Source organism: Nocardioides sp. Root190 (assembly GCF_001428565.1).
Classification (GTDB): domain Bacteria; phylum Actinomycetota; class Actinomycetes; order Propionibacteriales; family Nocardioidaceae; genus Nocardioides.
The window spans coordinates 507,964-564,850 of sequence record NZ_LMIA01000009.1 but is presented as its reverse complement, the minus strand read 5'-3'; the positions used below and the strand labels follow the sequence as shown (position 1 = coordinate 564,850).

53 protein-coding genes, 1 tRNA gene and 1 pseudogene (2 of these 55 running past the window's edge) are annotated in these 56,887 nt (G+C 70.9%); 17 read left to right on the top strand and 38 right to left on the bottom strand.

Annotated features, from left to right (window positions below; all coding sequences use genetic code 11):
• Positions 1-1,423, bottom strand: the 5' portion of a protein-coding gene (gene lepA, locus ASE01_RS12500; protein ID WP_056751840.1) for a translation elongation factor 4. The gene continues 449 nt to the left of window position 1, outside the view; only the first 1,423 of its 1,872 coding nucleotides appear in the window; the start codon lies at positions 1,421-1,423; the stop codon falls past the left edge of the window.
• Between the two features lie 91 nt (positions 1,424-1,514).
• On the opposite strand from lepA, the gene ASE01_RS12495 reads away from it, so the two are divergent.
• Complete coding sequence (locus ASE01_RS12495; RefSeq protein WP_235535966.1) at positions 1,515-2,441, top strand: phosphotransferase family protein; 927 nt, start codon at positions 1,515-1,517, stop codon at positions 2,439-2,441.
• A 3-nt stretch (positions 2,442-2,444) separates the two neighbouring features.
• Here ASE01_RS12495 and ASE01_RS12490 read toward each other — a convergent pair whose 3' ends face one another.
• On the bottom strand, positions 2,445-2,933 hold the full coding sequence (locus tag ASE01_RS12490; protein WP_157537299.1) for a hypothetical protein: 489 nt from the start codon (positions 2,931-2,933) through the stop codon (positions 2,445-2,447).
• 181 nt (positions 2,934-3,114) lie between these two features.
• On the opposite strand from ASE01_RS12490, the gene rpsT reads away from it, so the two are divergent.
• A complete protein-coding gene (rpsT, locus tag ASE01_RS12485; RefSeq protein ID WP_056751833.1) occupies positions 3,115-3,375 on the top strand; it encodes a 30S ribosomal protein S20 in 261 nt (86 codons plus the stop codon).
• A gap of 93 nt (positions 3,376-3,468) precedes the next feature.
• Here rpsT and holA read toward each other — a convergent pair whose 3' ends face one another.
• Together holA and ASE01_RS12475 are read right to left on the bottom strand one after the other, a co-directional pair.
• On the bottom strand, positions 3,469-4,440 hold the full coding sequence (gene holA / locus ASE01_RS12480; protein WP_056751828.1) for a DNA polymerase III subunit delta: 972 nt from the start codon (positions 4,438-4,440) through the stop codon (positions 3,469-3,471).
• A gap of 28 nt (positions 4,441-4,468) precedes the next feature.
• Complete coding sequence (locus ASE01_RS12475; protein WP_235535965.1) at positions 4,469-6,820, bottom strand: ComEC/Rec2 family competence protein; 2,352 nt, start codon at positions 6,818-6,820, stop codon at positions 4,469-4,471.
• Positions 6,821-6,845: 25 nt separating this feature from the next.
• On the opposite strand from ASE01_RS12475, the gene ASE01_RS12470 reads away from it, so the two are divergent.
• Positions 6,846-7,877, top strand: coding sequence for an HPP family protein (locus ASE01_RS12470; protein WP_162260290.1), 1,032 nt, complete (start codon positions 6,846-6,848; stop codon positions 7,875-7,877).
• 4 nt (positions 7,878-7,881) lie between these two features.
• Here ASE01_RS12470 and ASE01_RS24990 read toward each other — a convergent pair whose 3' ends face one another.
• The 4 genes from ASE01_RS24990 to ASE01_RS12450 all read right to left on the bottom strand — a co-directional run bounded on the left by ASE01_RS24990 (position 7,882) and on the right by ASE01_RS12450 (position 14,161).
• Positions 7,882-8,856, bottom strand: coding sequence for a helix-hairpin-helix domain-containing protein (locus ASE01_RS24990; protein WP_082606033.1), 975 nt, complete (start codon positions 8,854-8,856; stop codon positions 7,882-7,884).
• A gap of 108 nt (positions 8,857-8,964) precedes the next feature.
• Positions 8,965-9,828, bottom strand: a complete 864-nt coding sequence (locus ASE01_RS12460; protein WP_235535964.1) for a DegV family protein — start codon at positions 9,826-9,828, stop codon at positions 8,965-8,967.
• 22 nt (positions 9,829-9,850) lie between these two features.
• Positions 9,851-12,349, bottom strand: a complete 2,499-nt coding sequence (leuS, locus tag ASE01_RS12455) for a leucine--tRNA ligase (RefSeq protein WP_056751814.1) — start codon at positions 12,347-12,349, stop codon at positions 9,851-9,853.
• 30 nt (positions 12,350-12,379) lie between these two features.
• Positions 12,380-14,161, bottom strand: a complete 1,782-nt coding sequence (locus ASE01_RS12450) for an ABC transporter ATP-binding protein (RefSeq protein ID WP_235535963.1) — start codon at positions 14,159-14,161, stop codon at positions 12,380-12,382.
• 109 nt (positions 14,162-14,270) lie between these two features.
• On the opposite strand from ASE01_RS12450, the gene ASE01_RS12445 reads away from it, so the two are divergent.
• Entirely contained in the window at positions 14,271-15,041 is a 771-nt protein-coding gene (locus ASE01_RS12445; RefSeq protein WP_056751811.1) for an SDR family NAD(P)-dependent oxidoreductase, read from the top strand.
• Between the two features lie 13 nt (positions 15,042-15,054).
• On the opposite strand, the gene ASE01_RS12440 is transcribed toward ASE01_RS12445, so the two are convergent.
• Positions 15,055-17,133, bottom strand: coding sequence for a PhoX family protein (locus ASE01_RS12440; RefSeq protein ID WP_056751807.1), 2,079 nt, complete (start codon positions 17,131-17,133; stop codon positions 15,055-15,057).
• 110 nt (positions 17,134-17,243) lie between these two features.
• Between ASE01_RS12440 and chrA the strand changes: the two genes are divergently transcribed.
• Entirely contained in the window at positions 17,244-18,422 is a 1,179-nt protein-coding gene (gene chrA, locus ASE01_RS12435) for a chromate efflux transporter (protein ID WP_056751804.1), read from the top strand.
• On the opposite strand, the gene ASE01_RS12430 is transcribed toward chrA, so the two are convergent.
• From ASE01_RS12430 to ASE01_RS12415, 4 genes are all read right to left on the bottom strand, one after another.
• A complete protein-coding gene (locus ASE01_RS12430) occupies positions 18,415-18,876 on the bottom strand; it encodes a carboxymuconolactone decarboxylase family protein (RefSeq protein WP_056751801.1) in 462 nt (153 codons plus the stop codon). The genes chrA and ASE01_RS12430 overlap by 8 nt on opposite strands.
• Positions 18,873-19,181 carry a GNAT family N-acetyltransferase gene (locus ASE01_RS12425; protein WP_056751798.1) on the bottom strand — a complete coding sequence of 103 codons (309 nt, stop codon included), beginning with the start codon at positions 19,179-19,181 and terminating at the stop codon, positions 18,873-18,875. The genes ASE01_RS12430 and ASE01_RS12425 overlap by 4 nt, the downstream gene beginning before the upstream one ends.
• A gap of 66 nt (positions 19,182-19,247) precedes the next feature.
• A complete protein-coding gene (gene katG / locus ASE01_RS12420; protein ID WP_056751794.1) occupies positions 19,248-21,449 on the bottom strand; it encodes a catalase/peroxidase HPI in 2,202 nt (733 codons plus the stop codon).
• Between the two features lie 28 nt (positions 21,450-21,477).
• On the bottom strand, positions 21,478-21,900 hold the full coding sequence (locus ASE01_RS12415) for a Fur family transcriptional regulator (RefSeq protein WP_056751789.1): 423 nt from the start codon (positions 21,898-21,900) through the stop codon (positions 21,478-21,480).
• A 91-nt stretch (positions 21,901-21,991) separates the two neighbouring features.
• Here ASE01_RS12415 and ASE01_RS12410 point away from each other — a divergent pair, with 91 nt between their 5' ends.
• Both ASE01_RS12410 and ASE01_RS12405 read left to right on the top strand, forming a co-directional pair.
• A complete protein-coding gene (locus tag ASE01_RS12410; protein ID WP_056751784.1) occupies positions 21,992-22,210 on the top strand; it encodes a hypothetical protein in 219 nt (72 codons plus the stop codon).
• Between the two features lie 82 nt (positions 22,211-22,292).
• Positions 22,293-22,841, top strand: a complete 549-nt coding sequence (locus ASE01_RS12405) for a 1-acyl-sn-glycerol-3-phosphate acyltransferase (RefSeq protein ID WP_235535962.1) — start codon at positions 22,293-22,295, stop codon at positions 22,839-22,841.
• Here the strand turns inward: ASE01_RS12405 and ASE01_RS12400 are convergent.
• On the bottom strand, positions 22,815-23,210 hold the full coding sequence (locus ASE01_RS12400) for a winged helix-turn-helix transcriptional regulator (protein WP_056751767.1): 396 nt from the start codon (positions 23,208-23,210) through the stop codon (positions 22,815-22,817). The two genes, ASE01_RS12405 and ASE01_RS12400, sit on opposite strands and share 27 nt — an antisense overlap.
• A gap of 99 nt (positions 23,211-23,309) precedes the next feature.
• On the opposite strand from ASE01_RS12400, the gene ASE01_RS12395 reads away from it, so the two are divergent.
• Entirely contained in the window at positions 23,310-23,699 is a 390-nt protein-coding gene (locus ASE01_RS12395) for a nuclear transport factor 2 family protein (protein ID WP_056752216.1), read from the top strand.
• A 9-nt stretch (positions 23,700-23,708) separates the two neighbouring features.
• Here ASE01_RS12395 and ASE01_RS12390 read toward each other — a convergent pair whose 3' ends face one another.
• The 4 genes from ASE01_RS12390 to ASE01_RS12375 form a co-directional block, all read right to left on the bottom strand.
• Complete coding sequence (locus tag ASE01_RS12390) at positions 23,709-24,893, bottom strand: glycosyltransferase 87 family protein (RefSeq protein ID WP_056751762.1); 1,185 nt, start codon at positions 24,891-24,893, stop codon at positions 23,709-23,711.
• Positions 24,894-24,978: 85 nt separating this feature from the next.
• Entirely contained in the window at positions 24,979-25,470 is a 492-nt protein-coding gene (locus ASE01_RS12385) for a DUF1877 family protein (protein WP_056751760.1), read from the bottom strand.
• A gap of 24 nt (positions 25,471-25,494) precedes the next feature.
• Positions 25,495-26,883 carry an NAD(P)/FAD-dependent oxidoreductase gene (locus ASE01_RS12380; protein ID WP_235535961.1) on the bottom strand — a complete coding sequence of 463 codons (1,389 nt, stop codon included), beginning with the start codon at positions 26,881-26,883 and terminating at the stop codon, positions 25,495-25,497.
• 4 nt (positions 26,884-26,887) lie between these two features.
• Positions 26,888-28,048 carry an MFS transporter gene (locus tag ASE01_RS12375; protein ID WP_200958828.1) on the bottom strand — a complete coding sequence of 387 codons (1,161 nt, stop codon included), beginning with the start codon at positions 28,046-28,048 and terminating at the stop codon, positions 26,888-26,890.
• Between the two features lie 163 nt (positions 28,049-28,211).
• On the opposite strand from ASE01_RS12375, the gene ASE01_RS12370 reads away from it, so the two are divergent.
• Entirely contained in the window at positions 28,212-29,084 is an 873-nt protein-coding gene (locus tag ASE01_RS12370) for a LysR family transcriptional regulator (RefSeq protein WP_056752210.1), read from the top strand.
• A 38-nt stretch (positions 29,085-29,122) separates the two neighbouring features.
• Here the strand turns inward: ASE01_RS12370 and ASE01_RS12365 are convergent.
• From ASE01_RS12365 to ASE01_RS12340, 7 genes are all read right to left on the bottom strand, one after another.
• A tRNA-Ala gene (locus ASE01_RS12365) sits at positions 29,123-29,195 on the bottom strand.
• 93 nt (positions 29,196-29,288) lie between these two features.
• Positions 29,289-29,891, bottom strand: a complete 603-nt coding sequence (locus ASE01_RS12360) for a histidine phosphatase family protein (RefSeq protein WP_056751753.1) — start codon at positions 29,889-29,891, stop codon at positions 29,289-29,291.
• Positions 29,888-30,298, bottom strand: coding sequence for a ribosome silencing factor (gene rsfS / locus ASE01_RS12355; RefSeq protein WP_056751749.1), 411 nt, complete (start codon positions 30,296-30,298; stop codon positions 29,888-29,890). The genes ASE01_RS12360 and rsfS overlap by 4 nt, the downstream gene beginning before the upstream one ends.
• Before the next feature lie 12 nt (positions 30,299-30,310).
• A complete protein-coding gene (nadD, locus tag ASE01_RS12350; protein ID WP_268788737.1) occupies positions 30,311-30,934 on the bottom strand; it encodes a nicotinate-nucleotide adenylyltransferase in 624 nt (207 codons plus the stop codon).
• A gap of 4 nt (positions 30,935-30,938) precedes the next feature.
• The gene (locus ASE01_RS24985) at positions 30,939-31,100 is read right to left on the bottom strand and encodes a hypothetical protein (RefSeq protein ID WP_200958827.1); all 162 of its coding nucleotides are present in this window, start codon (positions 31,098-31,100) and stop codon (positions 30,939-30,941) included.
• Between the two features lie 19 nt (positions 31,101-31,119).
• Entirely contained in the window at positions 31,120-31,581 is a 462-nt protein-coding gene (locus tag ASE01_RS12345; RefSeq protein WP_056751746.1) for a VTT domain-containing protein, read from the bottom strand.
• On the bottom strand, positions 31,578-32,225 hold the full coding sequence (locus ASE01_RS12340) for a CDP-alcohol phosphatidyltransferase family protein (protein WP_056751744.1): 648 nt from the start codon (positions 32,223-32,225) through the stop codon (positions 31,578-31,580). The genes ASE01_RS12345 and ASE01_RS12340 overlap by 4 nt, the downstream gene beginning before the upstream one ends.
• A gap of 123 nt (positions 32,226-32,348) precedes the next feature.
• Between ASE01_RS12340 and ASE01_RS25270 the strand changes: the two are divergent.
• Positions 32,349-33,119, top strand: a pseudogene (locus tag ASE01_RS25270) (DMT family transporter); the annotation flags it as partial.
• Between the two features lie 51 nt (positions 33,120-33,170).
• On the opposite strand, the gene ASE01_RS12330 reads toward ASE01_RS25270, so the two are convergent.
• The 6 genes from ASE01_RS12330 to ASE01_RS12305 form a co-directional block, all read right to left on the bottom strand.
• Positions 33,171-34,421, bottom strand: coding sequence for a glutamate-5-semialdehyde dehydrogenase (locus ASE01_RS12330; protein WP_056751738.1), 1,251 nt, complete (start codon positions 34,419-34,421; stop codon positions 33,171-33,173).
• A 43-nt stretch (positions 34,422-34,464) separates the two neighbouring features.
• Entirely contained in the window at positions 34,465-35,802 is a 1,338-nt protein-coding gene (locus tag ASE01_RS12325; RefSeq protein WP_056751735.1) for a phospholipase D-like domain-containing protein, read from the bottom strand.
• Positions 35,803-35,922: 120 nt separating this feature from the next.
• Positions 35,923-36,885 carry an electron transfer flavoprotein subunit alpha/FixB family protein gene (locus ASE01_RS12320; RefSeq protein WP_056751730.1) on the bottom strand — a complete coding sequence of 321 codons (963 nt, stop codon included), beginning with the start codon at positions 36,883-36,885 and terminating at the stop codon, positions 35,923-35,925.
• A 13-nt stretch (positions 36,886-36,898) separates the two neighbouring features.
• Positions 36,899-37,699, bottom strand: a complete 801-nt coding sequence (locus tag ASE01_RS12315) for an electron transfer flavoprotein subunit beta/FixA family protein (protein ID WP_056751726.1) — start codon at positions 37,697-37,699, stop codon at positions 36,899-36,901.
• Positions 37,700-37,884: 185 nt separating this feature from the next.
• Entirely contained in the window at positions 37,885-38,265 is a 381-nt protein-coding gene (locus ASE01_RS12310; RefSeq protein WP_056751722.1) for a hypothetical protein, read from the bottom strand.
• On the bottom strand, positions 38,262-39,047 hold the full coding sequence (locus ASE01_RS12305; RefSeq protein WP_056751718.1) for an enoyl-CoA hydratase/isomerase family protein: 786 nt from the start codon (positions 39,045-39,047) through the stop codon (positions 38,262-38,264). The genes ASE01_RS12310 and ASE01_RS12305 overlap by 4 nt, the downstream gene beginning before the upstream one ends.
• 128 nt (positions 39,048-39,175) lie before the next feature.
• On the opposite strand from ASE01_RS12305, the gene glgX reads away from it, so the two are divergent.
• On the top strand, positions 39,176-41,293 hold the full coding sequence (gene glgX / locus ASE01_RS12300; RefSeq protein WP_056752203.1) for a glycogen debranching protein GlgX: 2,118 nt from the start codon (positions 39,176-39,178) through the stop codon (positions 41,291-41,293).
• Here the strand turns inward: glgX and glgP are convergent.
• Positions 41,290-43,884 (bottom strand): alpha-glucan family phosphorylase, encoded by a 2,595-nt coding sequence (gene glgP, locus ASE01_RS12295; protein WP_056751715.1) that lies wholly within the window; start codon positions 43,882-43,884, stop codon positions 41,290-41,292. The genes glgX and glgP overlap by 4 nt on opposite strands.
• Before the next feature lie 196 nt (positions 43,885-44,080).
• Here glgP and glp point away from each other — a divergent pair, with 196 nt between their 5' ends.
• From glp to ASE01_RS12275, 4 genes are read left to right on the top strand one after another with little or no spacing between them, the layout of a single operon-like run.
• Positions 44,081-45,313, top strand: coding sequence for a gephyrin-like molybdotransferase Glp (glp, locus tag ASE01_RS12290; protein WP_056751711.1), 1,233 nt, complete (start codon positions 44,081-44,083; stop codon positions 45,311-45,313).
• Between the two features lie 35 nt (positions 45,314-45,348).
• On the top strand, positions 45,349-47,358 hold the full coding sequence (locus ASE01_RS12285) for an alpha-1,4-glucan--maltose-1-phosphate maltosyltransferase (protein ID WP_056751707.1): 2,010 nt from the start codon (positions 45,349-45,351) through the stop codon (positions 47,356-47,358).
• Positions 47,358-49,094 carry a maltose alpha-D-glucosyltransferase gene (treS, locus tag ASE01_RS12280; protein WP_056751704.1) on the top strand — a complete coding sequence of 579 codons (1,737 nt, stop codon included), beginning with the start codon at positions 47,358-47,360 and terminating at the stop codon, positions 49,092-49,094. Before ASE01_RS12285 ends, treS begins: the two co-directional genes overlap by 1 nt.
• Positions 49,091-50,437, top strand: coding sequence for a maltokinase N-terminal cap-like domain-containing protein (locus tag ASE01_RS12275; RefSeq protein ID WP_056751702.1), 1,347 nt, complete (start codon positions 49,091-49,093; stop codon positions 50,435-50,437). Before treS ends, ASE01_RS12275 begins: the two co-directional genes overlap by 4 nt.
• 7 nt (positions 50,438-50,444) lie before the next feature.
• Here the strand turns inward: ASE01_RS12275 and ASE01_RS12270 are convergent, their stop codons facing one another.
• The 5 genes from ASE01_RS12270 to ASE01_RS12250 form a co-directional block, all read right to left on the bottom strand.
• Entirely contained in the window at positions 50,445-51,071 is a 627-nt protein-coding gene (locus ASE01_RS12270) for a DUF6928 family protein (RefSeq protein ID WP_200958826.1), read from the bottom strand.
• A 67-nt stretch (positions 51,072-51,138) separates the two neighbouring features.
• Complete coding sequence (locus ASE01_RS12265) at positions 51,139-51,594, bottom strand: DUF6584 family protein (protein WP_056751699.1); 456 nt, start codon at positions 51,592-51,594, stop codon at positions 51,139-51,141.
• A gap of 210 nt (positions 51,595-51,804) precedes the next feature.
• Entirely contained in the window at positions 51,805-53,064 is a 1,260-nt protein-coding gene (locus ASE01_RS12260; protein ID WP_200958825.1) for a multidrug effflux MFS transporter, read from the bottom strand.
• Between the two features lie 30 nt (positions 53,065-53,094).
• On the bottom strand, positions 53,095-53,301 hold the full coding sequence (locus tag ASE01_RS12255) for a helix-turn-helix domain-containing protein (protein ID WP_056751695.1): 207 nt from the start codon (positions 53,299-53,301) through the stop codon (positions 53,095-53,097).
• Positions 53,301-53,789 carry a DUF2975 domain-containing protein gene (locus ASE01_RS12250; RefSeq protein WP_056751690.1) on the bottom strand — a complete coding sequence of 163 codons (489 nt, stop codon included), beginning with the start codon at positions 53,787-53,789 and terminating at the stop codon, positions 53,301-53,303. Before ASE01_RS12250 ends, ASE01_RS12255 begins: the two co-directional genes overlap by 1 nt.
• A gap of 100 nt (positions 53,790-53,889) precedes the next feature.
• Between ASE01_RS12250 and glgB the strand changes: the two genes are divergently transcribed.
• Both glgB and ASE01_RS12240 read left to right on the top strand, forming a co-directional pair.
• Entirely contained in the window at positions 53,890-55,806 is a 1,917-nt protein-coding gene (glgB, locus tag ASE01_RS12245) for a 1,4-alpha-glucan branching protein GlgB (RefSeq protein ID WP_082606004.1), read from the top strand.
• Between the two features lie 25 nt (positions 55,807-55,831).
• Complete coding sequence (locus ASE01_RS12240; protein ID WP_056751685.1) at positions 55,832-56,626, top strand: NUDIX domain-containing protein; 795 nt, start codon at positions 55,832-55,834, stop codon at positions 56,624-56,626.
• Here the strand turns inward: ASE01_RS12240 and ASE01_RS12235 are convergent.
• Positions 56,550-56,887, bottom strand: partial view of an EamA family transporter gene (locus tag ASE01_RS12235; RefSeq protein ID WP_056751681.1) — the final stretch only. 595 nt of this gene lie beyond the right edge of the window; the window shows 338 of its 933 coding nt (coding positions 596-933); its start codon lies off the right edge, out of view; the stop codon is at positions 56,550-56,552. The genes ASE01_RS12240 and ASE01_RS12235 overlap by 77 nt on opposite strands.

The window sequence follows — 56,887 nt, the reverse complement described above, 5'->3', positions numbered from 1 at the left end:
CGAAGAAGTCGAAGACGATGTCGCCCATCGGCATCGTGTAGCGCATCTCGACGCGGTCCGCGGAGAGGTAGTCCATCCCCTGCAGGTTGCCGCGCTTCTCCTGGCACAGCTCCATGATCGTGCCGATGTAGTCCGAGGGGCTGAGGATCGTCGCCCGGACGACCGGCTCGCGCACCTCGGCGACCTTGCCGTCGGGGTACTCGCTCGGGTTGGTCACCTCGAGGACCTTGCCGTCCTCCATGTGGACCTCGTAGACCACGTTGGGTGCGGTCGAGATCAGGTCGAGGTTGAACTCGCGCTCGAGGCGGTCCCGGGTGATCTCCATGTGGAGCAGGCCCAGGAAGCCGATGCGGAAGCCGAAGCCGAGCGCGCCGGAGGTCTCCGGCTCGTAGGTCAGGGCGGCGTCGTTCAGCTGGAGCTTCTCCAGGGCGTCGCGCAGCACGGGGTAGTCGTCGCCGTCGATCGGGTAGAGCCCGGCGTAGACCATCGGGTTCGGGTGCTCGTAGCCGCCGAGGGACTCGGTGGCGCCGTGGTGCTGGGAGGTGACGGTGTCGCCGACCCGCGACTGGCGCACGTCCTTCACGCCGGTGATGAGGTAGCCGACCTCGCCCACGCCGATCTCGCCGGTCCTCACCGGCTCGGGGCTGATCACACCGACCTCGAGCATCTCGTGCACGGCGTTGGTCGACATCATCTTGATCCGGTCGCGGTGGCTGAGCTTGCCGTCGACGACACGGACGTAGGTCACCACGCCGCGGTAGGTGTCGTAGACCGAGTCGAAGATGAGGGCGCGCGCCGGGGCGTTCGGGTCGCCGACCGGGGCGGGGGTCTGCTTGACGATCTCGTTGAGGACCTTCTCGACGCCGAGGCCGGTCTTGGCGCTCACGCGCAGGACGTCGCTGGGGTCGCAGCCGACGATGTTGGCCAGCTCCTCGGCGTACTTGTCCGGGTCGGCGCTGGGCAGGTCGATCTTGTTCAGCACGGGGATGATGTGGAGGTCGGCCCCCATGGCGAGGTAGAGGTTCGCCAGGGTCTGCGCCTCGATGCCCTGCGCTGCGTCGACCAGCAGGATCGCGGCCTCGCAGGCCTGCAGTGAGCGGGACACCTCGTAGGTGAAGTCGACGTGGCCCGGGGTGTCGATCATGTTGAGGACGTAGGCGCCGGGCTCGGCGCCCTCCTCGTTGTCGACCGGGACGGTCCAGGGCATCCGCACGGCCTGCGACTTGATCGTGATGCCGCGCTCGCGCTCGATGTCCATCCGGTCGAGGTACTGCGCGCGCGCAGCGCGGGCGTCGACGACTCCGGTCAGCTGCAGCATCCGGTCCGCGAGGGTCGACTTGCCGTGGTCGATGTGCGCGATGATGCAGAAGTTGCGGATGATCGCGGGGTCGGTGTGTCCCGGCTTCGGGGCGGAGGCTGCCATGGTCCCGCCATTGTCCCCAATGCCGGTCCCGATGGCGAAACCCGGATCCCACCGCGACCCCGGGCACGGACCGGTCCGCCATCATGGGGCCGTGCTCCCCACCCGGATCCCCCATGGACGGACCGCCCGCCGCGTCGAGTGGGCCCACCTGCCTCCCGGGGTACGCCGTGCGGTGGAGTCCCGCCTCGGATCCGCTGTCGAGGAGGCCGCGTCGCAGGGCGGCGGCTTCACCCCCGGCTTCGCATCGGTGCTGACCTGCGCGGACGGCACCCGCCACTTCGTGAAGGCGGCGTCGGTGAAGGCGCAGCGGATGTTCGCCGAGTCCTACCGCGAGGAGACACGCAAGCTCCGCCTCCTCCCGCCGGGCGTGCCGGCCCCGCGGCTGCTGTGGGCCGACGAGGTCGAGGAGTGGGTGCTGCTCGGCATCGAGTACGTCGAGGGGCGCGCCCCGCACCGGCCGTGGACCGCCGGGGACCTGGCCCTCTGCTCGGCGATGGCCGTGCAGATGGCCGACCTCCTCACGCCTGCACCCGGCGCCGCCCTGTCGACCGCGGTCGAGGAGTTCGCTGCCTGGCCCGCCCTGTGGCAGCAGATCGACCACCCGCGCGCCGCCGAGATCGGCGCCCTGGCCGATCGCTACGCCGAGGTGGTCGCCGGAGGCACCCTCGTGCACACCGACATCCGCGACGACAACATCCTGGTCCTCGACGAGGACCGGGCCGTCCTGTGCGACTGGAACTGGCCCGTGGTCGGCGCGGCCTGGCTGGACTCGCTGTTCCTGCTCATCGGGCCGCGCGGCGACGGGATCGACGTCGAGGCCCACATCGCCGCCCACCCCCTGCTCGCCTCGGTGCCGGCCGAGGACATCGACGTCGCCCTGGCCCTGGTCCTCGGCTACTTCACGGTGTCGGCCAACGAGCCCGTGCCGTCGACCTCACCGTGGGTCCGCGCCGCACAGGCCTGGCAGCGCGACGTCATCGACGACTGGCTGGCCGAGCGCCGCGGCTGGGAGAGCTGAGCGTCAGCTCCGACCGACGGCGGCCGGGTCGATCACGACGTAGAGCGGGTCGTCCGGGTGGACGTGCACGTCGATCACGGTGTCGGGAAGGATCCGCGGGACCGCGAGCTGGGACACCAGCTCGGTGATCTCGACCCGGTAGCTGTCACCGCTCTCGGGCAGGACCTCGAGCCCGAAGACGACGTACGGGTCCTGGTTGAGGTGTCCGCGCACCCGGGTGGAGACGATGCGCGCCGTCGTCCGCGTGCCGGCCTCCACGGCGCGCATCCGGTGCACCTTCCGGTCCCGGACCTGCTGCGCCTTGAGCACTGCGAAGACGGCCAGCCCGAGACCTCCCACCGCGAACGCCCAGGCGATGAGGCGGTTGTCCTCCCGGGTGGCGGCGAGGATCACCAGCACCCAGAAGGCAGTGCCGGGCAGGAACATGAGGGCTCCGAGCGGGAGCGGGGGACGCGACGGTGGGAGCGGTCGACGGGCAGGCGTGGGGGGCACGTGCGAACCCTAGTGACGATTTGGGGCGGTGTTCCACCACTGTTAGCCTTGCTGGTCGCGTCTCCTGCGTTGTCGCCTGCCCTCTGAAGTTGATCACAAGTCGATCAGACGGGCGCCGGCCGCACAGGGTTCGCGCTCCGGACCAGACCAGCATCCCAACGACACAAGAGGGCAATCACCCGTGGCGAACATCAAGAGCCAGATCAAGCGCAACAAGCAGAACGAGAAGGCGCACGAGCGCAACAAGGCCGTCAAGACCGGCCTCAAGACCGCGATCCGCAAGTTCCGCGAGGCCGCTGCGGCCGGCGACAAGGACGCGGCGACCGCGGCTGCCCGCGAGGCGACCAAGAAGCTCGACAAGGCGGCCTCCAAGGGCGTCATCCACAAGAACCAGGCTGCGAACCGCAAGTCCTCGATCTCGAAGCAGGCCGCCTCTCTCTGAGGCCCGCCGCTCTGGCTCCGGTCCGGAGCCATCACGTCAAAGGGAGTCCCCGTCGGGGACTCCCTTTCGTGATTTCGCCGTCTCGACGGTGCGTCAGCGCTGACGCAGGCCGGTGATGGTGAGCACCAGCCGTTCGAGGGCGTACGACGCGTCGCTGGCAGCGCCCTTCACGTCGGCGTCGGCCTGCGCAACGGCGCGGATGGCTCGAGCCAGGCCGGCATCGGTCCAGCCGCGGGACTGGTCGCGCAGGGAGCGGAGCTTCCACGGCGGGACCCCGACCTCGCGGGCCAGGTCCACGTCCCGCATCCCGCGGGGGGCACTGACCATCCGGGCCAGGCCGCGCGCGCTGCCGGCGAAGGCGGAGGTGATCAGGACGGCGGCGGTGCCGGCGTCCAGTGCCCACCGGAGCTCCTCGAGCGCGACCCGGTCGCGCCCGGCGAAGGCGGCGTCGGCGACGGCGAACGACTTGGCCTCGGCCCGGCCGCCGAAGTAGCGGCGGACCTGGGCCTCGCTGATCCGCTCACCGGGGAAGTCGTTGGTCAGCTGGTGGGCTGCGCCGGCGAGGGAGCGCAGGTCGCGACCGATCGCCTCGATGAGGACGTCGGCGGCCTCCCGGTCGATCGAGGCGCCGTAGCGGCGCACCTCGTTGGCCACGAAGCCGGGGAAGTCCGAGGGCTTGAGCTCCTCGGACCTGTGCTCGCTGACGGCACCGAGCTTGCGGAGCTTGGTGAGCACCCCGCTGCCCTTCTGGCCGCCGCCGTGCACGAGGACGAGGGCGACGTCCTCGACCGGGGAGGCGGCGTAGGCGAGCACGCCGTCGACCGACTCGTCGGGGAGGTTCTCCAGGCCACGGACCACCACGCAGCGCACGGCAGAGAACAGCGAGGGCGCCGACATCTCCCCCAGGCTGGCCAGGGTCAGGTCGGAGGCGTTGCCGTCGGAGAACTCCGACTCGGCGTCGTGGGCGCGGACCGCGGCCTTCACGTCCTCGACGGTGCGAGCCCCGAGGAACTCCTCCTTGCCGGTGACCAGGGTGACCCGTCCCAGCACGTCCTCCGCCCGCATGCGCCCACCTTCCCACACGGCTCCGACCTCACCGGCGGCTGGCGCCCCTGACCTGGCCGGCCTCGTCGACGACCACCGCGACGTCGCCTCCCGTGTCGGTCCTGAGGACCTCCGTGCCGGCGGCCGACAGGTGGTCGAGGACCTCGCCCGCCGGGTGACCGTAGTCGTTGTCGGCGCCCACGGACACCAGCGCGAGCTCCGGGCTCAGCGAGGCCAGCCAGCGTTCGTCCTGGTGGGCACTGCCGTGGTGCGGCACCTTGAGCACGTCGATGTCCAGCCCTGCCAGCGTCCGGGCCAGCTCGGCCTGACCGGGCGGTTCGACGTCCCCGGTCAGCAACATCCGGATGCCTCGGACCTCCACCAGCAGCACCACGCTCGCGTCGTTGGCCGAGCTGCCGTCACCTGCCCCGGGCACCGGCTCGGCGAGGGCCGGGTGCACGACCTGGACCACGGCGTCGCCGTACCTCCGGGTGAGGCCGAAGCTCGCCGTCCGCACGTCGACGCCCGCTGCGGCTGCGCTGCGGCGCACCTGCTCCGCACCGGAGGGCGGATCGAGCACGGGCGAGGTCTCGATCGCCGCGACCCGCCGTCCCTGCAGCACTCCGTCGAGCCCGTCGACGTGATCGGCGTGGAAGTGGGTGAGCACCACGAGCGGGAGCTCGCGCACGTCGAGCCGGTCCAGGCATCCGTCGACGGCGGACGCGTCCGGTCCGGCGTCGACGACGACCGCTGCTCCTGGTCCGACCCTGAGCACCAGCGCATCGCCCTGTCCCACGTCGCACGCCACGAGCACCCACCCCTCGGGCGGCCAGCCCCCAGAGGGGATCGACCCCAGCCGGCCCGGGACACCCAGCACCACGAGCAGCAGGAGAGCCCCGAGCGAGCAGGCCAGCGTGCGACTGCGCAGCAGCCTCGGCAGGATCAGTCCGAGGGCCATGCAGACCACGACGAGCAGGACGATCGCACCGGGACCCGTGCCCCACGCCAGGCTCGCTCCGGGCAGGACCGCGCCGCGCTGCGCGACCTCGATGATCCCCGCGACGCACCACGCGGCGCCGGTGCCGACCACCGTGCCGAGGGTGGGCAGGACCAGCCCCACCAGGCCCGCGAGCAGGCCCAGGACCGTGGTCGGCCCGACGAGCGGACCGGCGAGCAGGTTGGCCACGATCGCGACCAGGCTCACCTGACCGGACAGCACGGCGACGACGGGCGTGCACGCCAGCTGGGCCGCGGTCGGCACGGCCACCGCCTCCGCGAGTCCAGGCGGCAGCCACCGGGCGAGAGCACCGGAGAGCGGCGGCCCCAGCAGCACGATGCCCCCGGTCGCCAGCACGGACAGCGCGAAGCCGGCCGAGGTCGCCAGGTCCGGTTGCACCAGCATCAACGCCACGAGGGCCACCCCCAGGGCCCGGAGCCCGCGTCGGCGGCCATCGGGGCCGAACGCGAAGAGGCCGACCGCCCCCATCGCCGCCGCGCGCAGCACGCTCGGTTCCGTCCGGGCCAGCAGCACGAACCCGACGATCCCCAGGATCCCGACGAGCACGAGCCACCGACCGCGGACCCCGATCAGGCGCGCCAGGAGCAGGAGGGCGCCGACGACCAGGGTGAGGTTCGTCCCGCTGACCGCAGTGAGGTGCGTCAGACCCGTGGTCCTGAAGTCCGCCTCGAGGTCGGCCGGCAGGCCCGCGTCGTCGCCGTCGACGAGTGCCGGCACCAGGCCCGCCTGCTCCGCCGGCCGGTGGGCGACCGCGTCGCGGATCGAGGCCCGCAACGCGCCCGCCGCCCGCCACCAGACGTCCGGGCTGCGGATCCGGACCGGCGCCCGGCCGGTCGTCAGGAGGGCCGCGACGTCGGGACTGTCCGAGGGCGCCAGACGTCCCTCGGCCACGACCCGCTCCCCCAGCGCGACCCCTGTCCACGCCGGATCACCCAGGACGACGACCGTCGCTCCGAGGTCGAGGTGTCGGCCCCGGGCGGAGACCCGCTCCACCCGGAGGCGTACGACGACGTGGTCACCCCACTGCCCCTCGACACGTCGCGGGTCGGACACCACCGTGGCGAGGAGGTCGGCGGTGGCCCGCTGCGCCGCCCACTCGTGCAAGGGACTCGCCCGGACGGCGTCGTGGCGCAGCAGGGAGCCGCAGAGGACGGCGGCCGCCATCACCAGCAGTGCCAGCAGGAGGGAGCGGCGGGGGTCGGCAGGCCGGGAGCGAGCCCGCCACCGGGCGCACCCCAGGCCGACGATGACGGCGAGGACGCCGCCGAGCGCCCACCCCGCACGCTCCCCCGCCCGGTCGGCGAGGATGCCGCCGCCCCAGGCCGCGAGGCCGAGCGCCGGCATCCGCAGGTCGTGGCGCGCCACGGGGTCGGACTCAGCCACGCGCCGCACCCCTAGGGTGGCCGTCGTGACCCGCTACGCCCCCTCCGAGCTGGCCCGCGGCGCTCTCGGCGCACTCATCGGCATCGCGGTGGCCGGCGCCGCGGCGCGTGCCGTGCCCGGCGGCCCAGAGATGCTGCCCTTCATCGTGGCGCCCATGGGCGCGTGCGCGGTGCTGTTGTTCGCGGTGCCGGCCAGTCCACTCGCCCAGCCATGGCCCGTCCTGGGCGGCAACCTCATCTCGACCGCGATCGGCCTCGGCGCCCACTGGGTGTTCGACGACGTCCTGCTCGCCGCCGCGGTCGGCGTGGGCGCCGCGATCGGCGCGATGATGCTGCTCGGCTGCCTGCACCCACCCGGAGGCGCATGTGCGTTGCTCGCCGCCACCGCCACGCCGGACATCCACGACCAGGGAGCCCTGTTCGTGCTGGCTCCGGTCGGCGTCAACGTGGTGGCCCTCCTCGTCGTCGCGGTCGTGGTCAACAACCTCACCGGTCGGCGCTACCCGCACCGGCCGGCCCCTGCGGCGACCGCGAGCGCCGCCAGCGAGCTCGGCATCACGACCCCGGACGTCGAGCGGGCCATGACACGCCTCGCCGACCGTCTCGACGTGCTCCCCGCCGACATCGTCGCGATCGTCCGCGACGCGGAGACGCACGCGCTGGACCGTCGACTCGGGTCGATCCCGGTCGAGCGGATCATGAACCGGGACGTGGTGGTGGCGCACCCGTTCGAGTCGATCTACCGCGCCCGGATGCTCCTCGTCCAGCGCCAGGTGAAGACCCTGCCGGTGGTCGACGCCGAGCGACGGGTGGTCGGGGTGGTGTCGATCATCGACCTCTTCACCCGCGACCTGGTCGAGCTGGAGACACTCGACTCGATCATGCGGACCGACGTGACGACGATCGCTGCCGACACCCCGGTGGCGGACCTCGTGCCGATGATGACCTCCGAGGGCTACAAGAACGTGCCGGTGGTCGATGACGACGGTCGGCTGGTCGGCATGATCACGCGGGGTGAGCTGATCGCCGTGCTCCACCGGTCGCTCCTCGGATCCTGACCCCTCAGACCGTGACCAGGGGCGCGAGCCGGGCCAGGGACTTCTCACCGATGCCGTCGACCTCGAGCAGCTCGTCGATGCTCGTGAACCCGCCACGCTGGTCGCGCCACGAGATGATCGACTGCGCGGTGACCGGACCGACCTGAGGCAGGGACTCGAGCTCGGCCTGGGTGGCGAGGTTGAGGTTCACCAGCGCTCCGGGGACACCCGTTGGGGCGCCCGCGCCGGGACTCCCGGCCGCAGCAGCGGCGCCCGACGCACCGACGAGGATCTGCTCGCCGTCGACCAGCACCCGTGCGAGGTTGAGCGAGGTCAGGTCGACTCCTCGACGAGGCCCGCCGGCGGCCTCGAGCGCGTCGGTCACCCGCGCTCCCCGGGCCAGGACCACGATGCCCGGTCGACGCACCTTGCCGGCCACGTCGACGGTGACCTCCTCGCTGACCGCCGCGGCCCCCGAGGGCGCGCTCGACGCCGTGGCACCCACCGGGACCAGCGGCTCGCCGGCGATGGTCTCGCCGATCACCGGCGCCCCCGCCGCCGAGGGCGCCGGGTCGTCGCGGACCACCCACCAGGCCGTCACGGCCAGGCCGACGGCCACGGCGAGCGCGACGACCGCGATGTGCGCCGGCGACAGGACCGGGAGCCGGTCCCTGACCGCGCCGAGGCGGTCCGTGACCGGCGCTGCCCGGCGCCGGGCGGCGTGGCGCCCCGGGGCGCGCACCGCCGTCGGGGACACCGCCGTCGGGGACACCGCAATCGGGGGCTCCGCCTCGGGCAAGGGCGGGATCGCGGCCGCCACCGCCGTGATGCGGGTGTGGTCGTCCCACCAGGGGGCGAGCGTGTGGTCCAGCACCTGATCGTCCCCCCGACGAGGAGGCGGCGGACCCGCCCCGATGTCGGCGGCGAGCGCGGCAAGGCGTCGGGCAGCGATGTCGGAGCGGATCTCGTCGGTCCGCTCACCGTCACGTCGAAGAGACATGACCGCACCGTAGGCAGCGGGCGCCGCGACGCGCACCGCTCGCGGCGGCGCCTGTGGACAACGCACCGGACGACGGTCCCTGTGGACGGGAACCGGTCGGTGGACCGATCAGACGGGGCTGTCCGGGACCGGAGCGACGCAGATCGCGAGCATGCCGGGTCCGACGTGCGCCCCCAGGACGCCGCCGAGCTCGAGGCAGCGCACCGGGCTCCCGTCGCGCCCGGGGACGACCTGCTCCCCCAGCCGGTCGGCGAGCCGCTCGGCCATCTGGAGAGCCCGCTCCTCGGCGGCGAGGTGGGCGACACAGACCTCGACCTGCTGCTCCCCCGCGGCCTCGACCGCCATCGCCTCCAGCTGCGCGATCGCCTTGGCGGCGGTGCGCACCTTCGCCTGCGGGACGATGAGGCCCTCGACGATGCCGAGCAGCGGCTTGACCGCCAGCACGCCACCGAACACGGCGGCAGCGGCACCGACCCGACCACCGCGGCGGAGGTACTCGAGGGTGTTGACGTAGAACAGGGACGTCGCGGTGGCGGCACGTGCTCGGGCAGCTGTGGCCGCCTCGGCCGTCGTCCCACCACCGGCGAGCACCGCGGCGGCCGACTCGACGGCGTACCCGGTCGCCACCCCCACCTGCCGGGTGTCCACACAGGTCACCGGGACGGGGGCGTTGCGGGAGGCGACCAGCGCTGACTCGAAGGTGCCGCTGACCTCGGCCGACAGGTGCACCGACAGGATCTCGGTGGCCCCTTCGGTCGCGAGCCGCTCGTAGAGCTCGGCGAACACCGCCGGGGCGGGTCGGGACGTGCTGACCGCACGCTTCTCGCGCAGTGCCTCCGCGACCTTCTCCGGCGTCGCGGCCGCGCTCCCCTCGTCGTACACCTCGTCGTCGATGACGACCTGGAGGGGCACGACGGTGACACCGCATGCCGACTCGGCGCCCGCCTGGAGGTGCGCGGTCGAGTCGGTCACGAGTGCAACGGAGCCCACGGCGTCACACCACGATGTTGACGAGCTTGGGCGCACGGACGACGACCTTGCGGACCTCACGGCCCTCGAGTGCCTTGATCACCGCGGGGTCGGCCAGGGCCGCCGCCTCGAGGTCCGCCTCGCTGATGTCGGGCGACACCTCGAGCCGGCCACGCACCTTGCCCTGGATCTGCACGACGGCCGTGACCGCTTCGTCCACCAGCAGCGCGGGCTCGACCGTGGGCCAGGACGCCTGGGCGACACTCGGCTGGTGGCCGAGGCGCTCCCACATCTCCTCGGCGGTGTACGGCGCCACCATCGACAGCAGGATCGCGACGACCTCGGCAGCCTCGCGGACAGCAGGGTCGGCCGGGCCGGCACCGGAGTCGATCGCCTTGCGGGTGGCGTTGACGAGCTCCATGGTGCGGGCGACGACGACGTTGAAGCGGTAGGAGTCCAGCAGCTGGGCCGCCTCGTTCACCGTCTTGTGGGTGACCTTGCGCAGTGCCACGTCACCGCCGGACGGGTCGGTGCCGGCAGCGGACGTCACGTCGCCCGACAGCCGCCAGGCCCGCTGCAGGAAGCGCGCCGCACCGGCCGGCGACACGTCGGCCCAGTCGATGTTGTCCTCGGGCGGGCTCGCGAACACCAGCGTCAGCCGGATCGCGTCGACGCCGAACTCCTCGAGCTTCTCGCCCAGGTTGACACCGTTGCCGAGGGACTTGCTCATCTTGCGGCCGTTGTTGATGACCTTGCCCTGCGAGAGGTACGACGAGAACGGCTCGTCCCAGTCGATCAGGCCGAGGTCGCGCAGGACCTTGGTGAAGAAGCGGGCGTAGAGCAGGTGCAGGACGGCATGCTCGTCGCCACCGATGTAGAGGTCGATGGGCCCCCACGCCTTCGCCAGCTCCGGGTCGAAGGCCTGGGTGGCGTCGTGCGAGGAGAGGTAGCGGAAGAAGTACCAGGACGAGTCGACGAACGTGTCCATCGTGTCGGTGTCGCGCTCGGCGGGGCCGCCGCAGGTGGGGCAGCTGACCTCGACCCACTCGCGGGCCGCTCCCAGCGGAGAGCTGCCCTTCGGCTTCAGGTCGGCGCCGCGCAGCTCCGGCAGCTCGACGGGCAGCTGGTCCTCCGGCACCGGGACCTCGCCGTCGACCGGGCAGTGGATGATCGGGATGGGCGCACCCCAGTAGCGCTGGCGCGACAGCAGCCAGTCCCGGAGGCGGAAGTTGACGGTGCCGGAGCCCTGGTTGTCGGCCTCGAGCAGCGCGATGACGTGACGGATGCCCTCGACCTTGTCGCTCAGGCCGTCGAGCGGACCCGAGTTGACGTAGGCGCCGTTGCCGGTGGTCGCGACGCCGGACTCCTCGGGGTTCTCCTCGCCGGTGTCCACCACGCGCCGGACCGGGAGGTCCATCGCGCGGGCGAAGTCGAGGTCGCGCTGGTCGTGAGCGGGCACGGCCATGATCGCGCCGGTGCCGTAGTCGGCCAGCACGTAGTCGCTCGCCCAGACCGGGACCTGCTCCCCGCTGACCGGGTTCGTCGCATGGACGCCCAGGAACACACCCGTCTTCGGGCGGTCCGTGGCCAGGCGGTCGATGTCGGAGGCCTTGCGTACGTCGGTCTGGTACTCCTCGAGCGCAGCGCGCTGCTCCTCCGACACCAGCTCGGTCGCCAGCTTGGCATCCGCGGCCACCACCATGAAGGTCGCGCCCCAGAGCGTGTCGGGCCGCGTCGTGAAGACGGTGAGCGGCTCGTGGCCCTCGACCGCGAAGCTCACGTGGGCACCCTCGGAGCGACCGATCCAGTTGCGCTGCGCGTTGACGACCTTGTCGATCCACGTGGGCTGCAGGTCGTCCAGGCAGTCGAGGAGCTCCTGGGCGTACTGCGTGGTCTTGAAGTACCACTGGGTCAGCTCGCGCTTGGTGACCTCCGCGCCGCACCGCTCACAGGTGCCGTCGGCCAGCACCTGCTCGTTGGCCAGCACGGTCTGGTCGTTGGGGCACCAGTTGACCGGCGAGTTCTTGCGGTAGGCCAGGCCCTGCTCGCGGAACTTCAGGAACAGCCACTGGGTCCACCTGTAGTACTCGGGGTCCGAGGTGTGCAGGCGACGCGACCAGTCGAAGCTGACGCCGTACCTCTTCATCGAGGCGTACTGCGTCTCGATGTTGGCATAGGTGTACGTCGCCGGGTGCTCGTCGTTGCGGATGGCGGCGTTCTCCGCGGGCAGGCCGAAGGAGTCCCAGCCCATCGGGTTGAGCACCTCGTGGCCCCGCAGTCGCCAGTAGCGCGAGATCACGTCGTGGATCGCGAAGACCTCGGCGTGACCCATGTGGAGGTCGCCGCTGGGGTAGGGGAACATCGTCAGCGCATAGCGCTTCTCACGCTCTCCGCTGCGGACGACCTCGTCGCGCGCACGGAAGGGATCGAGCTCCTCCCAGACCGGAAGCCACTTCTCCTCCACGGCGTGGACGTCGTAGTGGACCTCTGGACTCGAGGGGGAGGGCGCAACCGTTTCACTCACGGCGAAAGGATAGTCGCCACGGGAGTGGGATCAGGCCACGGCCTCACCGGTCTGGACTCGCCACAGCGCGGCGTACGCGCCGTCGAGAGCGACCAGTTCGTCGTGGGTCCCCGCCTCGGCCACGCGACCGGCGTCGAGCACCCAGATCCGGTGCGCGTGACGGACCGTCGAGAGCCGGTGCGCCACCACCAGGGTCGTGCACCTCTCGCCGGCCCGGCGCAGTGAGGTCTGGATGGCCGCCTCGGTCTCGTTGTCGACGGCGCTGGTCGCCTCGTCGAGCACGAGGAGGGCCGGGTCGCGCAGCAGCGCGCGGGCGAGCGCGATCCGCTGGCGCTGGCCGCCGGACAGGTTGATGCCGCGCTCCCCCACCCAGGTCTCGTAGCCGTTCTCGAGTCCTTCGATGAAGTCCGCGACGGCCGCTGCCTCGGCGGCGGCGCAGATGTCCTCGCGGCTGGCACCGGGGCGGCCGTAGGCGATGTTGTCGGCGAGCGTGCCGGCGAACAGGTAGACGTCCTGCGCGACGTAGCCCATCGAGCCCCGCAGCGAGTCCCAGTCGAGCTCGCGGATGTCGGTGCCGTCGAGGAGCACCTCGCCCGAGCGCGGGTCGTCGAAGCGCAGCACCAGCCGCAGCAGGGTGGACTTGCCGGCGCCGGTCGAACCGACGATGGCATGGGTCTCCCCTGCCGGGATGACGAGGTCGAGCCCGTGCAGGACGTCCGGCCCGTCGGCGTACCCGGCCCGGACGTCGCGGAGCTCGATCCGTCCGCCGACCGGTCCGACGAGTTTCTCGGTGCCCGCGGGTACGTCGACCGGCTCGGCCAGCAGCGCCAGGATCCGCGTCGTCGAGGCCCGGCCCCGCTGGTAGAGGTCGAGGACCTCGGCGACCGCGGTCAGCGGCCACAGCAGCCGCTGGGTCATGAAGACCAGCACCGAGTAGAGGCCCAGCTCGAGCTCGCCGTCGAGGGTCTTCCAGCCGCCGAGCAGGAGGGTGCAGGTGAAGCCGGCGAGGATCGCCATCCGCACCAGGGGAACGAAGGCGGCCGAGGACCGGATCGCGATGACGTTGGCCTCGCGGTAGGCCGTCGACACCGCGGCGATCCGGTCCCGCTCACGGTCCTCGGCGTTGAAGGCCTTGATGGTCGCGATGCCACCGAGGTTGGCGCTGAGCGCGCCGGACAGGTCGGCGACCGCCTCGCGGACGCGGTCGTAGAGCGGCTCCAGGCGACGCTGGAACAGCAGTGAGCCGACCACGATGATCGGGATCGGGAGGAAGGCGTAGACCGTCAGCTCCCACGACGCGGCCGCGAAGACGGCGCCGACGAGCACGATGTTGAGGAAGGTCTGCAGGATCGCCGGCAAGCCCTCGTCGAGCATCCGCTCGAGCTGGTTGACGTCGTCGTTGAGGGTGGCGAGCGTGGTGCCCTGCGCCCGCGACTCGTGCCAGCCCAGGTGCAGGTGCTGGGCGTGGTCGTAGGCCTCGACCCGCAGGTCGTGCTCGATGCCCTGGGCCAGTCCGCGCCACAGGACGTCGGCGGCGTACTCCGTGACCGACTCGATGATCCACACGACCAGGTTGATCGCCGCGAGCCAGCCCAGCTGGGCGTAGCGCGACTCGACGCCGAGGACGTCACCGACGAACGAGTCCGCGCCGCGGACCACGACGTCGACGGCGGCACCGATGAGGAGCTCCGGCACCACGTCGGCGATCTTGTTGATCGTGGACATCACCACGGCCAGCGCGAACCGGCCACGGAATCGGCGGTAGCGCTCCCACAGGGCCCCGAGGGGAGCCCCCTGGGTCCGTTCGATCACGGCGTCCACGGTGTTCCTCTCGACGACTCCACAACTTAGGTGAACCTTACGGCGCCCGCCAGCCGAGCGATCGTTCGGGTGAGCCTCCGGCCTCCGCTACCGTGCAGCCATGACTGCGACCGACCTCCCCTCGATGTTCAGCCTCGACGGCAAGGTCGCCGTCGTCACCGGCGCCAGCTCCGGGCTCGGCGTCGACTTCGCCAAGGCCCTCGCCGAAGCAGGCGCCGACGTGGCCCTCGGTGCCCGACGCGTCGACCGCCTCGCCGACACCGCCGCGCTGGTCGAGGCCGCCGGTCGCCGCTCCCTCTCGGTCCAGACCGACGTGGCCGACCCGGCGTCCTGCCAGGCGCTCGTCGACGCCGCGATGGCCGAGTTCGGCCGCGTCGACATCCTGGTGAACAACGCCGGCGTCGGCACCGCCGTACCCGCGACGCGAGAGACGCCCGAGCAGTTCACCCAGGTCATCGACATCAACCTCAACGGCAGCTACTGGATGGCCCAGTCCTGCGGCCGCGTGATGCAGCCCGGCTCCAGCATCATCAACATCTCCTCGGTCCTCGGCCTCACCACCGCCGGGCTCCCCCAGGCGGCGTACGCCGCGTCCAAGGCCGGCATCATCGGGCTCACCCGCGACCTGGCCCAGCAGTGGACCGGTCGCAAGGGCATCCGGGTCAACGCGATCGCTCCCGGCTTCTTCACCTCCGAGATGACCGACAGCTACCCCCCGGGCTACCTCGAGACCCAGCAGCAGCGGATCCCCGCCGGACGCAAGGGCGACCCGCGCGAGCTGGCCGCGACCGTGGTGTTCCTCGCGTCCGACGCGGCCGGCTACATCACCGGCCAGACCCTTGCCGTCGACGGTGGCATGACCATCGCCTGAGAGCGTCCCGGCCTCAGCGGTCGAGGTAGGCAACCACCACGGCCGGGCGCGGGAAGTTGTCGGTGTGCGGCCAGGTGCTCGCCGGCGCCTCGAAGGTCGCGCCGGAGATCTCACCCGGGTGCTGCACGGCGACGAACAGCGAGCGGTCACCGTCGGTGATCAGCGGACCGCAGGCCTCGGCACCCTTGGGGACCGTGCAGAACTGCTGCACCTGACCACGGTTCGGCCCCGAGACAGGCACCCGGAAGACACCGTCGTTGCTGCCCAGGACGTTGCCGTCGGTGGAGATCCACAGGTTGCCGCGGCTGTCGAAGGCGACGTTGTCCGGGCAGCTGATCGGGCTGACCTTGGACTTGTCGAAGCCACCGAAGTACGACTCCGGAGCGGCCGGGTCGCCACACACCAGGAAGAGGTTCCAGGTGAAGGAGCTGGTCGAGTGCACACCCTTGTCGGGTGAGAGCTCGAGCACGTAGCCGTTGCGGTTGCCGGACGCGTCGGTCAGTGGCGCACCCAGGCTGGCGCGCACCTTCGACGTCGTGACGGGGTTCGCCTCGTCGGCGGGCATCGCCGGCTTGCCGCGATCGGAGTTGTTCGTGAGGGCGGCGTACACCTTGCCGTTGACGGGGTTCGGCTCGACGTCCTCGGGCCGGTCCATCTTCGTGGGGCCGAGCTTGTCGGCGGCGAGCCGGGTGAAGATCAGGACGTCGGCGACCGACATGCCGGGCACGAACGACTGCTTGTCGGTGCACAGGCGCATCCAGCGGCCGGTGCCGTCGAACTTGCCGTCGGCGTCCCCGTCGCCGGTCAGCTTCGCGACGTACAAGGTGCCCTTGGTCAGCAGGGTCATGTTGTGGCGCTTGGCCTTGGCGGTCTTCGCCTTGTCCATCCGCTCGGCCGACACGAACTTGTAGAGGTAGTCACCCCGCTCGTCGTCCCCCATGTAGGCGACGGCGTAGCCACTCCTGGTCAGAGCGATGTTCGCGCCCTCGTGCTTGAAGCGGCCCAGCATCGTGTGCTTCGCGGGCGTCGAACGCGCGTCGTACGGGTCGACCTCGACGACCCAGCCGAAGCGGTGCGGCTCGTGCGGCTCCTGCGAGAGGTCGAAGCGGGAGTCGACCGTGCCCCAGCCGCGGCCCGCACCCGTGATGCCGTAGCGGGCGTACTCGGTGGCGAAGGCCGGGTCGAGACCCGCGCCGGCGTCGAAGTACTGGTTGAAGTTCTCCTCGCCGGAGAGGACCGTGCCCCACGGCGTGGTGCCGCCGGCGCAGTTGTTGAGCGTGCCGAGCACCTTCTTGCCGGTCGGGTCGGCCGAGGTCCGCAGGCGCGCGTCGCCGGCAGCCGGTCCCGTCATCCGGAACGCCGTCCTGATGTGGATGCGTCGGTTCTCCTTGCACGTCTTCAGGTTGCCGACCTGGCGCCAGGAGCCCGGTGTGGTGCCGCGCACGATCTTGACGACCGACATGCCGTGGTTGGTCATCGAGATCCGCTTGATCTCGTCGTCGCTGTAGACGCCGGCAGGGAACATGTGCGGCTCGGTCGTGTACTCGTGGTTCACCACGAGGAGCGAGGTGGACCGGGTCAGCGGCAGCACCCCGACGTAGTCGCAGTTGAAGCCGAACTGCTTCTCGGCCGCTGCGACCGACTGCTCGGCCGGGTCGAAGTCGGGGGCGCCGAGGACGACGGGGTCGCCCCACTTCATCACGACGCTCGTGCGGTAGCCGGTCGGCACCGTGAAGGCGTCGCGCTTGTTCGGCGTCACCGGACGGAACCGGTGCGTGCCCAGCGGGCCCGCCGCAGCAGCGGCGCGACTCACGCCGGTCGTGGTCGCGGCGGCGGCCAGGCTCCCGGTCCCGACGACCGATCCCACGAGCACGGCACCGGCTCCGGCGGCCCCACCGCGGAGGACGGCACGTCGCGCGACGGCCTTGGTGATCTCGTCACGGATGTGCGGGTGGTCGGTCGGGTTGGGCTCCGGCTGGTCGCAGGCGTTGCCACAGCGGAAGAAGCAGGTCACGTGGGAGCGCGAACCGTGCCGGTTGCCTTCGGGGACGAGGGCGATCAACGGGCGGTTCTCGGGGCGCACAGCGGTCATGCGGCCAGACGACCAGCATTCGGTGAATCGCAGTCCCACCGCAGGTTGCGAGCAGATGAAGCGACGAAGGCCCCTCATCGATGGCCCTCCCCGACCGGCATGATGACGCCATGGAGCCACCGCCGCCGGCATCGACCAGCGAGTCGACCGGCGGGTCGACCAGCGGGTCGGCACGTGAGGTCGCACTGGTCTTCCTGCGTCTCGGGACGATCGCCTTCGGCGGTCCGGCCGCCCACACCGCGATGATGCGCGAGGAGCTCGTGCGCCGCCGCGCATGGGTGAGCGACCGACGCTTCGCGGACCTGATGGGCGCCACGAACCTCATCCCCGGGCCGAACTCGACCGAGCTCGCGATCCACCTCGGCCACGAGCGCGCGGGGTGGCGTGGGCTCCTGCTGGCCGGGCTCGCCTTCATCCTCCCGGCCGCGCTGATGGTGACCGGCCTCGCCTGGGCCTACGTCGAGCACGGCGACACCCCCGCCATCGAGGGCATCCTGTACGGCGTCGTGCCGGTCGTCGTCGCGATCATCGCCTGGGCACTGTTCGGCCTGGGCCGCACGGTCCTGGACTCGCCGTGGCTGGTCGTCCTCGCGGTCCTCGCCCTGACGGCGTACCTGCTCGGGGTCAACGAGCTCGTCGTGCTCTTCGGCGGGGCCGCGATCGCCGCGCTGGCCCGCGGGATCGATTCACTGTCCGGAACCGACCGACACCACCTGCTCGGGTGGCCGCTGCTCGCCGGGGCACCCGTCTTCGCCGATCCCACCGGCAACCAGCTGGCCCAGCTGTTCTGGACGATGCTCAAGATCGGCGCGGTGCTCTACGGAGGCGGCTACGTCATCCTGGCGTTCCTGGAGGGTGACTTCGTCGACCGGCTCGGGTGGGTCACGCGGGAGCAGGTGCTGGACGCGGTCTCGATGGGTCAGGTCACCCCCGGTCCGGTCTTCACGACCGCGACCTTCCTCGGCTACGTGGTCGCCGGGTTCCCCGGCGCCTTCCTCGCGACCGTGGCGATCTTCCTGCCGTCGTTCGTGTTCGTGAGCCTGCTGACCCGGCTCACCGACTGGCTCCGCTCACGCTCGCTGACCTCGGCGCTGCTGGACGGCGTGAACGCCACCGCTCTCGCACTGATGGCCGGGGTCTCGCTCCAGCTGGGCCGATCGGGCCTGGTCGACCTGACCACGATCGGCCTCGCCGCCGCCACGTTGGTGCTGCTGTGGCGCACGAAGCTCAACAGCGCCTGGTTCATCGGCGGCGGTGCGCTCGTGGGCGTCCTCGCCGGTGTCACCTGACCGGGTGGTGGCTCGTGATCGAGATCCGGTTGAAGGCATTCATGGTGATCGCGATCCATGCGACGGCGGCGTGGGCCTCGTCCCCGAGCACGGCGCGCGCCTCGTCCTCGGCGTAGCGCCGCTCGTCCGGCTCGGGCAGCCGGGTGATCGACTCGGCCAGCTGCAGTGCGGCGCGTTCGTGCTCGGCGAAGAGTGCCGTCTCGGCCCAGGCCGGGAGCACGGCGATCCGTCGTTCCGACTCCCCTGCCTCGATCGCGAGGCGGTGGTGGAGGTCCAGGCAGTAGGCGCAGCCGTTGATCTGCGAGATCCGCAGGTTGAGCAGCTCGACGAGACGGCGCTCGATCCCGGCGTCCTCCGCGGCCGCCCCCGCCTGCTCGGCGAGCGCGACGGCAGCCTTGTACGCCGCGGGGCGGGCCTTGTCGAGGTAGACCTCGCGCCGACCTGGGCCGCTCACGTCACCGGGTCGGTGATGTCGTCGTACTCGTTGTGCTTGGTGATCCACCGCGCGACGTACGGGCAGTGGGCGATGATCCGCTTGCCCTGGGCCCGGACGTCGGCCAGGGCGAACTCCACGACACCGCCGGCGAGACCCTGGCCGGCGTACTTGTCGTCGACCTCGGTGTGGACGAAGTCCACGTGGACGTCGTCCGGCAGCCGGTACTGCGTGAAGCCCGCGAGCTCCGCACCGTCACGGATCTCGTAGCGGCGCTGCTCGGGCGCGTGGACGTAGGTGATGGCGTTACCGCCTGCGTCGGTCATGACGCCATCCTGCCGCACGCACGAAGAGGCCGCCCGTTGCCGGGCGGCCTCTTGCGTTGGAACCGATCAGCTCAGGTCGAAGCGGTCCGCATCCATGACCTGGGCCCACGCGGCGACGAAGTCCTTGACGAACTTCTCCTTCGCGTCAGCACTGGCGTAGACCTCGGCGAGAGCCCGCAGCTGCGAGTTCGACCCGAAGACCAGGTCGGCGGCCGTCGCGGTCCAGCGGACCTCGTCGGTCGCTGCGTCACGGATCTCGTAGACGTGCTCGTCCGCGGAACCGCGGACCACCGATCCGGGAGCGAGCAGGTTGACGAAGAAGTCCGTCGAGAGCACGCCCGGCTGGTCGGTGAGCACACCGTGGGCGGAACCCCCCGCGTTGGCACCCAGCGTGCGCAGGCCACCGAGGAGGACCGTCATCTGGGGCGCCGACAGTCCGAGCAGGTAGGCCCGGTCCAGCAGCAGCGTCTCGAGCGGGAGCTTCTCGCCCGGCCGGGCGTAGTTGCGGAAGCCGTCGGCGCGGGGCTCCAGGACGTCGAAGGACTCGGCGTCGGTCTGCTCCTCGGTGGCGTCGGTGCGACCGGCACGGAACGGCACGGTGACCTCGACGCCACCGTCACGGGCGGCCTTCTCGACGCCAGCAGCGCCGGCGAGGACGATCAGGTCCGCGAGCGAGATCTTCTTCTCGCCCTGGCCGTTGAAGTCGGCCCGGATCTGCTCGAGGGAGCCCAGCACCCGAGCGAGCTGCTCGGGCTGGTTGATCTCCCAGTCCTTCTGCGGGGCCAGCTGGATCCGCGCGCCGTTGGCGCCACCACGCTTGTCGGTGGTGCGGAAGGTCGCGGCGGACGCCCACGCGGTGGAGACGAGCTCGGAGACGCTCAGCCCGGCCTCCAGCACCTTCGCCTTGAGGGCACTCACGTCGCTGTCGTCGACCAGCGGGTGGTCGACGGCCGGGACGGGGTCCTGCCAGATCTGCGCCTCGGGCACCCACGGGCCGAGGTAGCGCTCGATCGGACCCATGTCACGGTGCAGCAGCTTGTACCAGGCCTTGGCGAAGGCCAGCGCGAACTCGTCGGGGTTCTCGAGGAAGCGGCGCGAGATCGCCTCGTACGCCGGGTCGAACCGGAGTGCGAGGTCGCTGGTCAGCATGGTGGGCAGCTTGTTGGGGCCTCCGTGGGCGTCGGGGATGATCGCCTCGGCGTCCTTCGCGACCCACTGCTTGGCACCCGCGGGGCTCTCGGTGAGCTCCCACTCGAATCCGAAGAGGATCTCGAAGAACCGGTTGCTCCACTGGGTCGGCTTGTCGGTCCAGGTGACCTCGAGGCCCGAGGTGATCGTGTCCCCGCCCTTGCCGGTGCCGAACGTGCTCTTCCAGCCGAGGCCCTGCTCCTCGATCGAGGCGCCCTCGGGCTCGACACCGACGTGGTCGGCCGGTCCGGCGCCGTGGGTCTTGCCGAACGTGTGGCCGCCGGCGATGAGCGCCACGGTCTCCTCGTCGTTCATCGCCATCCGGGCGAACGTGTCGCGGATGTCGCGTGCCGACGCGAGCGGGTCAGGGTTGCCGTTGGGGCCCTCGGGGTTGACGTAGATCAGACCCATCTGGACCGCGCCGAGCGACTCGTGCAGGTCGCGCTCGCCGCTGTAGCGCTCGTCACCGAGCCAGGTGTCCTCGTTGCCCCAGTAGATCTCCTCGGGCTCCCAGACGTCCTGGCGGCCGAAGGCGAAACCGAAGGTCTCGAACCCCATCGACTCCAGGGCGACGTTGCCAGCGAGGACGAGCAGGTCGGCCCACGAGATCTTCTGGCCGTACTTCTGCTTGACCGGCCACAGCAGCCGGCGTGCCTTGTCGAGGTTGCCGTTGTCGGGCCAGCTGTTGAGCGGCGCGAAGCGCTGCCCACCGTCGCCGGCGCCGCCGCGGCCGTCGTAGATGCGGTAGGTGCCGGCTGCGTGCCAGCTGAGGCGGATCATCAGGCCGCCGTAGTGACCGAAGTCGGCCGGCCACCAGTCCTGCGAGGTGGTGAGGACCTCGGTGACGTCGCGCTTGAGCGCGTCGAGGTCGAGGGTGGCGAGCTCGGCGGCGTAGTCGAAGTCCGCACCGAGCGGGTTGGACGCCGGTGCGTGCGCGTGCAGGACCGAGAGGTCCAGCTGGTTGGGCCACCAGTCCTTGTTGGACCGCGGACGGTGCCCCTTGGGCTTCGGGGCATCCAGCGCGGGATTCTCGCTCTCGCTGCCCTCGTGGGCAACGGGGCAACCTGCGGTGTCGGTCATGCTCAACCTTTCGGGGGTGACGGGTCGATCAGGTGCGGATGGAACACTCGGGGCAGACGCCCCAATAGATGACCTCGGCCTCGTCGATGACGAAACCGTGGGAATCGGAGGCAGTCAGGCACGGGACGTGCCCGACCGCGCAGTCCACGTCGGCGATGTTGCCGCAGGAGCGACACACGACGTGGTGGTGGTTGTCGCCGGTCCGCGTCTCGTACCGCGCGACCGAGCCGGCCGGCTTGATGCTGCGCACCAGGCCGGACTCGGTGAGCGTGTGGAGCGAGTCGTAGACCGCCTGGTGGGAGACCTCGGGGAGCAGGGCCCGCGCCGCCGAGATCACCGATTCGGTGTCGGCGTGGGGGTGCGCGTGCACGGCCTCCAGCACGGCCAGACGGGGTCGGGTCACCCGCAGTGCGACGTCGCGCAGCTGCTGGGGGAAGTCGACCTCGGGCATGTGTCCAGTCTGCCACTTTTCTTGAATGAGTCAAGACTGCGCCGTACGGCGTGTCGGGTCTGGTCCTGCCGGCAGGGGGTACTGCCCCCACATGGAGATCCCCGGATTCGTGTTCCTCGGCGTGCTGATCATCCTCTTCATCGGCGGGGGCCTGGTGTTCGCGTTCATCGCGGACCGTCGGCGCAACGAGGAGGTCGCCCACGACCAGGAGCGCACCGAGCCCGACCCCAATGCCAACCCCGACCCCACCGCGAGCCCCGAGCCGCGTACGACGGACCCGAGCATCGACCCGGGCACCGACCGACCCTGAGATCGATCAGGCGTACCGCTACGGTCACGCCATGGCACACCGCATGAGGGTCCGTCGCGCATTCGCCCGTGGAGCGCTTCGAGTGACGCGTTGGCGACTCGTCGGAGACGTTCCCCCGAGTGGCGGCATCCTCGTGGGCGCCCCGCACACCTCCCAGTGGGACTGGGTGGTCATGCTGATGATCGCGTGGGCCAACGGGGTGCGGCCGAAGGTCCTCGTCGCGGACCGCTACTTCAAGGGCGTCGTCGGCTGGATCCTCCGCCACACCGGCGGAATCCCCCTCGACCGCTCCAGCCCGGGCGCCACGATCCGCGCCCTGCTCAAGGCCGCCGAGGCCGACGCCGCGTTCCAGCTGGTCATCGCCGCGGAGGGCACCCGGAGCAAGGGCGAGTTCTGGAAGCCCGGCTTCTACCGGATCTCGCAGCAGACCGGCCTCCCGATCAGCCTCGGCTTCGTCGACGGACCGACCCGCACGCTCGGCATGGGCCCCAGCTTCCACCCGGGCGAGGACGTCGTCGCCGACATGGACTTCGTCCGCGCGTTCTACGCCGACAAGCAGGGCATCCGCCCCGACAACCGCACCGAGCCGCGGCTGCGCGAGGAATCACGCGAGGTCCCGCCCTCCGCCTGAGGTTGGCCTCAGGTCGTAGGCCTCCCGCGCCTCCAGCACCTGGACGATGTTGCCCTCGGCCCACCGCCGCAGGGCCTCCAGCGGCTCGGCCAGGGAGTGGCCCAGCGTCGTCAGTTCGTACTCCACGCGCGGCGGCATCTCGTCGTACGACCGGCGGGTCACGATCCCGTCGCGCTCGAGCCGGCGCAGGGTCTCGGCGAGCACCTTGGCGCTGATGCCGTCGACCCGTGTCCGCACCTGGGTGAAGCGCAGCGGGCCCGCACCGAGCACCACCACGATCATGGCCGTCCACTTGTTCGCGATCTCCGCCAGCGACGTACGCGACGGGCAGGTGCGCATCAGGACGTTCCACTCGATCTCGTCAGCCATCGCCGCTCCTCCTGGTCGCCACCTGGTTACGTTGAGGTAACAGGTTACCAATCGTTACTTTCTCGATCACCACTTCCGGACCGACGAGAGATGATCGACATGACCGCACCGACCGCCTTCCACCGCTACCTCGACGCCCTCGCCCGGGGCGACATGGACGCACTCCGCGCGACACTGGCCGACGACGTCGTCTGGCACCAGCCGGGCGCCCACTCACTGGCCGGCGACCACCGGGGTCCCGACGCCGTGCTCCGACTGCTGGGAGCCTTCATGGAGCGCAGCGGCGGCACCTTCGCCCTCGCGCCCACCGGACCTGCCATGGACAACGGCGACCTGGTCGCGCTCCCGGTGCGATTCTCCGCGCAGGCAGCGAGCCGGACCGATCTCGCGATGTCCGGCGTGGACCTGTTCCGCATCGCCGAGGACCGCATCGCCGAGGTCTGGCTGTTCTCCGAGGACCAGCCGGCGGAGGACGCCTTCTGGGGATGATCGAGCGCCTCAGGTCCCGCGTGGCCCGTGCGCTTCCTCCCACCGGTCCGCCGTGGGCCTCGGCGCGGGCCCGGGCACGACACACCACCAGGTGGCGATGGCGATGAGCGCCACCGCGGCGATCACGTAGGCGTTGCCCGCCAGCCCCTGCGCGACGTCCCAGTCGTACTCGCGGCCGTCGCGGAACGGCGCCCACCAGATCGAGCGCGACGCCGCGACCAGGGCGACCAGGACTCCGACGGTGCGCGCCCGCGGCAGGCTGCTCCCCCACAGCGCGAGGACGATCGCCACCAGCCAGACCCAGTGGTGGCTCCACGAGATCGGCGAGGCGAGCAGCATCCCGAGCGCGGCGATGCACACGGCGAGCGGTCGGCCCTCGGGCGAGCGCCACAACAGCGCGGCAACGACCAGTGCCCAGCAGGCGAGTGCGCCGGCAACGGCGAACCACAGGACGGTCGGGGCCTCGTGCCCGAGCAGGCGACTGAGCGTGCCGAGCACGGACTGGTTGCCGGCGTACTCCACTCCGCCGATCCGGCCCGGGTCCCACAGGATCTCGCTCCAGTAGGACCACGACGCCCTCGGTGCGACGACGGTGCCGACCAGCACCGTGCCGGCGAACGCCGCGACCGCGGTGCCCGCCGCCCGCCGGTGGCCGGTCACGACGAGGAACGCGACGAAGAACAGCGGGGTCAGCTTGATCCCGGCGACGACCCCGACCAGCCAGCCCGCATGGCGCCGGTCCGGGCGCAGGACGTCGGCGAGGATCGCCGCCATCAGGAAGATGTTGACCTGCCCGAAGGACAGCGTCGCCCACACCGGCTCCAGGAGCAGCGCTCCGGCCGTGACCACCGGGACGGCGTACGCCGGCAGGTCGGCGCCACTCGCTCGCAAGGCCGTCGCGACGACCCACCCCAGCACCAGGACGCACGCGGTGGACCACAGCGCCGCACTCAGCCAGATCGGCAGGACCGCGAGTGGCAGCATCAGGACGGCAGCGAAGGGCGGGTAGGTGAACGGCAGGTCGGCGACGTGGAAGCGGACGTCGTAGAGGTCCCCACCGAACAGGGCACTCGCACCGAGCTCGTAGACGCGCAGGTCGATGAACCAGTTCCACCGCCAGGCCAGCAGGCCGCACCACAGGCCGATGCCGATGGCCAGAGCGGTCAGGAGATGGCGAGGCAGGCGTGGCGGCACCCCGCCGACGCTAGGTGGCTCCGTGCCTGCGGGCCACCGCTCGCGGCCCGACGTAGCGAGTCTTCACCGGACGGCCACCGCGCGGTCAGACGATGCTGACCAGCAGGTGCTGCCCGGCGGCAGCGGCGCCCTGGTGCGCCGCCACGAGGTCGGCGAACGCCGCGGTGAGGTCCTCGCGCAGCCGGGCCGGGTCCTCGTCCCAGATGAACGGGTAGACGCCTGCCTCGCCGAGCACGGAGAAGTCCACCTGCGCCAGACGGGCACCGATGTCGACGGCTGCCAGGGCCTCGATGATCGCGGGCAGCTCGGTGAGCTCGGTGCAGCCGAGGTACTCCTCGCTCTCGAACACGTGGACCCCGACGACCGCCTCGCTCAGCAGGTCCCCCTCGACCGGCGAGTCGGTCGAGCGACCGGTCAGCACGAAGTGCAGCCCGTCCCAGAGCTTGTCGAGGTACGTCGTCGGCGCACCGCCCTCCTCGAGCTCCTCGAGCGCCTCGGCGAGATCACCCGGGTCGAGGTCGACCAACCGGTCGAGCGTGGCCTCGTCGATGCCGATGTACGCGGCCTGAATGCCCATGGCGGTGAGCCTAGGACCTCGCCGTCACCGCCCGCTGATCCGGTTCGCCATCGTCGCGATCCGCGACGTACGCCGCGCTCCTCGTTCCTCGAGCCGGTCCGCCACGCCATAGGCGCGGTAGAGCCCGTGGATCCCGAGCCATCGGAGTGGTTCCGGCTCCCAGCGCCGGGCGCGCTGGTCGACCCACGGCAGGCTCGTGCGCTCGGTCCGCTCCCCCGCGACCAGGTCGGCCAGGGTGCGTCCGGCGAGGTTGGCGGCCGTGACGCCGGTGCCGACATAGCCACCTGCCCAGCCCAGACCCGTGGCGGCGTCGTGGGCAACGGTGGCCCGCCAGTTGCGCGGCACCCCCAGGACACCGCTCCAGGCATGCGCGATCGGCACGTCACGAAGGTTCGGGAACCATGAGCACACCACGTCGCGCAGGTGAGTGACCGTGCGATCGGGGATGTCGCCGTCCAGGTCGGTGCCGGACCCGAACCGGTACGGATGGCCGCGGCCACCGATCGCAATCCTTCCGTCGGCAGTGCGCTGGGCGTAGGAGTAGACGTGGGAGAAGTCCTCGAGGGTGTCGTGGTCCGCCCAGCCGATCTCGTCCCACACCGACGCCGGCAGCGGGTCGGTGACGATCATCGAGGAGTTCATCGGCACCCACGTCCGTCGCTCGCCGGCGAGGCCGGCGGTGAAGCCTTCGGTCGCGCGGATCACGTGGCGTGCCGTGAGCACGCCACGGTCGGTCGCCACCCGTCCGGCGGAGATCGCGTGGACAGTCGTCCCCTCGTGGATCCGGACCCCGAGACCACGTACGACGCCGGTCAGGCCACGGACCAGACGGGCGGGGTGGATCCGGGCGCAGTGCGGCTCCCAGACGGCCGCCCGCGTCCCGGCCACGGCGATCCGTTCGCGTGACTCCCGGGCCGACAGCAGGCGTGCACCGGTCTCCGGCCACCGCTCCGCGTCGAGCGCAGCCGCCCGGGCCCGGGTGGCCTGCGCGTCGTTGCGGGCGACGAGGAGGGTGCCTCCACGTCGTACGTGCGCGTCGATGGCATGACGCTCCGTCACCCGGATCACCTCGTCGACGGCGTCGTTCATCGCGAGCTGGAAGCGGGCGACCTCCGCGGGCGGGTGCGTGCGGGAATAGCCGTCCAGGCCGCCGGTCACCGACGCCGAGAGCCATCCGCCGTTCCGGCCCGAGGCGCCGTACCCGGCGAAGCGCTGCTCGACCACGCGGATCAGCAGGTCCGGCCGCAGCTGCGCGAGGTAGTACGCCGTCCAGAGCCCGGTGTAGCCCGCCCCGACGATCACGACGTCGGCCTCGGCATCACCGTCGAGCAGGTCCTGCGGCTCCGGCAGCCCCAGGTCGGCCCACCACCAGGAGACTCCCCCGGAGCTGCGCGGGGACACGGACGCCGTCACGTGCTCATTGTGTCGCCAGGTTCGGGATCCGCCGCAGGCGCGCCGTGGCAAGGGCACTGCACGCGAGCAACGCCAGCGAGAGCAGGCAGACCCCGCCCCAACCACCCGCCGACCACGCCGTTGCGCCGAGGCTGCCGAAGACCGACGAGCCGACGTAGTACGAGCAGAGGTAGAACGCCGCCGCCTGGCTGGAGCTCGCCCCCGCGAGGTGGGCGCGCACGGCCACCCAGCTGCTCGCCAGTCCGTGCATCACGAAGAAGCCGGCCGTGAGGCAGGCCAGCCCCGCGACGATGGCCACCAGCGGGGACAGCAGGGTGAGGAGGACACCGCCGACGGCGAGAGTGCACCCCGCCGGGAGGACAGCCCGGCGACCGTAGCGGTCGGCCAGCGACCCCGACCACGACGAGCTGAGCGTCCCCAGTGGGTAGACGAGGTAGAGCAGGCTGATGGTGGCCAGGCTCAGGTGGTGGGGACCGCCGGTCAGTCGGAAGCCGAGCGCGTTGAAGACCGCGACGAGGGTGCCGACCGAGCACGCCCCCATCAGGTAGAGGCTGCGCAGGGCGGGGTCGGTCAGTGCGACCCGGGTCATCTCGCGACGACTGGTACGGGCCCTCGGGCCGGGCACGAAGTTGCGGGAGCGTGGGAGCGACAAGGTCACCGCGACGGCGCAGGTGAGCGCGAGCAACGCTGCCACCGCCATCGCCCATCGCCAGCCCGCGAGGTCGGCGACCGGTGCGGTCACGAGCCGCGACGCCATCCCGCCGAGGGCGTTGCCGCCGATGTAGAGCCCGGTCGCACCGGCGAGTGCCTTCGGGTGCAGCTCCTCACGCAGGTACGCCGTGGCCACCGCAGGCAGGCCCGCCAGCGCGACGCCCTCGACCAGCCGAAGCCCCAGCAGCACCGGCCAGGACCAGGCGAGCGGGCAGAGACAGGCGATGAGGGTGGCGAGCCAGATCGAGCCGACGATCAGGGGCGTCCGACCGACCGCCTCGGACACCGGGCCGGCGACGAGCAGCCCGACGGCGAGCCCGGCGGTCGTCAGCGACATGCTCAGCGTGGTCTGCGTCGGGCTGACGCCGAAGGTGGTGTGCAGCTCGGGCAGCAGCGCCTGCGTCGCGTAGAGCAGCACGAACGTCGCCACGCCCGCGGCGAACATCGCGGCCATGATCCGTTGGTAGCCGCCACTGCCCGGCGCGTACCCATCATGCTGATCGGTCTGGTTCCCGGTCGACGTCTGCCTGCCCACCACGACAGGTTCCGCCGTCACCATCGATACGTCCAATGCCTTTCACGCCCGATTCTGATACGTGATGCGTATGCTCGTCGTCATGCTGATCCGCGACCTCGACTGGCTCGTGGCGCTCGCCGACAACGAGCACGTCACGGACACCGCTGCGATCCTCGGCGTCAGCCAGCCCACACTGTCGCGGGCGCTCGGTCGGGTCGAGGACGAGCTCGGGGTGCGCCTGTTCGAGCGGGTGCCGCAGGGCCTGGTGACCTCACCGGACGGTGAGCTGGTCCTGTCCGCGGCCAGGGAGATCCTGGAGCGTCACCAGCAGCTGCTCCGCGACCTCGAGACCCGCCTCGACCCCGACCGGGGCACCGTGCGCCTCGCCTTCGTCGACTCGATGGCGACCTCGCTGGTGCCGCAGGTGCTGCGCGAGTTCCACCAGGCCGCCCCCCTCGTCCGGGTCGAGCTCGCCCAGGAGTCCACCCACGACGTGTTGCGCGACCTGACCCGCGGGGCGGCCGAGCTCGCCATCACCGCCGCCCGACCCGACGGCGACTTCGCGTGGGTGCCGCTGCAGGTCGAACGGTTCGTCGTCGTGGTCGCCCCGAGCCACCGCCTTGCCGGCCGACGCCAGGTCGCGCTCTCCGAGCTCGCGGGCGACGAGCTGGTCACCACACCCGTCGGCTACGGCCACCGCACCCTCACCGACGCCCTGCTGAGCGACGCCGGGATCTCCCCCACGGTGTCCTTCGAGAGCGCCGACCTCGCCACGATCGAGGGCCTCGTCGCGGCCGGGTTGGGCGTCGCGCTGGTGACCGAGGCGATGGCAGGCCTGTCCGGGACGGTCGGGCTGCGGATCAACGACGCGCGGGCGCGGCGCACGATCGGCCTGACCTGGCGCTCCGACCGGGCGCTGGCGCCCCCCGCCGCGCGGCTGCGCGACCACATCGTCGCCCACGCCCGGAAATGACGTGAGGCCGATCCTCGCGGATCGGCCTCACGTGTCGGTGGAGGTGAGGGGACTCGAACCCCTGACCCCCTGCATGCCATGCAGGTGCGCTACCAGCTGCGCCACACCCCCGGAGTCATTGCCTGCGCCCGAGGGCGAAGCAACGACCGGAATACTAGCCAACACACCCCACCGAGGTGAAATCCGGGGTGGGTTCGGGGCCGGTCAGACGTTGTACGACGCCAGGGCCCACTCGCCCGAGGACCGCTGTTCGAGCAGGACCCGGCCGCAGTTGCCCAGGGCACGCAGCGACCGCGCGTGCTCCAGCGGCCAGCCCAGGAAGTGCACCAGGCCGGTGCGGGTGGCGGCGCCGTGGGAGACCGCGACACCGCACTCCCCCGGCTCGAGGGCCGAGGCGAGGTCACCGAGCACGGCGGAGAACCGCTCGGCCACGACGAGGGGTGACTCCGCGCCAGGGATGCCGTCCCAGGCGCCGGTGCGGAATCGGGCGAAGCCGTCGGGGTCGCGCGCCTCGAGCTCGGCGTGGGTCAGCCCCTGGAACTCTCCGAGGCTGTACTCCCGCAGACGTTCGTCGTACGACGGCACGAGGCCCGCCTCCTTGGCGATCTCCTCGGCCGTGACCCTTGCGCGCGCAAGGTCGCTGGACCACACGCTCACCGGCCCGAGGGCAGCGACGAGCGGCGCAACGGCGCGGGCCTGCTCGATCCCGACCTCGTCGAGCTCGGTGTCGAGCTGGCCCTGGATCCGGTGCGCGGCATTCCAGGCCGTGCGGCCGTGCCGCACCAGGACGATGCGGCGCGGGTTCACTCGGCGGCGGGCGCCGTGGGCGTCGCGGACGCCGTGGCAGGGCCGCTGATCTCGGCCGGCAGGTCGATGATCGGGCAGTCGCGCCACAGGCGCTCGAGGGCGTAGAACTCGCGCTCCTCGGTGTGCTGGACGTGGATCACCACGTCGCCGTAGTCGAGCAGCACCCAGCGACCGTCGCGGTGGCCCTCGCGGCGGATCGGCTTGACGCCGAGCTCGCGCAGCTTGTCCTCGATCTCCTCGACGATGGCGCGGACCTGGCGGTCGTTGCCGCCGGTGGCCAGCAGGAAGGCGTCGGTGATCGCGAGCTGCTCGCTCACGTCGAATGCCAGCTGGTCGGTCGCGAGCTTGTCGGACGCTGCGAGCGCGGCAGCCCGAATGAGCTCGACGGCGTGGTCAGTGGCGGTCAAGGGAACTCCGAATCAGTGGTCCGGGCTCTGGTAGAGCCCATGCTTGGTGATGTACTGCACGACGCCGTCGGGCACGAGGTACCAGACCGGCTGGCCCGCCCGCTGCCGCTCACGGCAGTCCGTGGACGAGATGGCCAGGGCAGGCACCTCCACCATGGTCACACGGTCGGCCGGAATCTTTGCCAACGTCGCAGGGTCCATGTCGGCCCCGGGACGGGTGCATCCGACGAAGTGGGCGAGGTCGAAGGCGTCCTCGGCGTTGCGCCAGCTGAAGATGTCGGTGAGCGCATCGGCACCCGTGATGAAGTAGAGATCGGCGTCCGGACGCTCGGCCTGGAGGTCGCGCAGCGTGTCGACCGTGTACGTCGGACCGCCGCGGTCGATGTCGACGCGGCTGACCCTGAACCGGGGGTTGGCAGCCGTCGCGATCACCGTCATGAGGTAGCGGTGCTCGGCCGGCGAGACGTCCCGGTCAGCCTTCTGCCAGGGCTCGCCGGTGGGGACGAAGACGACCTCGTCGAGGCCGAACCAGCTCTGCACCTCGGAGGCAGCCACGAGGTGGCCGTGGTGGATCGGGTCGAACGTGCCGCCCATCACCCCGACCCGGGAGCGCGGGGTGGAGGCCGACCCGGTCACCGGGTCAGCTGTGGTCGCGTCCGCCACCGAACCACACGAGGCCCAGCAGCAGGAGCATGAGGAACGCCAGCACGCCGCCGCCGATGAACCACGGGTTCACAGCGGCCTCGCTCTCCTCAGCGGCGCTGACGACGGCGAGGGCATGGAGGCTGATCTGGCTGAACATGCGGCGATCGTATCGAACGTCAGTGGAGCGCGAAGTCGACGCCCAGGAACAGCAGCGTGAAACGGATGGTCCGGCCGACGAAGACGGTCGGGATGAAGGCCCACAGCGGCATCTTGAGCAGGCCTCCGACGGCAGCCATCGCCAGCAGTGGCGGGATGCCCACCGACGCGGCGAGGAACATGATCCCGATGCCGTAGACGGGCCGCCCCTGCATGCGTTCGACCCACTTCTCGTAGTTCGCCTTGACCTTGGGCGAGGAGAGCTTTCGCTGGGCCCAGGCGGACTCGGCGCCACGGCGAGCGACCTCGTACCAGACGATCTTGCCGACGGTGGCGCCGGCGCCAGCGGCGATTCCGAGGCTGATGGCGGCTCCGGTGCCGCCTTCAGCAGCACCGGCGGCGAGGATGTAGGCCTCCATCGGGAGGAACGGGAGCAGGGCGGACGCGACGCTGAACGCGAACGTCGTCAGCCACAGGATCATGCCGCCGCGGCCTCACGCTCGGGGATCGGCACACCCAACGTGAGGAGCCAGCCGAGTGACACGCACTTCAGCACCAGCAGGGCGACGGCGATCACGATGCCGAGCCACACCCAGCCGGTGGCCAGCAGGATGACGGCGAAGGCGCCGGAGTTGGCGGCCTTGCCGACCCGCGACCAGTTCCACAGGTAGATCCTGCGGTCGATCACGTGGAAGTAGTTGGGACTGCGGATCGGCCAGGCGAGGAAGGCCAGCGACAGGTACATGTCGATGACCATGAACTCGAAGAGGTAGATCGCGATCGGGATCCCGATCCACGTCATCGGCTCGTCGCTGATCCACCCACCCGGCTGGAGCCAGATCAGGCCGACGTAGAGCGCGCCACAGCTCAGCCGGTCGCACATCATGTCGACGACGGCGCCCATCCGGGTCTCGCAGTCGCGCCACCGTGCCCACTCGCCGTCGATGCTGTCGCCGACCCAGTAGGTCACCAGTCCGATGACGATCCAGGTCAGGCTCTCGTCGTACGCCGCCCAGACCGCGATGGCCAGCGTGATGACGGTCCTGATGAAGGTGATGATCGTGGCCCCCGTGAAGAGCCTTTCGACCGACGGATCGGCGTAGATCCGTTCCGGGGAGCCTGCCATGCGGCGAAACCTACCGTCCCGGTGGAGGCGACCGGACGACACTCCCCCGGTGTTCCCCGGGATTCATCCTCCGTCCACCCCTCCGTCCACCCTGCCGCCCACCTCTCCGCCTAGCGTCGCAGCGTGATCTGGCTCGCCGTGGTGTTCGGCCTCGCGAGTGCGGCGACGACCGCGGTGTCGACCTCGACCCAGCACCTCGCGACCGGCCGGGCGCCCGAGGGCGACGGTGTGCTCGGGCTGATGAGGTTCCTCCTGCAGCGCCCCGAGTGGCTCTTCGCGCTCGCGTTGGGCCCGATCGGCTTCACCTTCCACGTGCTGGCGCTGGGCAACGGTCCGATCGCACTGGTCCAGCCGATCGCGATCATGGGCATCGTCTTCGCGGTACCCATCCGTGCGGCGCTGTCCCGCACCCGCCCGTCGTCGACCGAGCTCGGCGCGGTCGCGGTGACGGCGCTGGCGATCGCGGTGCTGCTGCTGGCCTCCGACGTCCGCGAGGCCACCCGGGCGCCCGACCCGATCGACCTCCTGACCGGGAGCGCGGGTGCCGCCGGGCTCGCGCTCACGCTGCTCGTCCTCGCCGGCACCGTCGGGCGCCCGAACCCGCGCGCCTTCCTGCTGGGTTGCTCCTCCGGGCTGCTCTTCGGACTGATGGCAGTCCTGATCGAGGCCTGTCAGCTGCAGTACGACGCCCGCGGCACCGCCGGCCTGGTTGCCTCCTGGCTCCCGTACGCCCTCGTCTGCTCGGGCGTCGGCGGCATCGCCGTCAACCAGCTCGCCTACCGCTCGGCACACCTCTCGGCGTCGATGCCGGTGCTCAACGTCGTCAACTGCCTGCTGACGCTCGGGTTCGCCCACTTGGTGTTCCGGGAGGTGCCGACCCACTCGGCAGGCTCCGCGATCGCCTCGCTCGCAGCCCTCGCCGCGATGGCCTGGGGCCTGTGGCGTCTAGCGAACGTGACCGTCGCCGATGACGACGTACTTGGTGGAGGTCATCTCCGGGAGGCCCATCGGGCCGCGGGCGTGGAGCTTCTGGGTGCTGATCCCGATCTCGGCGCCGAACCCGAACTCGCCCCCGTCGGTGAACCGCGTCGAGGCGTTCACCAGCACCGCGGCTGAGTCGACCTCGGCCACGAACCGGCGGGCGACGGACTGGTCCTCGGTGACGATCGCGTCCGTGTGGCCGCTGGACCACGTGCGGATGTGCTCCAGCGCGGCGTCCAGGTCGGGCACGACCCGGGCGGCGATGTCGAGGGAGAGGTACTCGGTGCCCCAGTCCTCGTCGGTCGCCACCACCACGCCGTCGTACGACGCGAAGGCGTCGTCGCCGTGGATGGTGACGTCCTGCTCCTGCAGGGCCGCCACGACCTGCGGCAGGAAGACGTCGGCGACGTCGGCGTGCACCAGCAGCGACTCGGCGGCGTTGCACACGCTGGTGCGGTGGGTCTTGGCGTTGAGGACCAGCGGAAGTGCCTTGGCGAGGTCGGCGGCGCTGTCGACGTAGACGTGGCAGTTGCCCACACCCGTCTCGATGACGGGCACGGTCGAGTCGTTGACCACCGACTGGATCAGGCCGGCACCACCCCGCGGGATGAGGACGTCGACCAGTCCTCGGGCGCGCATCAGCGCCTTGACGCTGTCGTGGCTGTCGCCGGGGACGAGCTGGACGACGTCGGCGTCCAGGCCCGAGGCGGCGACCGCGTCGCGCAGCACGGCGACGATGGCGGCGTTGCTCGAGCGGGCCGAGGAACTGCCTCGCAGGAGCACGGCGTTGCCGGACTTGAGGCAGATGCCTGCGGCATCGGCGGTGACATTGGGCCGGGCCTCGTAGATCATCCCCACGACCCCGAACGGCACCCGGACCTGGCGCAGCTCGAGCCCGTTGGCGAGCACTCCGCCACGGACGACCTCGCCGACCGGGTCGGCCAGGCCGGCGACGTCGCGCAGGCCCTGGGCCATGCCCTCGAGCCGCTCCGTGGTCAGGCGCAGGCGGTCGATGATGTTGGCCGGCGTGCCGGCGGCCTCGGCCCGGGCGACGTCCTCGGCGTTGGCCGTGAGGATCTCCTCCCCCCGCTCCAGCAACGCAGCGGCCATCGCCTCGAGCGTGGCGTCCTTCTGCGCGCGGGTGGCGAGGGCGAGCCCCCTGCTGGCGACCCGCGCCCGCTGGGCGACCTCACGGACGGCGACCTCGGCACTCATGGTGCCAAGGATAGGACCAGCCGGGGACCGGGCGGCGGGGTGCTCAGCTGCCGGCGCAGGGCCGGGTCCTCGGCTCGATGCCGACCCGGTGGGTGGCCCGGGTGCTGTCCCACATCCGCTTGAACTGGTCGTTGTAGGCCTTGACCACCTTGGCGTCGTGGATCTCGAAGGTCACCTCGTCACTGCTGAGCCCGGGCGGGGACCAGTTCTCGGAACCGGCCCAGACCAGGCGGTCACCGCGGCTCTTGTAGGCGCCGTTGACCGTGACGTACTTGAGGTGGGCGTAGCAGCTCGGACCGTAGATCGTCTTCTCGGCGTCCGAGGTCGAGGGGCGCGGTCCCCAGTCCCAGTCGGCGGCCTTCACCGGGATCCTCGCCCCGACGAGGATCTTGACGACCTCCTTGCTCATCAGCGAGCCGATCACCTTCACCGAGCAGCCGTACTTCTTGCGCAGGGCGAGCAGGCGGGCGAGTCGAGCACCGCGCTCGCCGTACCAGGCCCTCATGTTGACGGTGATCACGGTCTTGCCGAGCGAGTTGCCGAAGCCGGTCGGGGCGTTGCAGCTGACCTTGCTGAGCCGGACGTACGGCGCGTCGTTGACGGTCGCGCTGCTGCTCACCCGGCCCGCGTCGCCCGCGAAGGGACGCTGGAAGTACGCCGTGATGCGGTCGCTGGTGTAGGTCACCCGACGCGGCGTCGCCGTGCGGTCCTTGCGCAGCTGGTCGAACAGCGCCCACCAGGTGGCGAAGAGCTGGTCCTCGCCGGCGATCGCGATGGAGTCGTTCCACTGGCCGTGCATCGCGGGTCCGCCGAGGTTGGAGGAGCTGCTGATCAGCAGCTTCTTCGTCACGCCGATGCGGGTGAAGGAGTAGACCTTCAGGTGCATGTTGCCGTGGACGCTGGGGTTGCGGCAGGCGTCCTTGCAGAAGATCAGGAAGCTCGACTGCGACGGGTTCTTGCCGATCGCGCGCTGCACCCGCGCCTCGAGCGGCCCGATCAGGTTGGCATTGACGATGACCTGGACCCTCACCCCACGCTTCTTGGCGGCGATCAGCTTGTCCGCGCTCGCCTTCAGCCCGAGGTTGTACGTCGCGATCCGGATCGTCTCACCCGGTGGGGTGTGGTCGATCGCCTCGTGGATGCGGCGCACGATGCGGGTCCGTTGCTCGCTGTTGCCGGTCGGCTGGTTGAAGGTGATGCCCGTGAAGGGCGTCCATACCGCCGCCGAGCCGCGCGCCGTGAGCACCGCCGACGTCCTCCCCTCCAACGCTTCCGGGGAGGCGGAGGCCGGCACGACCCCCAGGACGGCCAGGGCCATCACCCCTGCCGTCAGGACCGCGACCCCCCAGGTCGACCACTTCTTCGCGTTCTCGTCAGCCACCAAAGCAACCTATATCGATGTACTTACTTCAATCAAACGGGACGCGCCCCTCCGCCCGGAAATGGCGAACGCCGTGGCCCCCTCACGGGAGCCACGGCGTTCGTGATGCTGTCGGCCGAATCAGCCCTTGCGGGTGTTGATCTGCTCGGTGACGGCCGGGAGGACGGCGTGGAGGTCACCCACGACACCGAAGTCGACGAGCTCGAAGATCGGGGCCTCCTCGTCCTTGTTGACCGCGACGATCGTCTTCGAGGTCTGCATGCCGGCGCGGTGCTGGATCGCACCGGAGATGCCGTTCGCGACGTACAGCTGCGGCGAGACGACCTTGCCGGTCTGGCCGACCTGGAAGGTGTGCGGCTTCCAGCCGGAGTCGACGGCGGCACGCGAGGCACCGACGGCTGCGCCGAGCGCGTCCGCGAGACCCTCGACGGCGTCGAAGTCGCCGCCGGTGCCACGGCCACCGGAGACCACGATGGCGGCCTCGGTGAGCTCGGGACGACCGGTCGCCTGACGCGGCTGCGCGGCAACGATCTGCGCGGTCTTCGCCGCGTCGGAGATGGTCGCGGCGAACTCCTCGACCTCACCGGCGCCGTCGCCCTGCTCGGGAGCAGCAGCATTGGGCTTGACCGCGATGATCGGCGTGCCCTTGGTGACCTTGGCGTCGACGGTGAAGTTGCCGGCGAACACCGACTGGGTCGTGACGATGTCGTCGCCCTCGACCTTGACGTCCACGGCGTCGGTGATGAGGCCGGAGGAGAGCTTGATCGAGAGACGACCGGCGATCTCCTTGCCCTCGGCCGAGGCCGGGATCAGGATCGCGGCCGGCGAGGTCTTCTCGGCGAGCTGCTGCAGCACCTCGGCCTTGGGGGCCACCAGGTAGCCCTTGATCTCCGTGTCGTCGACGACGTAGACCTTGTCGGCGCCGTAGCCCTTCACCGCGTCAGCGACGGCAGCGGCCTTGTCGGCACCGCCGATGAAGACGGCCGACGGCGAACCGATGCGCTTGGCGATCGCCAGGAGCTCGTAGGTGGGCTTGCGGACAGCACCGTCGACGTGGTCGACGAGAACCAGAACTTCAGACATTCCTCAACGCTCCTCAGATGAACTTCTTGGACGCGAGGAACTCGACCAGCGCCGTGGCGCCCGACCCGTCCTCGTCCTTGACGATCTCGCCGGCAGTGCGCGGCGGGCGGGCAGCGGTGTCCTCGACCTTGGTCCAGGCAGCCTCGAGGCCGACCTCGGACGCGTCGACACCGATGTCGGCCAGCGTGAGGGCCTCCAGCGGCTTCTTCTTCGCGGCCATGATGCCCTTGAACGACGGGTAGCGGGCCTCGCCCGACTGATCGGTGACCGACAGCACCAGCGGCAGCGTGCCACCGATGACCTCGGTCGCGGTGTCGCCGTCGCGCTTGATGCGGACCTGGTCACCCTGGGTCTCGACCACTGCGGCCAGCGTCACCTGGGGCAGGTTGAGGCGCTCGGCGAGCATCGCCGGGACGACGCTCATGCCACCGTCGGTCGACGCGAGGCCACCGACGATGAGCTCGGGGACACCGATCTTCTCGATCGCCTTGGCGAGCACCAGCGACGTCGCCGCGGCATCCGAGCCGGCGATCGCGTCGTCCTGGACGTGGACGGCCTTGTCGGCGCCCATCTGCAGGGCCTTGCGCACGGCAGCCTCGGCCGCAGCCGGGCCGACGGTCAGCGCGGTGACGGTGATCTCCTCGTCGGCGCGCTTCTCCTTGATCTGGAGAGCCTGCTCGACGGCGTACTCGTCGAGCTCGGAGAGGAGGCCATCGACGCCGACACGGTCGACGGTGTTGTCCCCCTCGAACTTGCGGTCACCGGTCGCGTCGGGAACGTACTTCACAAGAACGACAATGTTGGAGAGAGTCATGGTTGTGGCCGGACCGGCCCCTTCCTGTGCATCGTGAGCCCTCCCCCGTCCTCGGGGCAGGGAGCAACAAAGTCCGTTGCCGGACAGCGTCTTGCAGGTTACCGCCCGGTCACCGACAGCGGGAACCGCGTCTCAGTGGACTCGGTCACACCGACGAGACCCGGCAGGACCCGACCAGGACCGGATCAGGGCCGGATCACGCGCTCGAGGATCCGCCCGAGCACGAGGTAGACGACTGAGGCGAGCCCGTAGTTGAACAGCGCGGTCTTGACCTCGCCGTTGGGGTTCTCGAAGGCCTTGACCGGGTTGTCGAGGTCGAAGAAGCCCAGGTCGAAGGTGCTGCCGAGATCCCGGACCAGCTGCACCAGCCCGTTGTCCTCGTTGGCCTCGAGGGCGAACGTGAAGGCGGCCGCGGCGAGCACCAGGGCGAGCGTGACGCAGATGATCCAGGCCACCCGGCCTGCCGTGTCACGCAGCCGCGCGAGCGCGAGGCTGCGCGACCCAGCGTGCGACCCGACGTCCTCGGAGGCCGTCACGGTCTTCTCGTCGTCCGCCATCTCGCTCATCGTCCTTCGAAGGTGGCCTTGCCCGGGCCGTTCTCGATGAACGACTGCATGCCGGTCCTGCTGTCCTGGGTCGCGAACACCGCCGAGAAGTGCTGCCGCTCGATCTGCAGACCGGTCTCGAGATCGACCTCGAGCCCGCGGTCGACCGATTCCTTGATCGCCCGCAGCGCGTACGGAGCCGCGGTGGCGAAACGGGAGGCCCAGGCGACGGCCTCGGAGTAGACGTCGGCGGCGGGCAACACGCGGTCGACCAGACCGATCGCCAGCGCCTCCTCGGCCTTCACGAAGCGACCGCTGAAGAGCAGGTCCTTGGCCTTGCTCGGACCGACCAGCCGCGGCAGGCGCTGGGTGCCGCCGGCACCGGGGATGATGCCCAGCAGGATCTCGGGCTGGCCGAGCACGGCGTTGTCCGCAGCGAAGCGGAGGTCGGCGGCCAGCGCGAGCTCGCAGCCGCCGCCGAGTGCGTAGCCGTTGACGGCCGCGACGACCGGCTTGGGGATGCGGGCGATCGCGTTGACGGCGCCCTGCAGCTTCTCGACCCGGTCGACCATGTCCGTGTAGGACATGTCGGCCATCTCCTTGACGTCGTTGCCGGCGGCGAAGACCTTCTCGCCTCCCCAGACCACGACGGCGCGGACGTCGGAGCGGTCGGTCGCCTCCGCCGCCGCGAGCCGGAGCTCGTCCTGGACCTGGATGCTGATGGCGTTCATCGCCTTGGCGCGGTCCAGTCGGATCGTGCCGACTCCGTCGGCGACCTCCAGGCGAACGAACTCGCTGGTCATCTGCTCCCTCTCGTCGAACGGAGAGCCGTCTCGCTCCCCGCCCCGCATTGTGCCGCGCCCGGACCTCCGCGGTCACCTGAACCCCCGTCTTGGGCATGTCGCGCTGGCCGCACGGCACAATGGGGCGGGTGACTCCAGGCCTGTGGCGATCCCTCGGTGAGCGGGCCGAGGTGTGGCCCGGCCGCAACTGGCCCCTCGGTGCGACCTGGTCGGCCGAGTCGACCAACTTCGCGGTGTACGCGCCGAACGCGACCGAGGTGTGGCTCTGCGTCGGGCTCGAGGGCCCCGGCGAGGGCGAGCGGCGCTACCCGCTGACTGAGCAGTCACTGGGCATCTGGCACGGCGCCCTGCCCGACCTGGCGGCCGGCACGCGCTACGGCTACCGGGTCGAGGGACCTTCCGAGCCCGAGGCCGGAATGAGGTTCGACGCCGACAACCTGCTGCTCGATCCCTATGGCCTCGCGGTCTCGGGAACGGCGTCGGATGCCTGGAGCGTCGTGGTGGATCCGGCCTTCGACTGGGCCGACGAGGTGCCGATGCGCCGCCGCTGGCGGGACACGGTGATCTACGAGCTCCACGTCAAGGGATTCACCCAGCTCCACGACCGCGTGCCCGAAGAGGTGCGCGGCACCTACGCCGCCCTGGGACACCCCGTCGTGACGGACTACCTGCACGACCTCGGTGTGACGGCGGTCGAGCTGCTGCCCGTGCACCAGTTCTTCTCCGAGCCCGCACTGGTCGAACGCAACGCGGTGAACTACTGGGGCTACAACCCGGTGAGCTACTTCGCCCCCGACGCGGCCTACGCCGCCGACGACCGGGGCCAGCAGGTCACCGAGTTCAAGCAGATGGTCAAGGACCTCCACGCCGCCGGCATCGAGGTGATCCTCGACGTGGTCTACAACCACACGGCCGAAGCCGGTCCGGACGGGCCGACGTACTCCTTCCGCGGCTTCGACGACCGTGGCTTCTACCGCCGGGTCCCGCCGGGCGTCGACGGCGAGCAGGAGTACGACGACACGTACTGGGACGTCACCGGGTGCGGCAACACGGTCAACTCCGAGGACCCGCAGGCACTGCGGCTGATCCTCGACTCGCTGCGGTACTGGGTCACCGAGATGCACGTCGACGGGTTCCGCTTCGACCTGATGTCGGCGATCACCCGCACTGCCGGGCCGGACGCGATCCGCGTCGACATGGCCTGCAAGCTGCTCATCGCGATCGGCCAGGACCCCGTGCTGCGGCACGTGAAGCTGATCGCCGAGCCGTGGGACGTGTCGATGGACGGCTACCTCGTCGGCGGGATGCCGCCGCCGTGGGTGGAGTGGAACGACCAGTACCGCGACACGATCCGTGACTACTGGCGCGGGCACGCCCACGGCACCCAGACCGTCGCGACCCGGCTTGCCGGGTCCTCGGACCTGTACGCCGACGACGGCCGCTCGGCCTACAACTCGGTCAACTTCATCACCGCCCACGACGGGTTCACGACCCGCGACCTCGTGTCCTACGACCACAAGCACAACGAGGCCAACGGCGAGGACAACCGTGACGGCACCGACAACAACCGGTCCTGGAACCACGGCGTCGAGGGCGAGACCGACGACCCCGACATCGTGGCCCTGCGTCGACGGCAGGCCGCCAACCTGATGGCGACCCTGTGCCTGTCCAACGGTGTCCCGATGCTGACCGCGGGCGACGAGCGCGGCCGCACCCAGGGAGGCAACAACAACGCCTACTGCCAGGACAACGAGATCTCCTGGATCGACTGGGGCGCCGACAACGCCTGGCTCGACGTGTACGACGTGACCCGCACCGCGCTGCAGCTGCGCCGCGACCACCCGGCGCTGCGCCAGCGGCACTGGTTCGAGGGCCGCCCGACCATCGTCGGAGGACCCAAGGACCTCGCCTGGCTGCACCCGTCAGGTCGCGAGATGAGCGACCAGGACTGGTACGACGCCTCGCTCCAGACCATCGGGATGTTCGTGTCGGGCAAACCGCTGCGCGACCCGGGGCCCCGGGGCGAGCAGCAGATCGACAGCTCGTTCCTGATCTGGTTCCACGCCGGCCCGGAGCCGGTCACCGTGTTCCTCCCCGAGAACGACTGGGTGCACGCGGGCACGATCGTGCTGTCGACCGACGACACGCTCCCGGCGGGGACCCAGGTGATCGTCGGCGAGGAGCTCACCATCGGCGCGCGCAGCGTCGTGGTGATGCAGGAGTCGGACGCCACGATCCAGGTCTAGGCGAGCGCGACGACCCCCAGCTCGGCCGGCGCGACCAGCAGCGGATGCGTGGGCAGGACCCGCACGGTGTAGCCGAAAGGACCCGGACGGTCGAGCTCGATCGCGCCGTCATAGCGGTGCCGCCCGCCGTCGTACGACTCGACGAGGTCGAGCGTGGTGACGGTGGACTCGACGAGGTCGTCCTCGGCGTCGACGCGTCCGTGGACGAGCTGGACCTGGACGTCGCCGGGCGCGAGGTCTCCGAGCGCGACGTAGGAGTGGACGCCCAGCCGCGCACCGACCTCGGCGGCGTCACTGACACCGGCCGCCTCGACGTGCTCGACGCGTACTCCGTGCCAGGCATCGCGCACGCGGGCCTTCCACGACGCCAGGTCGCGCGCGCCGTCGTCGGTCGCGGCGAGCGCGCGGGAGTTGGCGGCGGCGGGTGCGTAGAGCTTGTCGATGTAGTCGCGCACCATCCGCGTCGCCAGCACCTTCGGACCGAGCGATCCCCAGGTGTGGCGCAGCATCTCGACCCAGCGGGTCGGCACGCCGTCGCCGTCCACGTCGTAGAAGCGGGGCGCGACCTCGGACTCGATGAGGTCGTAGAGCGCGGAGGCCTCGAGGTCGTCACGCTTGTCGGAGTAGTCCTCGAGACCGTCGGCCGACGGGATCGGCCAGCCGAACTCCGGCTCGTACCACTCGTCCCACCAGCCGTCGAGGATCGACAGGTTGAGGCCACCGTTGAGCGAGGCCTTCATGCCGGAGGTGCCGCAGGCCTCGTAGGGCCGCAGCGGGTTGTTGAGCCACACGTCGCAGCCGGGGTAGAGCGGCAGCGCGAGGGCGATGTCGTAGTTGGGCAGAAAGACGATGCGGTGACGCACGTCCTCGGCGTCGGCGAAGCGGACCAGCTCCTGGATCAGCCGCTTGCCACCGTCGTCGGCGGGGTGCGACTTGCCGGCGACGACCAGCTGGACCGGGCGCTCGGGGTGCAGGAGCAGGGCCTTGAGGCGCTCGGGGTCGCGCAGCATCAGCGTCAGGCGCTTGTACGACGGCACCCGGCGGGCGAACCCGATCGTGAGCACATCGGGGTCGAGGGCGTCGTCGATCCAGCCCAGCTCCGCCGGGGCGGCGCCGCGCTTCTCCCACGAGCGGCGCAGCCGGCGCCGGGCGTCGGTGACGAGGCGTTCGCGCAGTGCCCGCTTGGTCTGCCACACCTCGGTGCCGGGCACCGTGGCGAAGGCGGCCCAGAAGGCCTCGGTGTCGTCGCCCTCGTGGTCCGCGCCCTGCGCGGTCGCGAGCGCGAGGACCTCGGGGGCCACCCAGGTCGGCGCGTGCACGCCGTTGGTGATCGAGGTGATCGGCACCTCGGCCTCGTCGAACGCCGGCCAGAGGCCGTTGAACATGCCGCGGCTGACGTGCCCGTGGAGCTTCGAGACGCCGTTGGCGCGCTGCGCCAGCCGAAAACCCATGATCGCCATGTTGAAGACGCCGGGGTCGCCGCCCTCGTAGTCCTCCGCACCCAGCGCGAGCACCTGCTCGACGGGCACGCCCGGAGTCGCGCCCTGGTCACCGAGGTACTGCTCGACGAGGGTGCGCGGGAACCGGTCGATGCCGGCCGGGACAGGCGTGTGGGTGGTGAAGACCGTCGACGTACGGCCGATCTCGAGGGCGGTCGCGAAGTCGACGTCCTCGCCCTGCTCACCGGTCGTGAGCTCGCGGATCCGCTCGATCCCGAGGAAGCCGGCGTGGCCCTCGTTGGTGTGGAAGACCTCCGGCGCCGGGGCACCGGTGATGCGCGAGTAGGCCCGCAGCGCACGCACGCCGCCGACGCCGAGCAGGAGCTCCTGGCGCAGCCGGTGCTCGGTGTTGCCGCCGTACAGGCGATCGGTGACGAGGCGGTACTGCTGCGGGTTCTCCTCGACGTCGGTGTCGAGCAGGAGCAGCGGGACCCGTCCCACCGACGCCACCCAGATCCGCGCCAGGAGGTCGGGACCGTCGGGCATCCGGATCTGGACCGTCGCCCGGGTTCCGTCGGCCTCGTGGAGCAGCGACAGGGGCAGGCCGTCGGGGTCGAGGACGGGGTAGCTCTCCTGCTGCCAGCCCTCGTGCGAGAGCGCCTGCTTGAAGTAGCCGTGCCGGTACAGCAGGCCGACGCCGACGATCGGCGCACCGAGGTCGCTGGCCGCCTTGAGGTGGTCGCCGGCCAGGATGCCGAGCCCTCCGGAGTACTGCGGGAGGACGGCGGTGATGCCGTACTCGGGCGAGAAGTAGGCGATCGAGGTCGGCCACGTCGCGTCGGGGTTCGCCGCACTGGCGCGCTGGAACCACCGCTCCCCCGTCAGGTACGTCGTCAGGTCGGCCCGCACTGCTGCGACCCGCGCGACGTACGCCTCGTCGGCGGCCAGCTCGGCCCACCGCTGCGCCGGCACCTCGCCGAGCAGTCGGAGTGGGTCGTGACCGACGCCCTGCCAGAGATCGGGATCGATCTCGGCGAACAGTTCCTGGGTGGGTGGGTGCCACGACCAGCGCAGGTTGGCGGCGAGCTCTCCGAGTGCAGAGAGCGCGTCGGGCAGGACGGGGCGGACCGTGAACCTCCGGATCGCACGCATGGGTCGACGTTAACCGGTCCAACTTGAACGTTCCAAGGGCCCGCGGCGAAAGAACCTCGGTCCCGCAGCCGTAACGCCCCCGCCCCGACCGCGTTGGAGTGGCACTGGGCGGGTGAGGCGGAGCCATGGGGGCTTCCTCACCCGCCCCGGGGCTTTTTCGGGCCGCCGCCGCAGGCACCCGCATAGGCTGGCGACGATGAGCACGCCACCCCTCCGCTCGGTCGCCGAGCACCAGAGCCACATCGCTGCCCTGCTCGCCCGGCCCGACGGCCCGAACGGTTGGCCGGCCGAACAGGTGCCGATCACCGACGCACGGGGCCGCGTGCTCGCCGAGGCGGTCCTCTCCCCGGAGCAGCTGCCCTCCTTCGACAACTCGGGCATGGACGGCTACGCCGTGCGCGCCGCCGACATCGCGAGCGCGTCGGAACGCACGCCGGTCCGGTTGCCCGTCGCCGGCGACATCCCCGCCGGCGCTCCCGTCGGGGATCTCGCGTCCGGGACGGCGCAGCGGATCATGACGGGGGCACCGGTGCCCCGCGGCGCCGACGCGGTCGTCGAGGTGGAGGTGACCGACGGGGGCACCGGGACCGTGACGATCAACGCCTCTCGTGCGCTCGGCTCCTTCGTCCGCCCGGCCGGTGGCGATCTCGCCGTCGGGCAGGAGGTGCTCGGCGTCGGAGCGGTGCTGGGTCCGGCCCAGATCGGGGTGCTGGGTGCGCTCGGCATCGACGAGGTCACCTGCCGTCGCCGGCCACGCGTGCTCGTCGTCTCGACCGGCTCCGAGCTCGCCGATAACCCCGTGCCCGGCTCCGGCCAGATCCGCGACGCCAACGGGTTCCTGCTCGCCGCCGCCGTCGAGGAGGCCGGCGCCGAAGCGGTCCGCAAGCTCTGGGTCGCCGACGACGTCCCGAGCTTCCTCGCGCTGCTCGACGCCGAGATCAGCGGTGGCGACATCGACCTCGTGCTCACCTCGGGCGGGGTCAGCGCCGGCGCCTACGAAGTGGTCAAGGACGGCCTCGGCCCCCGCGGGGTCGAGTTCGTGAAGGTCGCGATGCAGCCGGGCATGCCCCAGGGCTCCGGGCTGGTCGCGGGCACTCCCGTCGTGTGCCTTCCCGGGAACCCGGTGAGTGCGCTGGCGTCGTACGAGGTCTTCGTGCGGCCCGCCCTGCGCGCTGCCCACGGACACCCGCACCCGCACCGACCGGTCGTGCGGGCCGCCCTCACCGAGGCGCTGATCCCGCTCGGCGGCAAGCGGCAGTGGCGGCGCGCACGCCTGGATCGTGCGGCCGGCACCGTGACCCCCTGGGGTCCGCCGGGCTCCGGCTTCCTCGGCTGGTTCGCCGGTGCGGACGCCCTGATCGACGTCCCTCCGGGCGACGCGCCGCTGCCGGCAGGCGAGCTCGTGGACGTGTGGGACCTGGCGCACTGACGGGGTCGATTAGACGCAACCGATAGGTTCGACCCATGGTCGGACGCATCCCCGTGATCGACGTGAGGCCGGTGCTCGACGCCGGCTCGGCCCAGGGACGGCTCCCCACGAAGGCAAGTGTGGGTGAGCCCTTCCCCGTGAGCGCGACCGTGTTCCGGGAGGGACACGATCGCCTCGGCGCGGAGGTGGTCCTCGTCGCGCCGGACGGGAAGAGACGCCCACCCGTCCGGATGGCCGCGACCGCGGCGAGCGACCGGCACAGCGTGGACCGGTACGACGCCTGGGTGACCCCGGACGTCCCCGGCGCCTGGTCCTTCGAGGTGCAGGCATGGTCCGACCCGGTGGCCACCTGGCAGCACGCCGCGGGCATCAAGATCCGCGCCGACATCGACACCGAGCTGATGTTCAGCGAGGGCGTCCTGCTGCTGCAGCGCACCGTCGACCAGCTGGGCCGCGCCCGGCAGCACAAGGACGACGTCGCCGTCCTCAAGGCCGCGATCAAGGCGGCCAAGGACACCAAGCGGCCCGCCGAGGCCCGCCTGGCGCAGCTCGAGTCCCCTGAGCTGCAGGCGGTCCTGGACGCCCACCCCCTGCGTGACCTGCTGAGCACCGAGGGCCCGTACCCCGTGTTCGTCGACCGCTCCCGCGCCCTGTTCGGCAGCTGGTACGAGTTCTTCCCGCGCTCGGAGGGCGACTTCGCAGGCTCGGTCGAACGACTTCCCGCCATCGCCGCGATGGGCTTCGACGTGGTCTACCTCCCGCCGATCCACCCGATCGGCGAGGTCAACCGCAAGGGCCCGAACAACGCCGTGGTGGCCGAGGGCGAACCGATCCCGGCCGACTGGGACGGATCCCCGTGGGCGATCGGGAGCCGGCACGGCGGGCACGACGCCGTCCACCCCGACCTCGGCACCATCGACGACTTCGACGCCTTCGTCGCCGCGGCCCGCGAGCTCGACCTCGAGGTGGCACTGGACCTCGCCCTGCAAGCGGCGCCGGACCACCCGTGGGTCGCCGAGCACCCGGAGTGGTTCACCACCCGGGCCGACGGCTCGATCGCCTACGCCGAGAACCCGCCGAAGAAGTACCAGGACATCTACCCGGTCAACTTCGACGCGCACCCCTACGAGCACCCCGACAGCCTCGCGACCGAGGTGCTGCGGGTGGTGCGGCACTGGATGGCGCACGGGGTGCGGATCTTCCGCGTGGACAACCCCCACACGAAGCCGGTGGCGTTCTGGCAGTGGCTGCTGGCCGAGGTGCGTCGCACCGACCCGGACGTCCTGTTCCTCGCGGAGGCGTTCACGAAGCCACCGATGATGCAGACCCTCGGTGCGGTCGGCTTCCACCAGTCCTACACGTACTTCACCTGGCGCACCGACAAGGTCGACATCGAGGATTACCTGCGGGAGGTGAGTGAGGAGTCCGCGCACCGGATGCGGCCGAACTTCTTCGTCAACACCCCCGACATCCTCCACGAGTTCCTGCAGTACGGCGGCCCGGCGGCGTTCAAGCTGCGTGCCGTCCTCGCTGCCGCCGGCTCCCCCACCTGGGGCGTGTACTCCGGCTACGAGCTCGGCGAGCACGTCGCGGTGCGCCCGGGCAGCGAGGAGTACCTCGACTCCGAGAAGTACCAGGTGCGGCGCCGGGACTGGACGGCCAGCACGGCTCCCGGCACGGTCGGCGCCGACCTCACGGCGTACCTCACGCGGCTGAACGAGATCCGGCGCGCGCACCCGGCGCTGCAGCTGCTGCGCAACCTGACGGTCCATCCGACCGACTCCGAGCACATCGTGTGCTTCTCGAAGCTCGCCGACCTGCCCGACGGGGGCCAGGACCGCGTGATCGTCGTCGTCAACCTCGATCCGCACCAGGCGCGCGAGACGATGATCCACCTCGACCTCGCTGCACTCGGGCTGCCGCCCGCGACGTCGTACCAGGTCCACGACGAGCTGACCGGCGGCGACTGGACGTGGCGTGAGGACAACTACGTCCGGCTGGATCCGACGCAGCCGGCGCACATCCTGAGCGTGAGGGGGAACTGATGAGCACGGAGTCCGTGGTGCTGAACGACCAGCCGGACTGGTTCCGGACAGCGGTCTTCTACGAGGTGCTCGTGCGCTCGTTCCGCGACGCCAACGCCGACGGGACCGGCGACTTCCGGGGCCTGACCGAGAAGCTCGACTACCTGGAGTGGCTCGGCGTCGACTGTCTCTGGGTGCCGCCGTTCTTCACCTCGCCCCTGCGCGACGGCGGCTACGACGTCGCCGACTACACCGGCATCCTCCCCGAGATCGGCACCACCGAGGACTTCCAGGCTTTCCTCGATGCTGCGCACGCACGCGGGATCCGGGTGATCATCGACTTCGTCATGAACCACACGAGTGACGCGCACCCGTGGTTCCAGGCGTCGCGGAGCGACCCCGACGGCCCGTACGGCGACTTCTACGTGTGGTCCGACAACGACGAGCTCTACCAGGACGCCCGGATCATCTTCGTCGACACCGAGCCCTCGAACTGGACCTGGGACCAGACCCGTGGCCAGTACTACTGGCACCGCTTCTTCCACCACCAGCCGGACCTCAACTTCGACAACCCGGCCGTCCACGACGCGATGCTCGAGGCGATGGCGTTCTGGCTGGACATGGGTCTGGACGGCTTCCGGCTGGACGCCGTGCCCTACCTCTACGAGCGGGTCGGGACCAACGGCGAGAACCTGCCGGAGACCCACGAGATGCTCAAGAAGGTCCGCCGCTTCGTCGATGACAACTACCCCGGCCGGGTGCTGCTCTGCGAGGCGAACCAGTGGCCGAGCGACGTCGTGGAGTACTTCGGGCCGGAGGAGGACGCGGACGGCAAGATCGTCGGGACCGAGTGCCACATGGCGTTCCACTTCCCGGTCATGCCACGCATCTTCATGGCGGTCCGGCGCGAGTCGCGCTTCCCGATCTCGGAGATCATGGAGCAGACACCGGCGATCCCGGACGGCTGCCAGTGGGGCATCTTCCTGCGCAACCACGACGAGCTGACCCTGGAGATGGTCACCGACGAGGACCGCGACTACATGTGGGGCGAGTACGCCAAGGACCCCCGCATGAAGGCCAACATCGGCATCCGTCGCCGGTTGGCGCCGTTGCTCGACAACGACACCAACCAGATCGAGCTCTTCACCGCGTTGCTGCTGTCCCTGCCCGGCTCCCCCGTCCTGTACTACGGCGACGAGATCGGCATGGGCGACAACATCTGGCTCGGTGACCGCGACGGCGTCCGCACGCCGATGCAGTGGACCCCCGACCGCAATGCCGGGTTCTCCTCGGCCACGCCCGGCAAGCTGCACCTGCCGGCCATCCAGGACCCCGTCTACGGCTACCAGAGCGTCAACGTCGAGGCGCAGCTGGAGAACCCCTCGTCCTTGCTGCACTGGACCCGGCGGATGATCCACATCCGCCGCCAGCACGACGCCTTCGGCCTCGGCACGTTCGCCGACCTGGGTGGCTCGAACCCGACCGTGCTGTCCTACGTGCGCGAGCTGTCCGCTGCCGACAGCCCCGAGGGCGGCGACACCGACGACGTGATCCTCTGCGTCAACAACCTCTCCCGCTTCCCGCAACCGGTCGAGCTGGACCTGCGGCGTTTCGAGGGCCGGGTCCCGGTCGAGCTGATCGGCGGTGTCCCGTTCCCCCGGATCGGCGAGCTCCCGTATCTCCTGACGCTCAGTGGGCACGGCTTCTACTGGTTCCGACTCACTGATCCCGACACGACGGGGAGGCCCGTGCTGTGAGCAGCGCCGTCTTCGAACCCTTCATCGCCCAGAGCCGCTGGTTCGGCGGCAAGGGTCGCGCGTTCACGGTCACCCGGATCGAGCAGATCGGCACGGTCGGGGACACCCCGGAGACCGTCATCCTCCTCGTCGAGGTCACCTTCGCCGAGGGCGACACCGAGCTCTACCAGCTGCCGGTCTCGTTCCACGAGGAGGAGCAGGCGCGCATCGACCATGCCCTGATCGGCGTGGTCGACGGCCGCTTCGCCTACGACGCGGTGCACGACCGCGAGGCGATGGCGGCCTACCTGCACGCCTTCGCCGCCGCTCCCGCTCTCGACGAGGTCGATCCCCCGGAAGCCGGCGCCCCGCTCCGTTTCGTCCGGCTTCCCGGGCACGACCTCGACCTCGAGGCGTCGGCCAGCATCTTCAGCGGCGAGCAGTCGAACTCCTCGGTGTTCTACGGGGAGGACGCCGTGCTCAAGATCTTCCGCAAGATCACCGCCGGCGAGAACCCCGACGTGACCACCCACCGGGCTCTGACCGAGGCCGGCTCGACCCATGTCGCGGCGCTCTACGGCTGGATCGGGTACGACGACGCACAGCTCGGCATGCTGCAGCAGTTCCTGCGCACCGCCAGCGACGGTTGGGGGCAGGCACTCGCCAGCGTGCGCGACCTGTTCGCCGAGGCGGACCTGCACGCCGAGGAGGTCGGGGGCGACTTCGCCAGCGAGGCCGCGCGCCTCGGGGAGGCACTGTCCGAGGTCCACCAGCAGCTGCGCGACTCCTTCGACACCTCCCGGCTCCCCGCCGCCGAGGTCGCCGCCGTCATGGCGGGCCGCCTCGAGGACGCGATCGAGATCGTGCCCGAGCTGGCCGAGCACGCCGCCGGTGCGCGAGCGGTCTTCACCGCGATGGCCGGCCTGGGCGACGTGGAGGTCCAGCGCGTCCACGGCGACCTCCACCTGGGCCAGACCCTGCGCACCGTCGCCGGCTGGAAGTTCGTCGACTTCGAGGGCGAGCCCGCCAAGCCCCTCGCGGTGCGGCTCCTGCCCGACTCGCCCTGGCGCGACGTCGCCGGCATGACCCGTTCCTTCGACTACGCCCCGCACGCCGTCGCGGCCTCGCTGCCCGAGGACTCCCCTGACGAGGCTCACCAGCGTCAGGTGCGGGCCGAGGAGTGGGCACGGCGCAACCGCCGGGCCTTCCTGGCGTCGTACTGCGGCGAGCTGAGCGCGCAGGACCGGATCCTGCTGACGGCGTACGTCGTCGACAAGGCGATCTACGAGTGCGTGTACGAAGCGCGCAACCGCCCGACGTGGCTGTCGATCCCGCTGGAGGGCGTGGCCCGGCTGACCAGCTGAGCTCGGCTCAGCCGATCCGGAACCCAAGCAGGGTCAGGTCCTCGATGTCGGGGGCGCCCGGCGGCGCGATGCCCTCGAAGCAGAAGCCGAACAGGTGGCCGAGGGCGTCCTCGGCGAGCTCGAGCGGGTGGAACGGCAGCGGGTATTCGTCGTCCTCGTCGTCGTCCACGACCGGGTGCTCCCCGGCCCAGTACGGTCCCTCGAACGGCAGCGGGTCGCCGACGTTCTCGATGACCCCGTCGTCGGGCGACACGCTGAGCGAGCGGACGAGCTCACCCGTCGGGCTCCACGTGGCGAAGGCGAACCAGTCGACCACGCTGTGCATGGCCGCGACGTGGGTCGTGCGCCCCGGCATCGCCTTGACGATGGTCGGATCGATGTCGCTGGGCCGGTCCTGGGCCACCCTGGACGTGCACACGATCGCGACCCCGTCGTAGACGGCGGCCCAGGCCTCCTTGTCCGGCGGGTTGGCGTTGTCGAGCACGTCGCCGTACCCGAGGCCGGTCAGTCGCGCCCCGGGGTGCAACCGCGCAACCAGGGCTTCGGTGGCCTCCTCGTCGAGCTCCAGCTCACCGCGCAACCTCGGCGCGACCGGCCCGTCGGCGTACACGACCATCCAGCACTTGGCTCCCATGCCAGCATCCAAGCACCAGCGGCCAACCTGCGCAGCGAGTGCACGCGATCGGCGCGACGCGGTCGTCTCAGACGATCCAGCCGACCACGGTGATGACCCCGACGACCACCAGCGCGACCAGGGCGAGCATCACGAGCAGGCACCCCGCGAACGCGGCGCTGCCCTGCCAGCCCCACGACTCGTCCCCGTCACCGACGTCACCGACGTCCGCCGCCAACGCCCCGACGACGTCCGGGCGCCCGTCGCGCACCGGCCGCGGGATGCTCCGCAGCCGCGCGTCCTCGTCACCATGACGCTGGCGCCACGCGGCGAGCGCCAGCTGCGCCTGGTCGTCCTCTCGTCCGAGGGCCGCGAGCAGTGCACCCGCCTTGGGCAGGTCCCCCATCCGCAGGTGCACGTCGGCCAGGAGCGACAGCACCTCGTCGTCCTGGCGATGGGTGAGCAGGCCGGTGAGCCGGTCGCGCGCCTGCCACAGCCGGCCGGCCTCCAGGTCGGCACGGGCGCGGAGCAGGGCATCGGTCACCGGAGGATCGTCGCACCCGGGAGGTGTGCCCGCGAGCCGGTTTCGGATCGGTGGTCCCGGTGGGGCCAGGTTGGGCGGGCCAGGTTGCATGCAGGCATGCGGTTTGGTCCCAAACCGCAACAATTCGGGTCCTCAACGTGCGGTTTGTGACCAATCGGCGACCCGACCAGCGACTCCCGAACGAGCCCCGGAACCAGAGCCCACGAGCACTCAGAGCAACTCGACCGGCTCGAGCTCGGCCGGTCCCTCGATCACACAGTCGCGGCTCTCGATCGCGCAGTGCCACGCCCACAGCAGCTGGCCCGCACCGACGCCGACCAGGGCGGCCGTGGCGAAGCCGAGCGCCGAGTGGCCGACGTGCGGCGTGATGGCGACGGCGGTGATCGCGTTGAGGAGGAGTGCGAGGAAGGACGACATCGACACCACCGCACCGAGGCGGCCGGGGAACAGGTCGAGCAGCAGCAGCTGCATCGTGGGATAGGTCATCCCGTTGCCCAAGGCGATCAGGCTGACCCCGAGGATCGCCCACGGCAGGTCCGTGGCGAGCGGGGACGCGGCGACCAGGATCCCCACGACGCCGCCGACGAAGGAGATCGTGCAGCCGATCGAGACCAGCTTGCGTGCGGTCATCCGACCGGCGGCCCGGCCGCACAGCCAGGAGCCGAGCATCATGCAGCCGATCATCGGGACGAAGAGCTTCCAGAAGTCGAGCTCGCCCTCCCCGAGGACGTCGACGACGAAGATCGCGGCGCCGCCGATGTAGAGGAACTGGGCGCCGAAGATCAGCGCCGTCGCCCAGGCCAGCCGGTGGAAGGCGGGCTCACGGGCGACCGCGGCCAGGCTGCCGAGCACCACACCGACGCGGAGTGCGACGCGGCGCTCCTCGGGGTGGGTCTCGGGCAGCAGCAGGACCACCGCGAGGACGAGGGCCACACCGAGGATGGCCTGGAACCAGAAGACCAGCGGCCACTCGCCGAGCTGCAGCACGAGCCCGCCGACGATCGGACCGATCGCCGGCGCGATGCCGAAGATCACCGCCACCCGGCTCATCAGTCGCTGGGCGGTCGCCCCCTCGAAGAGGTCACGGATGACGGTGCGGCTCACGATCGTGGCGCCGCCGGCACTGAGGCCCTGCAGCGCCCGCCCCACCAGGAGCCAGCCCAGGCTGGGCGCGAAGGCGCAGGCGACCGAGGCGACGACGTACACGCACAGCGACACGACCATGACCGGACGCCGACCGATCGCGTCGGAGATCGGACCGTGCAGGACGCTCATCGCCGCGAACGATGCGAGGTAGACGGTGACGATGAGCTGGAGCTGTCCGGCACCCGCGCCGAAGTCCTCGCCCATCTCGGGGAAGGCGGGGAACGGCGTGTCGATGCTGAACGGCCCGATCATCGACAGGCAGGCCAGCACTGCGGGTACGACGACCAGCAGGCGTCGGGTCTGGCGCTCGGCGTCGGTCCTCACCGGACCATCAGATCACCCGTGGCGCCAACCTCACTCCTCGACGTACTCGAGCAGGTCGCCGGGCTGGCACTCCAGCACGCGGCAGATTGCCTCGAGGGTGCTGAACCGGACGGCCTTGGCCCGCCCGTTCTTGAGCACCGCGACGTTGGCGGGGGTGAGACCGACCTTCTCCGCGAACTCGCCCACGCTCATCTTGCGGCGCGCCAGCTCCATGTCGATGCGGACCACGATCGGCATCAGATGACCTCGTCCAGCTCGGACTGCAGGTCGCGGGCCCGCGAGTCGGTCGCGACGGCCTGCACCAGGAGCATCCTCAGCACCAGCACCAGCAACGCCACACCGCCGACGACCAGGGACACCCCGCAGATCAGTCCGACGATCCCGGGGGCGGCCGACTCCCCCGGCGCGAGGGCGACGGCAATCCCGAAGGTGAGCACCGCGCCAGTCGCCGTGGCCGCGATGACGACGTCGACGAGACGGAAGGCCGCGTGGGAGAAGACCGTCCCGCGCCGGACCATGACCAGCAGCCGCCAGAGGCACACGGCGATCACCTGCAGGCACACGATGCCGAGCACCACGATCACCACCAGGGACAGCCTCACCCCGGCGGGTGCGTCGTCGAGGTCCTTCCAGAGCAGCGGCACCATCACGCACTGGACCAGCAGGGATCCGGCCAGTGCCAGGACCAGCACGACCCTCAGGGCGAGGACTGCGACGTGGCTCATGAGAGCTCCTTCTGTCGAACAACAGGACCAACAAGACGACTATCATTCATTATCTATCGAAAATCAATAGCCTCTGCACGGGCTGGCTAAACTCGAGAAGATGCCGCCAGCAGACAGCTCGACCCTCGGAGAGATCGACCTGCACCTCGTCGCGGAAGGCCGCCACGAGCAGTTGTGGCAGGTCCTCGGCGCCCACGTCCGCAGCTCCCCGGAGCCCGGCACCAGCTTCGTGCTGTGGGCACCGCAGGCCCGCAACGTGAGCGTGACCGGTGACTTCAACGGCTGGGACGGCAACGCCCACCGGCTGCACCCGATCGGCTCGGGCCTCTGGGAGGTGTTCGTGCCCGGGGCGGCCTCCGGTGCGGCGTACCAGTTCCTGATCGAGGGCGCCGACGGCGTGTGGCGCCACAAGGCCGACCCGATGGCCTTCCACGCCGAGGCTCCGCCGAAGACCGCGTCGCGGGTGTTCACCAGCACCCACGTCTGGCAGGACGACGCCTGGCTCGCGGCACGCGCTGCCCGGCAGCCGGTCAACGAGCCGATGGCGACCTACGAGCTGCACCTCGGCTCGTGGAAGAAGCACCCGGACGGCACGTTCTGGTCCTACGACGAGCTCGCCGCCGACCTCCCGGACTATCTCGCCGACCTCGGCTTCACCCACGTCGAGCTGATGCCGGTGATGCAGCACCCCTTCGGTGGGTCCTGGGGCTACCACGTCACGTCCTACTTCGCCCCCGACGCACGCTTCGGCGACCCCGACGGCTTCCGGCGGCTCGTCGACGCGCTGCACGCCGCCGGGATCGCAGTGATCCTCGACTGGGTGCCCGGCCACTTCGCCACCGACGAGTGGGCACTGGCGCGCTTCGACGGCACCCCGCTCTACGAGCACCCGGACCCGCAGCGCGGCTGGCACGAGGAGTGGGGCTCGCACATCTTCGACTTCGGCCGCCCCGAGGTCCGCAACTTCCTCGTCGCCAACGCGATCCACTGGCTCGAGGAGTTCCACGTCGACGGCCTGCGCGTCGACGGCGTCGCGTCGATGCTCTACCTCGACTACGGCCGCAACGCCGGCGAGTGGAGCCCGAACAAGTACGGCGGCCACGAGCACCTCGAGGCCGTGCAGTTCCTCCAGGAGCTCAATGCCACCGCCTACAAGCGGGTGCCGGGCATCGTCACCATCGCCGAGGAGTCGACCGCCTGGCCGGGTGTCACCGGCGCGACCTCCGGCGGCGGGCTCGGCTTCGGCTTCAAGTGGAACATGGGCTGGATGCACGACAGCCTGGGCTACCTCCAGCACGAGCCGATCCACCGCGCCTACCACCACGGCGAGATGTCCTTCTCGCTCGTCTACGCGTTCTCCGAGAACTACGTGCTGCCACTGAGCCACGACGAGGTCGTGCACGGCAAGGGATCGCTGCTGCGCAAGATGCCCGGCGACCGGTGGCAGCAGCTGGCGACGCTGCGCGCCTACTACGCCTTCATGTGGGCCCATCCGGGCAAGCAGCTGCTGATGATGGGCAGCGAGTTCGCGCAGGAGTCGGAGTGGGCCGAGTCCCGCGAGCTCGACTGGTGGCTGCTCGGCAAGCCGGAGCACCGCGGCGTGCAGGACTTCGTCCGCGACCTCAACCACCGCTACCGCGACCAGCCTGCGTTGTGGCGCCTGGACAACGACCCTGCCGGCTTCGCCTGGATCGACGCACAGGACGCCGGCCACAACGTCTTCTCCTTCCTTCGTCGCTCCGGCGAGCCCGGCGTCCCTGACCTGGTGTGTGTCAGCAACTTCGCCGCCGTCCCCCACGACCACCGGCTCGGGCTCCCGGTGGCCGGCGAGTGGAACGAGGTGCTCAACACCGACGCGGCGTCGTACGGCGGCAGTGGGGTGGGCAACCTCGGCACCGTCCACGCCCTGCCTGCCGGGCCGATGGAGGCCAACGCCCCGGGCGGCAGCCCGGCGTACGCGAACCTCGTGCTGCCACCCCTCGCGACGCTCTGGCTGGTGGCTCCCCCGACCGAATGACGACCGGTCGTCTAGGGTTTGCGACGTGTCCGAGCAGCCCGAGGTCAGCCACGCCACCGTCGACGACGGCGTCGCGCGACTGACGTGGACCTCGGACCTCACCGAGCGCGGCTGGCAGGCCGCCGTGGACGTCGTACGCCGCCAGGTGGCCGACGCGTTGACCGAGCACGAGCGGGTCGAGGTCAAGGTGGCCATCGACGACGCCGAGGCCCAGCGGATCGCGACGTGGTCTGGGCTGCGCCGTGAGGGCATCCAGCGGGGACGGACCGGCGACGTGGTCGTCTACGCCCGACTGGTCGACGACGTCCCGGTGCACGAGCCCGGGGGCTTCCGCGCCCTCCTGAACTCCTTCCTGCCCCGCAAGCGCGGCATCGCGCAGATGCTGGTGCGCGACGAGACCGGCGGCGACGCGAGCGTCGACGACGAGCCGCGGGTGCTGATGTGCCAGCTGACCTACAAGGCCGACTGGGACCTGCCCGGTGGCGTGGTCGAGGTCGGCGAGTCCCCCCGCCTCGCGGTGTCCCGCGAGGTCGAGGAGGAGCTCGCCCTCGAGATCCCCGCCGGCGAGCTCGTCCTCACCGACTGGCTGCCGCCGTGGGGTGGCTGGGACGACGCCCTGTGCCTGGTCTTCGACGGCGGGGTGCACCCGGCCTCCATCGCCGACCAGATCGTCCCGCAGGCCCGCGAGATCAGGTCGGCGGCGTTCCTCACGCTCGCCGAGATCGACGAGCGTGCCGCCGACTTCACCGCCCGACGGGTGCGAGCGGCCCTGGCAAGTCTTGCGGGTCGGGGTCCGGCGTACTCCGAATCGGGTCGCTGACCTTCCTGCGCTGCACCTGTGCGACGAGCACGCCCAGGACGAGCAGCGCTCCCCCGCCGAGCTCACCGCTGGAGGGCACCTCGTCGAGCAGGAGCCAGGCCGAGCCGATGGCGACCGGCGGCACCAGCAGGATCCACGGCACCACCGAGGCCGAGGTGTTGCGCGAGAGCAGGCCGTTGAAGATGCCGTAGCCCACGAGCGAGGCCAGGCCGGCGGTGTAGAGCGTGGAGAGCCCGGCCTTCCAGCCGAAGGCGGCCACGC

What these genes read in the sequence shown, in the direction of transcription:
- ASE01_RS12415 (WP_056751789.1), bottom strand. Translation starts at nt 21,900, where the DNA reads ATGCCCGAGGTCGACTTCCCCCAGCAGCTGCGCGACGTCGCACTGCGG.
- ASE01_RS24990 (WP_082606033.1), bottom strand. Translation starts at nt 8,856, where the DNA reads ATGTCTCTTCGACGTGACGGTGAGCGGACCGACGAGATCCGCTCCGAC.
- ASE01_RS12320 (WP_056751730.1), bottom strand. Translation starts at nt 36,885, where the DNA reads ATGTCTGAAGTTCTGGTTCTCGTCGACCACGTCGACGGTGCTGTCCGC.
- ASE01_RS24985 (WP_200958827.1), bottom strand. Translation starts at nt 31,100, where the DNA reads ATGTTCAGCCAGATCAGCCTCCATGCCCTCGCCGTCGTCAGCGCCGCT.
- glgP (WP_056751715.1), bottom strand. Translation starts at nt 43,884, where the DNA reads ATGCGTGCGATCCGGAGGTTCACGGTCCGCCCCGTCCTGCCCGACGCG.
- ASE01_RS12270 (WP_200958826.1), bottom strand. Translation starts at nt 51,071, where the DNA reads ATGGGAGCCAAGTGCTGGATGGTCGTGTACGCCGACGGGCCGGTCGCG.
- ASE01_RS12375 (WP_200958828.1), bottom strand. Translation starts at nt 28,048, where the DNA reads ATGGCCGCGATGTTCGCCGCGGGCGTGGCGACGTTCGTGCTGCTCTAC.
- ASE01_RS12440 (WP_056751807.1), bottom strand. Translation starts at nt 17,133, where the DNA reads ATGACCGCTGTGCGCCCCGAGAACCGCCCGTTGATCGCCCTCGTCCCC.
- treS (WP_056751704.1), top strand. Translation starts at nt 47,358, where the DNA reads ATGAGCACGGAGTCCGTGGTGCTGAACGACCAGCCGGACTGGTTCCGG.
- ASE01_RS12250 (WP_056751690.1), bottom strand. Translation starts at nt 53,789, where the DNA reads ATGAGCCACGTCGCAGTCCTCGCCCTGAGGGTCGTGCTGGTCCTGGCA.
- ASE01_RS12255 (WP_056751695.1), bottom strand. Translation starts at nt 53,301, where the DNA reads ATGCCGATCGTGGTCCGCATCGACATGGAGCTGGCGCGCCGCAAGATG.
- ASE01_RS12340 (WP_056751744.1), bottom strand. Translation starts at nt 32,225, where the DNA reads ATGGCAGGCTCCCCGGAACGGATCTACGCCGATCCGTCGGTCGAAAGG.
- ASE01_RS12370 (WP_056752210.1), top strand. Translation starts at nt 28,212, where the DNA reads ATGCTGATCCGCGACCTCGACTGGCTCGTGGCGCTCGCCGACAACGAG.
- chrA (WP_056751804.1), top strand. Translation starts at nt 17,244, where the DNA reads ATGGAGCCACCGCCGCCGGCATCGACCAGCGAGTCGACCGGCGGGTCG.
- ASE01_RS12445 (WP_056751811.1), top strand. Translation starts at nt 14,271, where the DNA reads ATGACTGCGACCGACCTCCCCTCGATGTTCAGCCTCGACGGCAAGGTC.
- ASE01_RS12305 (WP_056751718.1), bottom strand. Translation starts at nt 39,047, where the DNA reads ATGACCAGCGAGTTCGTTCGCCTGGAGGTCGCCGACGGAGTCGGCACG.
- ASE01_RS12425 (WP_056751798.1), bottom strand. Translation starts at nt 19,181, where the DNA reads ATGACCGACGCAGGCGGTAACGCCATCACCTACGTCCACGCGCCCGAG.
- holA (WP_056751828.1), bottom strand. Translation starts at nt 4,440, where the DNA reads ATGCGGGCGGAGGACGTGCTGGGACGGGTCACCCTGGTCACCGGCAAG.
- ASE01_RS12385 (WP_056751760.1), bottom strand. Translation starts at nt 25,470, where the DNA reads ATGGGCATTCAGGCCGCGTACATCGGCATCGACGAGGCCACGCTCGAC.
- ASE01_RS12345 (WP_056751746.1), bottom strand. Translation starts at nt 31,581, where the DNA reads ATGATCCTGTGGCTGACGACGTTCGCGTTCAGCGTCGCGTCCGCCCTG.
- ASE01_RS12410 (WP_056751784.1), top strand. Translation starts at nt 21,992, where the DNA reads ATGGAGATCCCCGGATTCGTGTTCCTCGGCGTGCTGATCATCCTCTTC.
- ASE01_RS12310 (WP_056751722.1), bottom strand. Translation starts at nt 38,265, where the DNA reads ATGAGCGAGATGGCGGACGACGAGAAGACCGTGACGGCCTCCGAGGAC.
- glgB (WP_082606004.1), top strand. Translation starts at nt 53,890, where the DNA reads ATGCCGCCAGCAGACAGCTCGACCCTCGGAGAGATCGACCTGCACCTC.
- glp (WP_056751711.1), top strand. Translation starts at nt 44,081, where the DNA reads ATGAGCACGCCACCCCTCCGCTCGGTCGCCGAGCACCAGAGCCACATC.
- ASE01_RS12285 (WP_056751707.1), top strand. Translation starts at nt 45,349, where the DNA reads ATGGTCGGACGCATCCCCGTGATCGACGTGAGGCCGGTGCTCGACGCC.
- katG (WP_056751794.1), bottom strand. Translation starts at nt 21,449, where the DNA reads ATGACCGACACCGCAGGTTGCCCCGTTGCCCACGAGGGCAGCGAGAGC.
- ASE01_RS12315 (WP_056751726.1), bottom strand. Translation starts at nt 37,699, where the DNA reads ATGACTCTCTCCAACATTGTCGTTCTTGTGAAGTACGTTCCCGACGCG.
- ASE01_RS12395 (WP_056752216.1), top strand. Translation starts at nt 23,310, where the DNA reads ATGACCGCACCGACCGCCTTCCACCGCTACCTCGACGCCCTCGCCCGG.
- ASE01_RS12400 (WP_056751767.1), bottom strand. Translation starts at nt 23,210, where the DNA reads ATGGCTGACGAGATCGAGTGGAACGTCCTGATGCGCACCTGCCCGTCG.
- ASE01_RS12330 (WP_056751738.1), bottom strand. Translation starts at nt 34,421, where the DNA reads ATGAGTGCCGAGGTCGCCGTCCGTGAGGTCGCCCAGCGGGCGCGGGTC.